The organism is Mucilaginibacter sp. P5_A6, from assembly GCF_056400585.1.
The window spans coordinates 1-57,671 of the sequence record NZ_JBFUKZ010000029.1; the positions used below are offsets into that span (position 1 = coordinate 1).

The 57,671-nt window shown below is 42.1% G+C and carries 42 protein-coding genes, 1 tRNA gene and 1 pseudogene (1 of these 44 running past the window's edge); 22 read left to right on the forward strand and 22 right to left on the reverse strand.

Annotated elements, in window-relative coordinates:
* Positions 1-804: 804 nt before the first annotated feature.
* The 11 genes from AC1DO4_RS24420 to AC1DO4_RS24470 all read right to left on the reverse strand — a co-directional run bounded on the left by AC1DO4_RS24420 (position 805) and on the right by AC1DO4_RS24470 (position 22,181).
* Positions 805-1,098 (reverse strand): glycoside hydrolase family 32 C-terminal domain-containing protein, encoded by a 294-nt coding sequence (locus tag AC1DO4_RS24420; protein ID WP_477420264.1) that lies wholly within the window; start codon positions 1,096-1,098, stop codon positions 805-807.
* 64 nt (positions 1,099-1,162) lie between these two features.
* Positions 1,163-3,340, reverse strand: coding sequence for a glycoside hydrolase family 3 C-terminal domain-containing protein (locus tag AC1DO4_RS24425; RefSeq protein ID WP_477420179.1), 2,178 nt, complete (start codon positions 3,338-3,340; stop codon positions 1,163-1,165).
* Between the two features lie 194 nt (positions 3,341-3,534).
* Positions 3,535-4,752, reverse strand: a complete 1,218-nt coding sequence (locus AC1DO4_RS24430; RefSeq protein ID WP_477420180.1) for a glycan-binding surface protein — start codon at positions 4,750-4,752, stop codon at positions 3,535-3,537.
* A gap of 31 nt (positions 4,753-4,783) precedes the next feature.
* Positions 4,784-6,358, reverse strand: a complete 1,575-nt coding sequence (locus AC1DO4_RS24435; protein ID WP_477420182.1) for a RagB/SusD family nutrient uptake outer membrane protein — start codon at positions 6,356-6,358, stop codon at positions 4,784-4,786.
* Between the two features lie 11 nt (positions 6,359-6,369).
* Positions 6,370-9,531, reverse strand: coding sequence for a SusC/RagA family TonB-linked outer membrane protein (locus AC1DO4_RS24440; protein ID WP_477420185.1), 3,162 nt, complete (start codon positions 9,529-9,531; stop codon positions 6,370-6,372).
* A gap of 650 nt (positions 9,532-10,181) precedes the next feature.
* Complete coding sequence (locus AC1DO4_RS24445) at positions 10,182-14,309, reverse strand: hybrid sensor histidine kinase/response regulator (protein WP_477420186.1); 4,128 nt, start codon at positions 14,307-14,309, stop codon at positions 10,182-10,184.
* Positions 14,310-15,119: 810 nt separating this feature from the next.
* On the reverse strand, positions 15,120-15,761 hold the full coding sequence (locus AC1DO4_RS24450) for a TetR/AcrR family transcriptional regulator (RefSeq protein ID WP_477420188.1): 642 nt from the start codon (positions 15,759-15,761) through the stop codon (positions 15,120-15,122).
* A 41-nt stretch (positions 15,762-15,802) separates the two neighbouring features.
* Positions 15,803-16,264 carry a hypothetical protein gene (locus AC1DO4_RS24455; protein WP_477420190.1) on the reverse strand — a complete coding sequence of 154 codons (462 nt, stop codon included), beginning with the start codon at positions 16,262-16,264 and terminating at the stop codon, positions 15,803-15,805.
* 59 nt (positions 16,265-16,323) lie between these two features.
* The gene (locus AC1DO4_RS24460) at positions 16,324-17,721 is read right to left on the reverse strand and encodes an efflux transporter outer membrane subunit (RefSeq protein ID WP_477420192.1); all 1,398 of its coding nucleotides are present in this window, start codon (positions 17,719-17,721) and stop codon (positions 16,324-16,326) included.
* A gap of 33 nt (positions 17,722-17,754) precedes the next feature.
* Positions 17,755-20,916 (reverse strand): efflux RND transporter permease subunit, encoded by a 3,162-nt coding sequence (locus tag AC1DO4_RS24465; RefSeq protein ID WP_477420194.1) that lies wholly within the window; start codon positions 20,914-20,916, stop codon positions 17,755-17,757.
* A 41-nt stretch (positions 20,917-20,957) separates the two neighbouring features.
* Positions 20,958-22,181, reverse strand: coding sequence for an efflux RND transporter periplasmic adaptor subunit (locus AC1DO4_RS24470; protein WP_477420196.1), 1,224 nt, complete (start codon positions 22,179-22,181; stop codon positions 20,958-20,960).
* Between the two features lie 294 nt (positions 22,182-22,475).
* Here AC1DO4_RS24470 and AC1DO4_RS24475 point away from each other — a divergent pair, with 294 nt between their 5' ends.
* From AC1DO4_RS24475 to AC1DO4_RS24490, 4 genes and pseudogenes are all read left to right on the forward strand, one after another.
* Entirely contained in the window at positions 22,476-23,180 is a 705-nt protein-coding gene (locus AC1DO4_RS24475) for an SDR family NAD(P)-dependent oxidoreductase (protein WP_477420198.1), read from the forward strand.
* A 3-nt stretch (positions 23,181-23,183) separates the two neighbouring features.
* A pseudogene (locus tag AC1DO4_RS24480) lies at positions 23,184-24,152 on the forward strand (NAD(P)/FAD-dependent oxidoreductase); the annotation flags it as partial.
* Between the two features lie 90 nt (positions 24,153-24,242).
* Positions 24,243-24,458, forward strand: coding sequence for a hypothetical protein (locus tag AC1DO4_RS24485; RefSeq protein ID WP_477420266.1), 216 nt, complete (start codon positions 24,243-24,245; stop codon positions 24,456-24,458).
* Between the two features lie 141 nt (positions 24,459-24,599).
* Positions 24,600-25,505: a helix-turn-helix domain-containing protein gene (locus AC1DO4_RS24490; protein ID WP_477420200.1), complete on the forward strand. Its 906-nt coding sequence runs from the start codon at positions 24,600-24,602 to the stop codon at positions 25,503-25,505.
* A 128-nt stretch (positions 25,506-25,633) separates the two neighbouring features.
* Here AC1DO4_RS24490 and AC1DO4_RS24495 read toward each other — a convergent pair whose 3' ends face one another.
* From AC1DO4_RS24495 to AC1DO4_RS24515, 5 genes are all read right to left on the reverse strand, one after another.
* Positions 25,634-29,002: a glycosyl hydrolase gene (locus AC1DO4_RS24495; RefSeq protein ID WP_477420202.1), complete on the reverse strand. Its 3,369-nt coding sequence runs from the start codon at positions 29,000-29,002 to the stop codon at positions 25,634-25,636.
* Between the two features lie 44 nt (positions 29,003-29,046).
* Entirely contained in the window at positions 29,047-30,387 is a 1,341-nt protein-coding gene (locus tag AC1DO4_RS24500; RefSeq protein WP_477420204.1) for a TolB family protein, read from the reverse strand.
* Between the two features lie 451 nt (positions 30,388-30,838).
* A complete protein-coding gene (locus AC1DO4_RS24505) occupies positions 30,839-31,657 on the reverse strand; it encodes an SDR family NAD(P)-dependent oxidoreductase (protein ID WP_477420205.1) in 819 nt (272 codons plus the stop codon).
* A gap of 23 nt (positions 31,658-31,680) precedes the next feature.
* Complete coding sequence (locus AC1DO4_RS24510) at positions 31,681-34,563, reverse strand: TonB-dependent receptor (RefSeq protein WP_477420207.1); 2,883 nt, start codon at positions 34,561-34,563, stop codon at positions 31,681-31,683.
* A 135-nt stretch (positions 34,564-34,698) separates the two neighbouring features.
* Positions 34,699-35,322 carry a TetR/AcrR family transcriptional regulator gene (locus tag AC1DO4_RS24515; RefSeq protein ID WP_477420209.1) on the reverse strand — a complete coding sequence of 208 codons (624 nt, stop codon included), beginning with the start codon at positions 35,320-35,322 and terminating at the stop codon, positions 34,699-34,701.
* A 452-nt stretch (positions 35,323-35,774) separates the two neighbouring features.
* Between AC1DO4_RS24515 and AC1DO4_RS24520 the strand changes: the two genes are divergently transcribed.
* From AC1DO4_RS24520 to AC1DO4_RS24540, 5 genes are all read left to right on the forward strand, one after another.
* Positions 35,775-36,533: a hypothetical protein gene (locus AC1DO4_RS24520; RefSeq protein ID WP_477420211.1), complete on the forward strand. Its 759-nt coding sequence runs from the start codon at positions 35,775-35,777 to the stop codon at positions 36,531-36,533.
* A 267-nt stretch (positions 36,534-36,800) separates the two neighbouring features.
* On the forward strand, positions 36,801-37,067 hold the full coding sequence (locus AC1DO4_RS24525) for a helix-turn-helix domain-containing protein (protein WP_477388706.1): 267 nt from the start codon (positions 36,801-36,803) through the stop codon (positions 37,065-37,067).
* Positions 37,064-37,381 (forward strand): P-loop NTPase family protein, encoded by a 318-nt coding sequence (locus AC1DO4_RS24530; RefSeq protein WP_477420213.1) that lies wholly within the window; start codon positions 37,064-37,066, stop codon positions 37,379-37,381. Before AC1DO4_RS24525 ends, AC1DO4_RS24530 begins: the two co-directional genes overlap by 4 nt.
* A 381-nt stretch (positions 37,382-37,762) precedes the next feature.
* Positions 37,763-38,323, forward strand: a complete 561-nt coding sequence (locus tag AC1DO4_RS24535) for a BfmA/BtgA family mobilization protein (protein WP_477420215.1) — start codon at positions 37,763-37,765, stop codon at positions 38,321-38,323.
* 9 nt (positions 38,324-38,332) lie between these two features.
* Entirely contained in the window at positions 38,333-39,193 is an 861-nt protein-coding gene (locus tag AC1DO4_RS24540; RefSeq protein WP_477420217.1) for a DUF5712 family protein, read from the forward strand.
* A gap of 459 nt (positions 39,194-39,652) precedes the next feature.
* On the opposite strand, the gene AC1DO4_RS24545 is transcribed toward AC1DO4_RS24540, so the two are convergent.
* The 4 genes from AC1DO4_RS24545 to AC1DO4_RS24560 all read right to left on the reverse strand — a co-directional run bounded on the left by AC1DO4_RS24545 (position 39,653) and on the right by AC1DO4_RS24560 (position 43,927).
* A complete protein-coding gene (locus tag AC1DO4_RS24545; protein WP_477420219.1) occupies positions 39,653-40,186 on the reverse strand; it encodes an ORF6N domain-containing protein in 534 nt (177 codons plus the stop codon).
* Between the two features lie 10 nt (positions 40,187-40,196).
* On the reverse strand, positions 40,197-41,441 hold the full coding sequence (locus AC1DO4_RS24550; protein ID WP_477420221.1) for a site-specific integrase: 1,245 nt from the start codon (positions 41,439-41,441) through the stop codon (positions 40,197-40,199).
* 248 nt (positions 41,442-41,689) lie between these two features.
* Positions 41,690-41,776 (reverse strand) — tRNA-Ser (locus AC1DO4_RS24555).
* Between the two features lie 81 nt (positions 41,777-41,857).
* Positions 41,858-43,927 carry an HD family phosphohydrolase gene (locus AC1DO4_RS24560; RefSeq protein ID WP_477420223.1) on the reverse strand — a complete coding sequence of 690 codons (2,070 nt, stop codon included), beginning with the start codon at positions 43,925-43,927 and terminating at the stop codon, positions 41,858-41,860.
* A gap of 117 nt (positions 43,928-44,044) precedes the next feature.
* Between AC1DO4_RS24560 and AC1DO4_RS24565 the strand changes: the two genes are divergently transcribed.
* The 13 genes from AC1DO4_RS24565 to AC1DO4_RS24625 all read left to right on the forward strand — a co-directional run bounded on the left by AC1DO4_RS24565 (position 44,045) and on the right by AC1DO4_RS24625 (position 55,049).
* Positions 44,045-44,902, forward strand: a complete 858-nt coding sequence (locus AC1DO4_RS24565) for an SPFH domain-containing protein (protein WP_477420225.1) — start codon at positions 44,045-44,047, stop codon at positions 44,900-44,902.
* Between the two features lie 4 nt (positions 44,903-44,906).
* Complete coding sequence (locus tag AC1DO4_RS24570) at positions 44,907-45,440, forward strand: hypothetical protein (RefSeq protein ID WP_477420227.1); 534 nt, start codon at positions 44,907-44,909, stop codon at positions 45,438-45,440.
* A gap of 1 nt (position 45,441) precedes the next feature.
* Positions 45,442-45,612 carry a type II toxin-antitoxin system antitoxin gene (locus AC1DO4_RS24575; RefSeq protein WP_477404922.1) on the forward strand — a complete coding sequence of 57 codons (171 nt, stop codon included), beginning with the start codon at positions 45,442-45,444 and terminating at the stop codon, positions 45,610-45,612.
* The gene (locus AC1DO4_RS24580; protein ID WP_477420228.1) at positions 45,612-46,127 is read left to right on the forward strand and encodes a hypothetical protein; all 516 of its coding nucleotides are present in this window, start codon (positions 45,612-45,614) and stop codon (positions 46,125-46,127) included. Before AC1DO4_RS24575 ends, AC1DO4_RS24580 begins: the two co-directional genes overlap by 1 nt.
* A 75-nt stretch (positions 46,128-46,202) precedes the next feature.
* Positions 46,203-47,381, forward strand: a complete 1,179-nt coding sequence (locus AC1DO4_RS24585) for an acetyl-CoA C-acyltransferase (RefSeq protein ID WP_477420229.1) — start codon at positions 46,203-46,205, stop codon at positions 47,379-47,381.
* A gap of 101 nt (positions 47,382-47,482) precedes the next feature.
* A complete protein-coding gene (locus tag AC1DO4_RS24590; protein WP_477420230.1) occupies positions 47,483-48,409 on the forward strand; it encodes a hypothetical protein in 927 nt (308 codons plus the stop codon).
* 131 nt (positions 48,410-48,540) lie between these two features.
* Positions 48,541-50,040 (forward strand): POT-type proton-dependent oligopeptide transporter, encoded by a 1,500-nt coding sequence (locus AC1DO4_RS24595; protein WP_477420231.1) that lies wholly within the window; start codon positions 48,541-48,543, stop codon positions 50,038-50,040.
* Between the two features lie 49 nt (positions 50,041-50,089).
* On the forward strand, positions 50,090-50,821 hold the full coding sequence (locus tag AC1DO4_RS24600) for a polyprenol monophosphomannose synthase (RefSeq protein WP_477420232.1): 732 nt from the start codon (positions 50,090-50,092) through the stop codon (positions 50,819-50,821).
* A 211-nt stretch (positions 50,822-51,032) separates the two neighbouring features.
* Positions 51,033-52,055 (forward strand): Holliday junction branch migration DNA helicase RuvB, encoded by a 1,023-nt coding sequence (ruvB, locus tag AC1DO4_RS24605; protein ID WP_477420233.1) that lies wholly within the window; start codon positions 51,033-51,035, stop codon positions 52,053-52,055.
* A gap of 37 nt (positions 52,056-52,092) precedes the next feature.
* Entirely contained in the window at positions 52,093-53,319 is a 1,227-nt protein-coding gene (locus tag AC1DO4_RS24610) for a Gfo/Idh/MocA family protein (protein ID WP_477420234.1), read from the forward strand.
* Between the two features lie 189 nt (positions 53,320-53,508).
* Positions 53,509-54,399 carry a polysaccharide deacetylase family protein gene (locus AC1DO4_RS24615; protein ID WP_477420236.1) on the forward strand — a complete coding sequence of 297 codons (891 nt, stop codon included), beginning with the start codon at positions 53,509-53,511 and terminating at the stop codon, positions 54,397-54,399.
* A gap of 138 nt (positions 54,400-54,537) precedes the next feature.
* Positions 54,538-54,765: a hypothetical protein gene (locus AC1DO4_RS24620; protein ID WP_477420238.1), complete on the forward strand. Its 228-nt coding sequence runs from the start codon at positions 54,538-54,540 to the stop codon at positions 54,763-54,765.
* Between the two features lie 134 nt (positions 54,766-54,899).
* Positions 54,900-55,049 (forward strand): hypothetical protein, encoded by a 150-nt coding sequence (locus tag AC1DO4_RS24625; RefSeq protein WP_477420240.1) that lies wholly within the window; start codon positions 54,900-54,902, stop codon positions 55,047-55,049.
* A gap of 63 nt (positions 55,050-55,112) precedes the next feature.
* Here the strand turns inward: AC1DO4_RS24625 and AC1DO4_RS24630 are convergent, their stop codons facing one another.
* The gene (locus tag AC1DO4_RS24630; RefSeq protein ID WP_477420242.1) at positions 55,113-56,999 is read right to left on the reverse strand and encodes a S9 family peptidase; all 1,887 of its coding nucleotides are present in this window, start codon (positions 56,997-56,999) and stop codon (positions 55,113-55,115) included.
* A gap of 187 nt (positions 57,000-57,186) precedes the next feature.
* Positions 57,187-57,671, reverse strand: partial view of an FKBP-type peptidyl-prolyl cis-trans isomerase gene (locus AC1DO4_RS24635; RefSeq protein ID WP_477402912.1) — the 3' portion only. It continues 13 nt past the right edge of the window; the window shows 485 of its 498 coding nt (coding positions 14-498); its start codon lies off the right edge, out of view — the gene reads right to left on this strand; its stop codon occupies positions 57,187-57,189.

Sequence of the window (57,671 nt, forward strand, 5' to 3'; positions counted from 1 at the left end):
TTTCGGCTTTGTTTTGTTGTGCAAACTCACCCGCATGCAACTGCCTGATCTGCTTCCTGTTCGTCAGGCCAGAGATTTACCGCCGGCTTCCTTCAGATTCGCAGTCACCCACGACACCCTTGCCTTTGGTTAACGCTTCCAACTATCAAGGCGCGTTCGGGACTCTCACCCTACAGCTTGCGCCCGTGCCGGGCGCACACAAAAAACCCTGTAATCACATGATTTACAGGCTTTTTATGTTATTTGACTATTCAATCAGCGGTGAGGGAGGGATTGGAACCTACCCTAATATATCATTGATAATAAACACTTTAACTAACAGAAAACAATCATTCTACACGAATTATACATTCGATTTTTGACTGTTGTAAATCTTCAATACAAATTTAGAGAATATTCAAGTAAATCACAACCGATCAAGAGGTTAATCGTCGAATATTCGCTCAAAGTATTTCAATACCACATGTGAAGAACTATGCCTATTTGTAATTTTTGCGGCCAGTCAGCCAGAAAATCCTTGACCTGGTTATAATAGATCCCGCTGAATACACGCCTATCCTGATACTGCCGTTCTCCAAGCGAGCCATAAGCTTGGTCCGGAAAAATCTCAGTTAATGGCATTGACGTGGATATTCCGTGAGGTTTGAACAAGCTACTCCGTGCGCTTTGGAGCACCGAGTTGTGTAAGCAATTAAGAAAATCKCAATTAATAATCAATAAATTAATATTCTCAAAGTGTTACGGAATTAGCCGTTTGCTAATTCCGTAACGAAGTGGTCAATGGCTCTGGAATGTCCACTTCAACTACCAAATTGAATACAGACTTGAATAACTTAAATCCCTGATCAAAAAGTCATCATCACCATTAACATGAATTTTATTATAAGGTTTGTTGGGGAAAAATATACTGGTCATTACTGTAAGCCCGCCATCAGCAAACAGTTCAACCGACGAAGCATCAACCACCAATTCAAGAGCCAAACCTTTTTTGCCAGATAAGCGGGGGGCAACATCAAGCTTAACAAAACCTTTCTCAAAACTTACATTACCAGACTGAGTCCTGTCGATATAATATTGATTATCGGCTTTGCTTACCATCTTTCTCAAGGACGGAACATTTTAAATGCGCTCAAATTAACCGCCAGCCAAATGTGTAAGGATTTTATAATTCTACATTTTTACTTACGCGAATATCTCTGGATGAACTGCCTACCAGAATATTATATCGACCGGCATCAACAACCCATATATTCTTTTTTTCAGCATAGTAAGAAAACGAATCCTGATTAAGGGTAACGCTAATCTCTTTGCTTTCGCCAGGTTGCAAAAACACTTTCTTAAACGCTTTTAATTCTTTATCAGGGCGATCAACAGATGGTTTGGCTTGTTTTACGTATAACTGTGCTACTTCAGCACCAGCAAGCTTACCGGTATTTCTTATCATAAATTTAACTACAGCTGTTTTACCGGCACCTTTTTGCACTGTAAGCTTGCTATAGTCAAACGTGGTATATGATAGCCCATGACCAAAAGCAAACTGGGGTTCAATTTTATAAGTATCAAAATAACGGTAGCCTACAAATATGCCTTCGTTATAATGTACGGTGCCATTTACGCCTGGGAATTCACCTAATTTGTGCGCGGGCGATTCTTCCAGTTTTTTAGGGAATGTCATTGGCAACTTGCCGGATGGGTTAACTTCACCAAAAAGAATCTTAGCTAAAGCATTCCCACCTTCCATACCAGGGTACCAGCCTTCAATAATGGCTTTACTTTGGCTCACCCATTGGGTAATATCTATCGGGCCGCCGCCCATTAATACCACAACAGTGTTAGGATTGGCTTTCAGTACGGCCTTAATCAGTTCATCCTGGCCAAAAGGCATATTAATGTTGGGTTTATCAACGCCCTCTGCATCAAAAGCGTTGTCATTCCAGGCATAGTAATCGTAGCCATGCGTCCACCCGCAAAATATGATCGCTGCATCGGATTTGGTGGCCGCATCAACAGCTTGTTGTATTAACTGTGGATCGGCAACGGCGTCTTTTGCTATTTTATAACCCTGGGCATACTGTATGTTTACTGAATTACCCAATAGGTTTTTTAACCCTTGTAGCGGAGTAATTTCATATTTAGCCTTGACTTGTGAGCTACCTCCGCCGAGAGCATTTTCCCGGTCAGCATTATTGCCTATAACGGCTATACTTTTTATTGCCGATTTTTTAAGCGGCAGTACCTGGCCTTCATTTTTCAATAATACAATACCTTCTTCGGCTACTTTTAATGCCGTTTGCTGGTGCTCAGCTGTATTGTAAGCTCCGGGTGCACGTGTTGCGCCACCAAGCATATGGGTTTTGTACATTATCCGCAGTATGCGTCGTACTTTATCGTCAATAAGGGCTACCGGTACTTTGCCGCTTTTAACAAGGCTGATCACGGTATCGCCCATAAAAAACTTATGATAATTGGGGTTGGGCAACATATTCAGATCAGTGCCCATTTCTAGGTCGGTACCATTTTGCAGCGCTTCCATCGTATTGTGCACGGCACCCCAATCGCTCATCAAAACGCCTTTAAATCCCCATTCTCCTTTCAGTATCTTGCTTATCAGGTACGCATTCTCCGTAGCATACTGTCCCCTGAATTTATTATAAGACCCCATCGCAGTATTTACACCTCCAATCGTGATGGCTGCTTTAAAACCCGGCAGGTAAATTTCGCGCAAAGCTCGTTCACTCATCTGAACGTCAACGGTTCCCCGGTCAGCCTCTTCGTTATTGGCGGCGAAGTGTTTTATACAGGCCGATATACCCTGATCCTGTACGCCTTTAATATAACCAACTGCCATTTGCGACACCAGGTATGGGTCTTCGCTCAGGTACTCAAAATTACGCCCGTTTAGCGGTGACCGTATAATATTAATACCGGGGCCCAGTATCACGTCCTTGCCCCTGTACTTGGCTTCGCTGCCCAATACCGCGCCGAAAGCGTACCCTAATGCGGGGTTCCAGGTAGCGGCTAACGTATTACCTGTAGGCAAATAGGTGCCTGCATCGTTAACATTCGCGATTGCATCGTAGCCCCGGCCATGCTCTGACCGCACACCATGTGGCCCGTCAGACATTACGAGTTCCGGGATAGCTAAGCGCTTAACGCCGCCGGATGTAAATGATGAACTGGCATGTATCATGTTCACTTTTTCTTCTAAAGTCATTTTTTTGATCAGCCGGGCGATCTTGACTTCGGTTGTTGGGTTTACCAGGCTTTGCGCTTTGGCTGAGCCTACTGTTAGCAGTGCTAATGCACAGCCTAAAAGACAACTTTTCTGGGTATTGGCCATTCGTTATTAAGTATATGTTTATAATTTATGAGTTACACTGATTTATTTATCCCATTGCGTTTTAAAGCATAATTGTAGCATGATTGGATTGATATGATTACTGTTGTTTATGTTAACAAACTGTGCTCATCGTAAAAAAATGCCAGGGCCCTCTCAAAGGCCCATGGCATCATATAACCAACTAAAACAAGCTTTTATTTAATTTTTACGATTCGGATATTATCAATCGCGGCTTCAAACGAGGCGACGGTTGTTGTTCCATTGTTTACAAAGAAAAAGTTTACGCCACCTGCTCCGCCTGAGCCAAGTAAATCAGTCAGGCTTGCGGCTGGTAAGCCCTTGCTGTCTACAAAGCTTGATAACGGCATGGTTACTGTTTGCCAGCCTTTAGTTGTGAACGCGGTTGTTGAGCCATTGCCTTTTTTCCACGGATTGTAGTTGACGGCATAATTCCATGAATAATCCTTTAAAATCCCGATTGTACCGCCTGTCCAGGGCGTAGTTACCGATATTTCAAACTTTAAAGCATAATTACTCACTGCATCCTGCAGGTTAGCGACAGGCACCCACTGAACCGGATTAAGATTGATTGACCGCGCCCAATTCCACCAGGAACCATCTCCGCCACCAACGTTCGATGCATTCATTATACCATAATTGCCGTTGTTGCCGGGATAAGTTGCCGAATTGTTTGAACTTCCGGATCCCCAGCTGAAATTATTGACGTTATCGTAATTATTCAGCACACCGTCAACAAAATCATGCACCTTATAAACGGTAGCAGCCGAGCCGGTCTTTGTAGTAACCGAAACCGTTCCGCCGGTTTGCGTAACCGCGGCAGGCACAACTAATTTAATGGCTGTACCATCATTTGATGAGGTATAACCGGTTACGGGCAAACCTGCATAAGTTAAACTTTGAACGTAGAAAAAGTTCAACCCGTTGATGGTAACAGAATCTCCGGGATTGGCGTCCTCATTTGAAATACCGAAAATAGTGGGTGCGGGAGCTACAATGGGAAAAGAAAAGCTGGTTTCGCCATGTGTAGTAACATAACGTATGGTATTTAGTTGCTTTGCAGCCACTGTTGGGAAAGCGATGACAGCAGGGATCAATGCGATAGCGCTGGTATCAGAGAACCAGGCGTCATTAAAAGAAGCCGCAACACCATCAAAATAAATATTCAAGGCGCCTTTTAAGTTGTGACCGGAAATAACAACCCACTGGCCGGTGCCAACTTTGCTTAAAAGGGAATCGCCGGGATGTGCAACATAATTGCGTATAGATGTAATTGCAGGCATCCCGGTAGATGACGATGCTTCTTTTTTGCAGCCTGACTGAGCAAAAAGCATCACCGCCGCGGATAAAACAAGCAATAAATGATAGTGGCTTATTTGAAGTAGCTTTTTCATGATTTTTTATTTGGTAAAAAATGATTTGATTTTATTTATAATAGGCCACCGGCGCCTGCAATAATAAGGGGTCGGCAGTTTGGTCATTCGCCGGTATTGGCAGGGTGAAATTTGCAACGGTTGCAGGCGTAATCACCATGGCATTTGGTACAGGTGTTTTTATTCCTGTACCCGGATCATATGAAAACTGCTGCCTGATTTGCTTGTTAAGCGACTTAACCGCTTCCTGCGGATTGTAGTAGGAAAGCCGGACCAGATCAAACCAGTACTGGCCTTCAAATGCCAGTTCTATCCTTCTTTCATTCATCAAAGATGTACTGGTAATGCTGGTTACCGCAGGTACACCCGCCCGTGTCCTTACCGCGTTAAAATATTGCAACGCCTGCCCATTGCTGGTCGAGCTATTGTTACCCATCAACGCTTCCGCATAAATTAAATATACATCAGCCAGGCGCAGTACGGTATTGTGTTCAATGGATGACCATAAGTCCATTGTTGGCGAGTTGTTATCGGCAGCGGTGCCTACAACATGTTTTTTAACATTGCAGCCGCCGGATGTATACCCCCCGCCTGCGGCATTTAATTCGGGATAATAATCGCCGGTCAGCATAAAGGTAGCTTTACGACGGATGGAATCCTGCGGGGTATATAAATTGGCTAAATCGATGGTGGGGCCATAAGCTCCGCCCCAGCCTCCGTTACCGGTTACAAGCAACGAACTCGGCGCAAAAAAAGTTTGAATACTATTGCCGTTACCGTAACCAACGCCGGGGGCCCACTGAAAGGCGAACAAGGATTCGGAATTGTCATTATACTGTGTACGGAAAAGGTTGTAATAACTTGGCAAAAGGCTTAAACCACTTGTTTTGCATACATTACCTGCAAAATATGCGGCGCTGTCCAGGTCAGTTTGGTTCCTGGTACCGTTTTGACCTAAGCCTGCCCGCGTTAAATATATCTTTGCCAGCATTCCCTGTGCCGACCAGGTAGTTACACGTCCGGGCTGATCCGAAGTAGGCAGGTTGGTTACAGCAAACCTTAAATCGTTTATGATGAACTTATAAACATCGGCAAGCTTATGGCGTGGCACCAAAGGGTTCGCAATTAATTTGTCATTATCTTCAATAATAGGTACTGCGCCCCATAACTGGGYGATTTGAAAATAAGCGGTACCCCTTATAAACCTTAACTCGCCAAGCGCCCCGTTTTTACCTTTTACCGATACGCTATCGGGTAATTTTGTATTGATGGCTTTTATGTTGATGTTGCAGTGGGCAACAACATTAAAAAAGCCCTGCCATGCGTTTGCGAGGTCACTATTGTCGCTGGTTAGTGAAAATGTGGTATACTGTACCAGTTGCGGATTATAAGGAGTGAGCATGTTACCGCTCATTACATCGCCAATACCAAGATAACCGAAATTGTTCCAGTTAAACCATGGCTGCGCGTAAATAGCGGCTGTAGCCAGTCTTAAGTCGGCCGCGCTTTTATAAAAGTTATCGGTTGTGATGCCGGTTAAAGGTGGCCTGTTAAGGAATTCCTTTTTGCAACCGTTTGCCACCACAATCACAATTAATAAAGAAATAAATATTTTTAGCTGCTTCATAATAGTAATTTTTAATTATTTAGGGATATGTTGGCTCCAATGGTCAAAACGCGGGGTTGCGCATAATAACCGTTGTCGATACCTGCATTTAAGGGGTTCCACGAACCAATTTCAGGATCGTAACCTGTGTACTTTGTGATAGTAAATACGTTCGTTAAATTGCAGTATATGCGCAATGACTTCAGGTGGATCTTCGACAAAAGAGCTGGAGAGAATTTATAACCAAGCGCTATGCTTTTGCACTTCAAGAAAGACCCGTCTTCGACATACCTGTCCGAAAAGATGGTATTTTGATTGCCGCTGCTTTGGCTGATCCTTGTGATGTTGGTGCCCGGATTAGTAATATAAACGTTGTTAATGTCCGATGCGGAACCGGTTTGGTTAATCAGGCCAATCCTGGAATAATTAAGTACTGATGCGAAATAACCAAAATTCTGATTGGGGTCGTTGCCTGCTACTTTTACGCCGTTATAAACTTTATTACCGTATTCGCCGGTCATAAAAACAGTTAAATCAAAGTTTTTATAAGTAAGGGTATTGGTTATGCCATACTGAAATTTGGGCAGCGGCGAACCTAAATTGGTTTGATCGGAGGCGTCTATTTTACCATCGTGGTTGTTATCTTTAAAAACAACATCGCCTACCCAGACACCGCCTGAGCCCGGCGTAATAGGAATCGGGCCGCCTCCATTTTGCCACACTGCTGGATATTTAGTAAAATCAGCAGCATTTTTGTATATCCCTAATGTTTGATATCCATAAAACTCGCCGATGGAACCTCCTACAACTGTTTTGGAATTAGTACCATAAATGGCTGGTGTTCCGGGTGCCAGCGCCAAAACGGTATTTTTGTTTTGCGAATAAACCAGGTTGGTCCTCCAGTTCAGGTTCTTTGATTTAATGTTGGTGGTTGTCAGCGTAAACTCAAACCCTTTGTTGCTGACAGATCCGATATTAACGTAAGGAGCCCGCACTGCACCTGGCGAATACCCGCCCGCGGCGTAGGTGCCCGAATAGTAAGGCTCGGTAAGGCTTAATAATAAATTATTTGTTTTGCGGTAGTAAACATCGCCGGAAAACTCAATCCTGTTGTTAAAAAAGCTGCCATCCAAGCCAAGGTTGTAGGACTTTGTCGTTTCCCATTTTATATTGGGGTTCCCTAATGTGGCTGTTAGCTGTGAATTGCCTGAAAGCCCTGTAGCCACGGTGGATAACGTTGAGCCGTAAGCGTATTCGGCAATGTTCTGGTTATTTACCAAACCATAACTTGACCTGAGTTTCAAATCGTTTATTGATCTTACACTTTTCAAAAACGTTTCGTGGTTAACTCTCCAGGCAATAGCGCCCGAGTACGAGGTATTCCACCTGTTTGCAGAATCGATCTTTGATGTACCATCCCTGCGGACGGTTGCGGTTATTAAGTACTTATCATCATAAGTAAAGTTTGCCCGGCCAAAATAAGCTTCCAACGCTCCGGCCCCCTTAACGCCGCTGTTAGTTGCGGTAGTTGGGTCGCCGCTGCTTATGGTTGTAACGCTGTTGCTCACGAAATTGGTCCTGCTCGCCGAAACTGAACTGGTGTTGACCTTCTGGGCCTCGTGCCCGGCGGTCGCACTTACGTAGTATTTCTTATTGAACGTATGCTGGTAGGTGAGGTAATTGGTAATGGACTTATAAAAGTTTTGCCCGCTGGTGGTTGTACCCGAATTGGATGTCCTGGTGTATGCCCCCATGGTATAAGTTGGATTAAAATAATCCTCGTTGGCAAAATCAAAATTCCCGGATACTTCATTACGCAGGGAAAGGTCGTTTGTAAACTGAATTTCAGCGTAGGCGTTCCCGATCAACTGGTACCTGCTTTTTACATCAGTTAATATGGTTGCTATCGCAAACGGGTTAACGCCATATGCGCCATATATGTTGGGGTCGTTGCCGCCCCAGGTACCATCCGGGTTTTTTACTTCCACATCAGGCGTTTGGCGCAATGCCTGCAAAATTACGCCGGTGTTGCTTGTGGCTACGTTTTCGGATACGCTGGCAAAAGCCAGGCTTGTGCCTATTTTTAACCAGTTGGTTGTTTTATTATCTAAATTTAATTTAAGTGTACCTCTCTTAAAATCCGAGCCCAACGCTATCCCCTGCTGGGAAAAATAAGTGCCCGATAAAAAGTATTTAGTTTTATCATTGCCGCCGCTGATCGCCACATTATGGTTTTGCTCCGGAGCAGTACGGAACAATGCCTTTTGCCAATTGGTACCGGTACCCATATACTGCGGGTTGGCAAACTGCGGGCGAAGGTCATAACCGATGATGGCCGCCTTTTCATTCATGAACGTAGCGTATTGCCGCAAGTCCATGGTGTTATAATATTTTGGCAGTTTTTGCCAGCCAAAGTAGCCGTCATAGCTTATTGCCGCTGCGCCGGAAGTCCCTCTTTTGGTGGTGATTATCACCACACCATTTGAGGCCTGAGAGCCATAGATGGCGGTAGCAGAAGCATCCTTTAAGATATCGATGGAGGCTATCTGGGAAGGATCGAGCGAAGATAACGGATTAGAGCCATTACCTGAAATTGGCGATTGTGTATTAGGCGGTATCTGTACACCGTCTATAACGTACAACGGCGGTGAACTTGTAAAGCCGCCTACGCCACGTATTTGTATGTTAACATCCCCGCCCGGCTGGCCGGATACCTGTTGTACTATAACGCCGGCTGCTTTACCCTGCAATGCCTGATCGATTGTTGTGGGCTGCGTTTGTACAATATCAGAAGATTTAACAGACGATATTGAACCTGTAAGGTCTTTTCTTGTCGCTCTTCCATATCCAATTACAACTACCTCATCCAGGCCGTTAACGGATGGCGCAAGCGCTACGTTAACTGTCCCCCGCGACCCTACATTTATTTGCTGGGTAGCATAACTGATAAAACTGAATACCAGCACATCGCCCGGTTTTGCGTCGATGGCATAAGTACCGTCGGCACCCGATATCGCCCCGGTGTTTCCGTCTTTAATTTTGATGCTGACGCCGGGAAGCGGCTCTGAATTGTCGGCGCTTGTTACCTTTCCCGTGATCTTTTTGCTTTGCGCATAAGCCGAAAAGCCCAGAAAAACAGCTGCTATAAATAGCAAAATACTGTGTCTTAATTTTTTTTGTAAACTTTTTTCCATTTATAAAGGAATTTTAATAGGAATCAAATAATTGGTTTATTGTACTTGGTTTGGTTGTTAAGTTTTCAGTGTCGCTTTTTCTTCATAATTTATAGGGTGATCTTTATTGGTTTTGAAATTTATTGGTTCGTATTATTTAATGTACCGATCAGGTACGCCACCAAAAAGCTAAGGATACGAGTGTTCGCATATATCAAAAAAGCTTTAAAATTGGAGGCATCCTAAAAGCGGGGCGGTCTTGAGTAAAAGGTTCCCGCAGGGCGAAAAGGTTCAAAAAAAGTTAAACGTTTAAATAGTAATTTTTTAGGCATAATCAAATTAGTTGGTTTATAAATCAGGGCTTGATATAATAAATTGGTCGTATTATATTCCGGTAAAGTTATCGGCAAACTTTAATCGCTGTGGGTTATAATGGGGATGTTTGGTATGAAAAATGCGAATCCGCATAAAACACAAATAACTGAAAACCAGTATTTTAATATTTATTGACGTTAAAAATGGGTGTAAAAGCCCCCTTTGCAAAAGGCGACTTTTTTTCATAACCATAAATTATTGAGAGGAAAAACAACGATTACAGATACGTTCTGTTTTTGTACAGGTACGCGAACCGCCCGTTTTTTTTAAATGATTAGTTTTGAGGTAGAGTGATCTTAGATTTTAATTAGATCCGTATTATCCAAATACTGAGAAGGAGTCACCAAAAACTCTGCTTTAAATACTTTGGAAAAATATTTCGCATCATTGAAACCCACTTCGTAAGCGATCTCGGCTATGGTGAATTGATTTGTCTGGAGAAGTTGTATTGCTCTTTTTAACCTTACTGACTTAATAAACTCAACCGGACTTTTGCCGGAAAGATTAAATACTTTATTGTATAATCCCTTACGGCTCATATTCATTTGGCTGCTTAATAACTCAACCGAAAATCCCTGATTTGGAATATTCGTTTCAATAACAGCCAATAACTTTTTCATGAATTTCACATCAGGAGTTTCTACTTCTAAATCGCCGGGTTTGGCTTCAATTTGTCTTTGATATGTTTCCTTTACTAATTGCTGGTTTTTAAGCAGGTTATGCACTTTAAAACGTAATATTTCAAAATTAAAAGGCTTGGTTAGGTAGTCGTTCGCCCCGGTTCCCAAACCGGCCAGCTGCTTTTCGTCGCCTGTAAAAGCGGTAATTAATATAAATGGTATATGCTCGGTGCGTTTATCGCTACGGATCTTTTTGCAAAAATCAATACCATCAATTTCGGCCATGTTAATATCGCTTATTATCAAATCAGGATGTAATGCCAATGCCTTTTGGCAGCCTTCTTTACCATTTACAGCCTCAACAACAGTATACAATTGCCCGAGATCATCTTTTAGATAAGCCCTGAAATCGGGGTTATCCTCCACAATTAAAATGGTAATATTTTTATTGCGTTTTTCCTGACTTGGTCTGTCGGGTTTAGGAGCTTCCAATCTTTCGGGGGTATTTTCAATACCGGTAAAATTATTTTTATGGGATATCTTTAAGGGCAGCCGCACAATAAAACAACTCCCTTTCCCATGTTCACTTTCAACGGAAATGGCGCCACCCATCAAATCAACAAACTCTTTAGTAATTGACAAGCCAATACCACTTCCCTGGTTAATTAACGAAGCGGGCATGTCACTCTGAAAAAAACGTTCAAAAATTTTATCCTTTTTATCTGCGGGAATACCGACACCCGAATCTATTACCTTAATTTCGAGCAAGGTCATTTCCAAGCTATTGGATTCCAACAACTTTGCTTCAACTGCTACATTACCAAAGTCGGGGGTAAACTTAAATGCATTTGAAAGCAGGTTAAAAAGTATTCTTTCAATTTTATCCTGATCAAAAAAAGCAAATCCCGAACCAGTATCACACTTAAATGAAAAACTGATATTTTTTTTATCCGCCAGATCGGTAAATAAATCGCTTGCTTCTTTAATAATTTTAATGATATCAGCTTCACGCAGGTCAAGCTGAAGTTTTTTTACTGCCATTTTACTAAAATCCAATAGCTGGTTAATCATATTAAGCAGCCGCTTAGAATTTTCGTGGATCAATTGAAGCTTTCGCCGGCTATAATTATCATCAGCCTGTTTTAACAATTTTTCAACCGGCGCCATAATCAGGGCGATAGGCGTTCTGAATTCGTGACTAACGTTGGTAAAAAAATCTATTTTCATTATATCCAGCTCGTGCTTATCCTGCGCTTCCTTTCGCACGCGCTCAATCTCAAACCGCGTTTCTATTTTTTTAATGCCTTGTTTGCGGATGTAATACAAGATCCCAAGAATGGAAAATATATAAATAACATAGGCGATTGGCGATTTCCAGAACGGGGGCAACACTTTTATATTTAAGGTCAAATCGTTGGTGTTCTGTATCCCCATAGCGTTTGAGGCCCTCACCCGGAACACATAATTCCCAGCGTCCAGGTTGGTATAGGTAGCTTTTCTGATCCTCGTATCGCTGGTTATCCAGTCCTTATCAAATCCATCCAATTTGTATTCAAGTTTAGATTTACCCGGACTGAAAAAGTTCAGATCAGCGAATTCTATTGAAAAGGCGCTTTCATTGTATTTTAAAGTTATGTTTTTGGTTTCCGTTATAGATTTTGAAAGTGCAACATGCCCGTTTAAGATGTCTCCTGCATTTATACTCTTGTTAAAAAGCTGAAAATCAGTTAAGATTAAATTGGGAGCTCCTTTGTTCAATTTTATCGATGAAGGGTTAAAAATATTAAAGCCGTGTGGCCCTCCAAAAACGAGTTCGCCGCTTTTTGTCTTTAGCGATGCATTTTCATTAAATACACGCCCTTGTAAACCGTCGGTTTCGTTATAGTTCTCAAACCGAAATTTCAATTTTCCATTTTGTTGTTTTACTATAATGTTCGACAATCCATTGGGTGTGCTTACCCACATATTATGGTTATCGTCTTCTAATATATCCAGAATCGCGTTATCGGGTAGTCCGTCTTCTTTCCTGAGATTTGTGAATTGCCTTTTTGATCTATCAAAAATACTTAAGCCATTGCGGGTAGCTATCCAGAAAAGATGCCTGGAATCTTCGGTTAAATTGGTAACGTTATCGTTGATCAGGCTATTGCCTTTTTTCGGGTCGGCTAAATAATAAGTGAATTTATGAGATCTATTCAGCAAGACATTGATCCCGTAAGAAGTGCTGATCCATATATTCTGATCTTCATCTTCTGCCAAACCTGATATATAGTTATTTAGAATAGAACCGGGATTATCTTTTTTATAATGTTTAAAGGCTTGGCTGCCATGTTCTAATAAATTAAGCCCGCCGTTAAGCGTCCCTATCCACAAGCGATGAGAAGAGTCTTCCATGATCTCATAGATGCTATTATCAGATATACTGTTGGGGATAGCATCGTTGTGACGGTAATGCGTGAAAGTCTTGCCGTCATAACAATCCAACCCGCCAAAATAGGTACCAATCCATAGCTTATTTTCATGGTCTACACATAAACTAACAATAACGTTATTGGCTAAACTATTAGCATTGGCTGCATTGTGCAGAAAACTGGTAAAAGTGCCGTCTTTTCTGTTAAAATAAATAAGGCCTTTACCATTAGTGCCTATCCATAAGTTGCCTTTTTTATCTTCAGCAAACTTATTGATGTCATCATAACCTATGCTGGAGGGGTCGGAGGAATAATGTTTATACAAGGGGAACTTGATAATATCCCCATGATAATAACTGATACCCTCTTTAACAGTACCTATCCAAACAATTCCTGTATTATCTTTAAAAAGTGATATTGTAGCGTTTTGGGCTAAGCTTTTATTATTGTCTTCCCTTTTTACCAAATATTGAATGGTGAAGCCATTTTTATTCAGAAGATTGATCCCGCCATTATCCGTGGCAATCCAGATCGTATTTTTGTCATCCTGAATAATATTAGTAACAACATCGGAATTTAAGTGACTGCCAGCAGAAGTTGTATTGATGTGTTTAACGATATTACGTTTTAAATTCAGATAATATATGCCGTGCGGATTATTTACATTGAACACCCATAAATCGTTCTGGCGGTCAATAAAAATCCTAAACGTACTTTGTTCATTGCTGAATATTTTGTTAACGGCGTATATTCTCTGATCGATTTTATTGGAATGATGATTTATCTTTTCAATAATTCCGTTTTGATAGATCAATAAAATATCACCATTTAAATCCTCCGATAGATCTGTCGGGTTGTTAGCATAAAGCGAAGTGGCATCGCTGGTTTTATGCTCAAAATGTATTGTTTTTTTCGTGTTGGGATTATATTTATAAACACCAAGCATGGGATGCAGGAACCAAAAATTGCCGTACCTGTCTTTTTTTATGTTGTTGATTGAATTACCCGGGATGGAGATATTAGATAATGTACGGTTAATATTTCGTTCGAACCGCTCGGTCAGCGGGTCATACACATTAAGCCCATTACGTGTTTGTACCCAAAGCTTATTGAAAGGGCCCTCCATGATGTTTATGATAAAATCATCACTCAACGATGTGGTGTCACGGATGTTATTTTTGAATATTTTGAATTTATAACCATCGTACCTGTTCAGGCCAGCCATGGTCCCAAACCACATAAACCCTTTAGTATCCTTATAAATGCAATTTACCTGATTGTTGGAAAGCCCATTGGTAATATCTAAATGCGAAAATTGGTACTGACTGTTTTGCGCGGTAGCTGTTTTTATGACGCATACTAAAATAGCCGTTACAAATAAGTTTAAACGCATTGTTTGAACTGGATATAAAAGGAAATAACATTATGGGACTGGCTGACTAATATAGCGTAATTAAACTGGATGTGAAGTGGTAAAATGTGAAGCTTTGTTGGGGTTGACGTCTTGATTCCGCGTGCCTTGATCAGTTGTTCCGAAATTGGTTCAATGTTCCAGTGTCCATTACAGAGGGTGCTCGAACCAAAATGTGCCTCTATTTGCTTTAAACTTATATTTAAATTTGGTAGAAAATTAAAAATGGGCTTAGCGGACATACTAAGGCAATCTGCTCCCGACAGTGGGTGTTTTCCGAACCAATTCATTGAAAAATTAAGAAGAATTGGAAATTTAGTGGAGAATTTTTCAACTATTTAAACCACTAAGCTATTTATCTGCGATTTTTTAAAAGAGATTTATCACCTATCAACATAACGAACTGCCGGTTTGTGATTCCCCAATTTTTATAGCTAATGGCCATGCTACCTGCAAGGCGATAGGCCAATGCCATATTCACCAGTTGAGCAACTAACAGCGCGAATCCGGGATAAATGTCAAGGGCAGGTGAGCCAAATAAAAAAAAACAAAAAAACCGCCTGTTTATGTACCCTTTACATTTATCCCAGCGATTAGCTATCTTCGCGTCGCTGGTGTAATTGGGATGCCTTTCTTTTCATCAGCAACGGAAAAGGCAATTCGGTTATTAACGCAGTGAATTTCTGGGTTGCAGTGTGGAGATGAAGCTTGCGGCATAATGCAACCGGGAGGGGAACGCTCTCGGTGTAATGCAGTCACGGTACTTCAAATCATTTTGTGTTTTTATCATTATTAACCATCCCAAAATGGGTGCATTTGGTATTGATCAAGAAACAGCGGCCCTCCTTGCTGATGTTTATACTTATTCAAAAGTGATAATCCTTTTGCGGTAAGCATGCCATTGATCAGGTATCCGAACACTATTTCCGGATGATCGCTTATACGAGGCAGGTTAGGGTTCAGAATAACAGTAAAGCTTTCCAAAAGGAATTCGGTAATGGTCTCAAAGTTGAAATCATCCTGGTACAAATCGCTTTTAACGCCGCAAGCCATATTGGCTTTAATTATCTCAGTCAAATAGCCATACTTGTGTGCATTGAATTTTTTGAAGGCATCCGGATGGTTGTTTTCCAGATCACGTATTAAAGCCGGATAAAGTGTTTTATAAAATTCTTTTGAATAGATCATAATAAAAAACAACTCCAGTATCGCATCACTGTTTTTTGCCTTTAATGATTCGCAACGGGTAATATTGACAGCAATTTCCTTTTCGACAAGTGCCGTAACCAGGTTATCTTTATTGCTAAAAAAGTGATAAATAGTTTTTTTGCTGATGCCCAAACTACTTGCAATTTTGTCCATGCTAATGCTGCGGATACCGTACATGATAAAAAGATCATGTGCTTTATCGGCTATTTTTTGTGCTATATCCATAAAATTAATTTGAGGTATTGTCCATAAATCCAAAAGCAGACTTAATGATCTTTTGCCGAAACCCCCTGCTGGTGATACCTGGCCAGCAGGGACCATTTTACATCGCTCAACTCTGTTGCGAATTCGTTTACCAGAAACCTGGTGAAAATGAATGGAAAATTAGCTTCGCCGGGAACGCCTTTATATTGAATACAAAGCTTACAGTAGTAAAGGAACTTTTCAAGTACCGATCTGCGATCATCATAATACATGCCATACCAGGTTTTTACAGCCCGGCAAATACGCCTGGCAAAGACCTCGTCATTAAAGGGTTTCCCTATTACAACGCTTACTAACACCTCGTCTGTTAGCGTGTGTTTAGCATACCGTATGTTGAGATACCCACCGAATTCGCGGTTTTTGTAAAGTTCATCAAGCTTTACTTCCAGGCACCGCCGCAGGTTCTCAGACATATTGATGTACCGGTACCTTTCTGCAGAAGTTAAATAATGTTCTGGTTTCATAACAGAGTGTTTTAAACAATTAATTTGAGCTCTCCAAGATGCCTTATTCTATAGCAGGCTTATTTCCATCCGCCACCCAAGCTTCTGTACAGCGTTACTAATGATGTGAGTTGCTGCAACCTGTCGTTTACGCTGCTTAACTGCGCGGATAAATAGTTCTGCTCAGAGGTCAATACATCGGTATAGGTTACATAACCGTTTTTAAGCAGTTCGCGGTTGTAATCCACCGACCTGAACCAGGCATCCAATTGCAGCTTACGGGTTAAGGCTTTATCTTCAACTGTCTTGTAGCTGTATAAAGCGTCAGAAACCTCACGACCGGCATCCAGCACGGTTTGCTGAAATGTTGCTACGTTCTCTTCATATTGCGCTTTGGCAAGCTGCAGCCGCTGTTTGTTAAGGCCTTTATTGAATATGGGCTGGGTCAGGTTCCCTACAACATTGCCAAAAATGGTGGCGCTTTTAAACAGATCGCCAACGGTTGATGACTGCCAGCCGCCCTGTGCAGTAATACTAAGTGAAGGATAAAAGTAAGCGCGGGCTACATTGATCTGCTCAAAGTAGTACCTCACATTGTACTCAGCCTGCTGTACATCGGGGCGATTGCTGAGCAATTGTGCCGGCACACCGGTTTGTAATGTGGTATCTACCTGCTGCGCATCAAGCGCGTTTCTTTCCACCGGGCCCGGATGCCTTCCTAACAAAACACATAAGGCATTTTCAGTTTGGCGAATATTATTTTGCAGGTCGGGTATAGTAACCTCGGCCGCGTAACGGTTGGCTTCGCTTTGCGCAACCGACGCCTCATTTACACGGTTAGCTATTTTTAATGCTTTATTTGTTTCTACATCTTCTTTACGGTTTGCTATTGTTTGCTGGGTTATAGCTAACTGTTTATCGTAAGCCAAAAGGTTATAATAATTGGTGGCGATATCGGCAATCAGTTTGGTTTGCACAGCGCGCTGGTAGGCATTGCTCTGTAAAAGCAATGCAAGCGAACCTTTTTTGGCACTGTTTAATTTACCCCACACATCTATTTCCCAGCTTGCGTTGCCTGTTACCGCGTAAACATTTTCTGGCGTAAAGCCCAAATTTCCACCCTGTGTAGCAGCAACTTTTTGTTTGGTGTATTGCGGGCCAACACTTAAGGTTGGCAAAAACGCCGCTTTGGCTTGGCGTAAATTGGCATCAGCTTGTTTGATACGCGCAACGGCTATTTTCAAATCGTAGTTATTGGTAATACCTTCCTGTATCAAAGTCTGCAATTGGGCATCCTTAAACATTTGTTTCCATGATAAATTGGCAATAGTGGTTGTATCCGTAGTAATTTCGGCCCGATATAGGCTATCTGTTTTAGCGTCGGGGCGAGTATAAGCCTGCCTTAGTTTACAGGCAGGCAATAGCAGTACAGCCGCTGCAATTACAGCAGCTGTACGGGTAAAATATTTTAAGTTCATAAATATGTTGTGTGTTTAAATAATTAATGGTCATTAATTCAATGCGGGTGTTGCCGGATGGGGCCTTTCGGTTGCCTCACCAGGCTTCTTTTTTCTGCCGAATTTTTCCTGTAATGTTTGAAAAATGATATACAGAACCGGGATAATAAATACACCAAATATGGTTCCTACCAGCATCCCCCCTACAGCGCCGGTGCCAATCGAGCGGTTACCGGCAGCTCCAACACCTGATGACAGCATTAGTGGAAATAAGCCTACGATAAAGGCAAGTGATGTCATTAGTATCGGGCGCAAACGTGCAGTGGCGGCCTCAATTGCGGCGGCAACGATGGTCATGCCTTTCTCCCGTCTTGCAACGGCATACTCTACGATCAGGATGGCATTTTTAGCAAGCAAACCAATCAGCATCACTACAGATATCTGCATATATATATTATTATCTATACCCATGATTTTGGCAAAGAGATAAGTGCCAAACAAGCCCACAGGCAGCGAGAATAATACAGCAAACGGTATAATGTAACTTTCATAAAGCGCGCTCAGCAAAAAGAACACGAATACGAGGCAAAGGATATAGATGAAAACTGTTTGTCCACCTGAATTCACCTCTTCACGTGATAAACCCGAGTAGTCGAAGCTGTAACCGGCGGGCAGGGTTTTAGCCGCGGTTTCCCGCACAGCGGCAAGGGCATCGCCACTGCTGAATCCAGGTTTTGGACTGCCAATTACAGATATATTGTTGTACAAGTTGAATCTTGATAAACTTTGTGGCCCGTTAACTGAAGTAAGCGTAACAAATTCTGATACAGGCGCCATGTTACCGGCAGCATTTCTGACATAAATGTTATTCAGGCTTTGTGAATTGCTCCGATATTTAGCATCTGCTTGCACCATAACCCGGTATTGTTTGCCAAACTGGTTAAAGTTAGAAGCATATATACCCCCATAATACCCCTGCATGGTTGCCATCAGATCACTGGTTAAAATGCCGGCTTCTTTTGTTTTGGCTACGTTGATATTCATTAAATATTGCGGGTAGTTAGGGTTGAACCCCGTAGCCCCGTATAAAATTTCTGGACGTTGGTTTATTGCGCCCAGGAAGCCGCCGGCTACTTTACTGAAGTTTTCTATACTGCCACCTGTTTTATCCTGCAATTCAATAGTAAAACCGCTTGAATTACCAAAGCCGGGCACGGTAGGCGGTGCAAAGAAAATGATCCTGGCATCTTTTATCCCGGCTGTCATGCCAAATAACTGGCCAATTACATCATCAACTTTTACACCCTTTCTTTCGTCCCATGGCTTTAGTTTAAACACCATCAACCCAAAGTTACTCCCGGTGCCGTTGATAATGCTTTGCCCGGTTATTTTTGCCCGGTTGGCAACAACCGGTATTTTTTTAGCCATGTTGTCTACCATGTTGGCAACCTCCATGGTTTTTTCAAGAGAGGTACCCGGAGGTAAGCTGATATCGGCGAAAATGGTCCCCTGATCTTCATTGGGCACAAAACCGCCTGGCGATGTTTTCATAAAGAAAACAAGTAACACCGTAAATAAAACTACCGCAGATGGAATGATCCATTTTTTGCGGCTTAAGAAGCCTATCGACCTTTGGTATTTACCCTTCAGGGCATCAAAACCGGTATTAAAAGCCATATAAAACCTTTGCAGCAGGCTTTTCCGGGTTCCATCATGTTCTTCATGTGGCTTTAAAAACAAGGCGCACAATGCCGGACTTAGTGTTAAAGCATTGACAGCCGAAATGACAATTGCCGAAGCCAGGGTTAAACCAAACTGTTTAAAAAACACACCCGAGCTGCCACTGATGAAAGAAACCGGTATAAACACAGCGGCCATAACCAACGTAATAGCTACAATGGTTCCACCCAGTTCGCTCATGGCATCAACAGATGCATCGTACGCCGATTTATAACCCTCATCAAGCTTGGCGTGCACTGCTTCAACTACAACGATGGCATCATCTACCACAATACCAATGGCCAGCACCAGGGCAAAAAGCGTGAGCAGGTTAATGGTAAAGCCAAACAGGCTGAGGCAGGCAAACGTACCGATGATAGATACCAATACCGATATACCGGGTATCAGGGTAGAGCGAAAATCCTGTAGAAATATAAAAACGACAATAAAAACCAAAATATAGGCTTCTATTAAAGTATGAACCACTTTTTCTATAGATGCACTTAAAAAATCATTCGCATTCAGCAAGGGCACATAACTTACACCTTTAGGAAAAGACGCTGAAGCTTTGTCCAGGGTGGCTATAGCATCTTTAATAATAGCCTGGGCATTGGAGCCCGCGGTTTGGCTTATAGCAATAACCGTTGCGGGCTGATCATCTGTATTCATGGTTGATGAATAGGTGAGCGAGCCCATTTCCAGCCTTGCAATATCCTTTAAGCGTAATAACTGGCCGTTGGTTTTGGCGCGCATAATGATATTACCAAACTGCGCGGTATCTAACAACCGGCCGGTATATTTAATAGTGTATTGAAAAACCTGGTTGCTGTTTTCGCCGAATTTACCAGGTGCGGCATCGAAGTTTTGTTCTGCAAGGGCGTAATTCACATCGGCAGGAGTTAAACCGTAGGTAGCCATGACATCCGGCTTAAGCCAAACACGCATCGAATAGTCTTTGGTACCAAATGAAACCACACTGCCCACGCCATTTATCCGTTTAATTTCTGGTATCAGATTGATGTTGGCGTAATTGCTTAAAAATGTTTGATCGTACGACGGATTATCACTTTTAAGCGCGAAGATCAGCAGGTTACTGCTTTGTTGTTTATCCACCGTTACACCTGCTTTGGTTACTTCGGCGGGTAATAAATTAGTTGCCCGCTGAACCCTGTTCTGCACATTTACAGCGTTGATATCGGCGTTTGTACCTAATTTAAAGTACACGGTTATGGTAGCGTCGCCATCATTAGTGGCTGTAGATGTCATGTAGGTCATTCCTTCCACACCATTGATCTGCTCTTCCAGTGGTACAATAACGTTTCTTTGAATTACATCCGCGCCCGCACCGGTATAAGTAGCTGATACTTTTACAGTGGGCGGGGCAATTTCGGGGTATTGGGTAACCGGCAGGCCTAAATAGGCCAATACGCCCAGTATTACTATGATTACCGATATAACGGTAGATAAAACCGGTCTTTTGATGAATATTTTAAGCATGATATTTTAAAGTTTTGAGTGAACCATTAAAGTAAATTGGCCTACTTATGGCTGGTAGTTGTAGTTACAGGTTTGCTGGCGGCTGCGTACAGGCTGTCGGTATTGGCAGGCAGCGGTTTAATAGCCATACCTGGCTTTAGGTTGCCTACCCCTTCTACTACCAGTTTATCGCCTTTTTTAAGGCCGCTTTCTACTACATATAAATTCCCTATAGGATTTGCAGATACCCGTATCCCGGTATTTACGGTACTGTCCTTACCGCTTAGGGTATACACAAATTTTTGACCCTGCATATCATAAGTGGCATTTTGAGGGATGAGCAGGGCATTCTCCATGTTAACGGGTATTTTAATGGTAGCACTGCTGCCGCTGCGTATCAACCCAAGTGTATTAGGGAAATTAGCCCGGAAACTTACCGACCCGGTTTCAGTACTGATCAGGCCACTTGCGGTAACAACCCTTCCTTTTGCCGGATACTCCGTGCCATCAGCCAGTATCAGTGATACATCGGCCATGGTAGCAAGTTTTTCTTTGATAGTTGTGCCTTTTACCGTTCTTGAAAATTCAAGCAATTGTTTTTCATTCAAAGAAAAGTATACATAAATATTATTGGTGTTGTAAACCGTGGTCAACGGGTTTGCCGATGTACTGCTTACCAAACTGCCAACTTTATAGGGTATGCTTCCGATAACGCCGTTAGATGGGCTTGTTAAGTAGGTATAACCAACGTTTACTTTGGCGTTAACCAGATCCGCCTGCGCCGATGCCAGGGAAGCTTTTTTAGAATTTAAGGTGTACTGCTTTGATTTTAGTTCATAATCGCTTATGATCTTCCGCTCTACCAGGGGCCTTACCTTTTCTACGTCCATTTCTGCAGTCTGAACGTCGGCCTCTGCTATCTTAACAGCTGCAGCAGCAGTTCTTACAGCAGCTTCGTATTGCGGATTTCGTAATTCAAACAGTGGCTGGCCTTTATGCACGGTTGCACCCTCATCTACAAATATTTTCTGGATAAAGCCATCAACTTTAGGGCGTATTTCAACATTCTGTTCGCCTTCTATAGTGGCAGGGAAGCTGTAAAAAATGGTGGCTGGGCCCGCATATACTTCTGCAGATTTATAAGGCGCAGGCCCGGTTGGTCCTCCGGGGCCGCCTGCGCCGGGGCCACCGGCTGCCGGCCTTCCCCCGCACGAGGTGAGTGCTACTAATCCTATTGAAAATTGAAAAATTAGCAGTATCGTATTGGTTTTTATTGACATTTTCATACTGATGAGCATTAATTGTTGTGATTATTTAAAGTGTTTTCTTTTAATTAATGGCACAAAGTTGAGGGTTAAACCATCGTTAAAAAATGTCTGTATGGAGGGAAAGTATGTGTATATGTCGCATTAACAGTAAATATGGTCAAGAAATAAGTTTTTTACATTTCTCTGTCAATCAACTACTTGCCTATATTAAAATGAGCCATTTAGACATATTCTTACCACATACAGACATGGGTACGCGCCCTCTTAATACCAATATTTGCATTGGTTTTACAAGCAGATAATCTTTATAACATGTCATTAAAAAATAAAGTCGCGGTTTTAACGGGAAGTACGGGCGCGATAGCCATAAGCATTGCGCAAATGCTGCTGAAGGAAAATGCAATTGTTATCGTACCGGCAAAAAGCGCAAAGGATCTGTTATGGATCAAACAAATTGAGGAGGTTACCGGCAGCGGCTCTATCATTACCCTGCTGACGGATTATCCCGATTTCTATAGGGCGAAAGAAATTACCGATGACATCATCGAACGTTTTGGCAAAATAGATCTGAGTATTGCCTGTTTTGAAGGTTCTGCCCTCAGTCAGCCGCTTACCCAGGTAGAAATTACTGATTGGGAGCACACTATGGAACAAAATATGACCGCTTTTTTTGTTGCCGCGAGGTTATCCTTTAGCAGTATGAAAAAATCCAGGCATGGTATGTTCATCAGCATCGATTTCACCGGCCATACTATAAAGACTACAGGGGCGAAACTTGCCCGCTTATCGCTATGCATGCAAAAAGAAATGGCCAAAATGTTTTATGAAGAGATAAAGGGTACCAATATGAAATACTATCATTTGTATGTGGACCCTGATAAAAAAAACTACAAGACGCAAAATAATTATATCCATCCGGATGAGCTGGGAGCATTGATACTGGATCTGTATGACGGCAATACAAAAGGCAACGAAGTCCTATTTCAATGGATGCATAACAAACACATTAATCAATAAACTATGGAGCAGCAACAAAAGAAGGTAGTGATAATAGGCGGTGGCTTTGCGGGGTTAAACCTGGCTAAAAATCTATTAAAAAACCAAGGTTATCATATTACACTGATTGACAGAAATAATTATAATTTTTTTCCGCCGTTGCTATACCAGGTGGCTACCGGCTTTTTAGAGGTTTCCAATATAAGCTATCCTTACCGAAAATTGCTGCAAGGTAAAAAGAACATTAACTTCTATTTGGGTCGGCTGGTTGAAATTTTGCCGGCGGAGAATAAAGTGTTACTTGATGTAGGTGAGATGGATTTTGATTACCTGGTTTTAGCTACTGGAACTAAAAGCAATTATTTTAATCAAAAAAACATCGAAGCAAATGCGTTACCCATGAAGACATTAGATGATGCGATCAATATGCGTAATTATTTGCTTCTGCAAATTGAAAAGGCTACCAGGGTAACTGATATTGTAGAAAAGAAAAAGTTAACTACTACTGTTATTGTTGGTGGCGGGCCAACCGGGGTAGAAATAGCAGGTATGTTTGCCGAAATGGCAAAAAGCATTTTTCCAAAAGATTATCCTGAACTTATTGATCATGCCGGCGGTATTTATTTAGTAGATAGTCATCGCACTTTGCTATCTGCCATGAGCGAGCCTTCGCAAACCTATACTTATAGCAAATTACAGGATATGGGTGTAAATATCAAGTAGGGCACGCGCGTAAGAGATTATGTAAATGATACGTTAATGCTGTCTACGGGTGAAGTTATATCCACTGGAAATTTAATATGGGCAGCAGGTGTTACCGGCGAGGTATTTCCGGGTATTCCCCAAAGCTCCTATGGAAATGGGAACCGTTTAAGTGTTAATGCACACAATGCTGTAAACGGGTTTTTTAACATTTTTGCTATCGGTGATATTGCCTTGCAAACCAGCGATCTAAACTATCCCAATGGCCACCCGCAGGTAGCACAGGTAGCTATGCAGCAAGGTAAAAACCTCGCCCATAATTTTATGGCTATTTACAATAACGATCCCCTTAAACCATTTACTTATTTTGATAAGGGATCGATGGCTATAATTGGCAGTAACAGAGCGGTTGCAGATATGCCAAAGCTAAAAATGCATTTTAAAGGATTTTTTGCCTGGGCAATGTGGCTGTTTATACATTTAACTTATTTAGCAAATCATCGTAACCGTATTAAAACCTTCTATAACTGGATGCTGGCCTATATTACTAAGGACCAGGTGTTGCGCATGATCATCAGGCCATCTTCAAAAACTTAACTTGTCGTTATCGCCTTATTTGTGATTAGCTTATTAAAATACTTAGGTATCTATCAAAATTCTATAAATAAGGATGAAGAAAACCCTGAATTAATTTAATTAATTTGGGGTTTTTATTTGGGTTAATCGCCAGTTAGGTTTATGAAAACAGACACCCCTTCAATTCATACTTATACCATTAGTGATGTTAGCATTGATGCAGGCCGAAAGGATTTTGCTAAAGATTTTCTGATTTTCAGGAATGATCAATTGAAATCCGGAGAAGAAAATTTTGGGAAGCCTTTACGTTCCGATCACTTTTCAATCGGGCTGGTAATTACAGGAGAAGGGCATTTTCAAGTTAACCTCGTTAATTACCATATAAAAAAGAACAGCCTTCTGATTATTCCTTTCAATGTTATCCATCAGCTTCAGAAAGTTAACGATGAATTCACTGTAATAGTGGTTAACTTTTCACATGATTTTTTAACACAGGCCCGTTTTAGCGAAAAACATATACCGTCTTTTGATTTTTTCTCCTCGCAAAACAATCCCTATTTAAAGCTGCAGGAGGAAGAAGCAGATGCATTACATAGCCTAATGAAAATGTTGCATAAATTGGATGAACCGGAATATGAGCATCCATTTAAAACGGAGATAATTCATCATGGCTTTAATATTTTTATGTTTGAAGTGGCTGCTTTATTTAAAAAATACCGGCCAAATAAACAGGTACAACTAACCAGAAAAGAAGAGATATTATCATCGTTTGTAAAATTGCTTTTTCAGCATTTCAAGGAAGAACGCGGGGTACAATTCTATGCGGATGCGCTGTATTTAACACCTAAGCACCTTACTAAAATGGTGAAAGAACTAACGAATAAAACCTGCGGTGAAATGATTGATGAAATTGTGATAATAGAGGCAAAAATAATGCTGGATGATCTGGGCCTGTCAGTTTCAACTGTTGCCCAACAACTACAGTTCAGCGATCAGTTCTTCTTTAGCAAATTTTTCAAAAAACATACAGGCATTAATCCAAGTAAGTATAAGGGCGCAATAAAATAAGATTTGTCAACGCCAATGTGCCAGGAATACCCACAACGCTCCGCTTTTCATGTATTTCCTTATAGGATCATACCTTGAGTTTATTGAATGCTGATGTATGAATCAATTTTCTTTTCTTGCTAATCCCATTATTTCACCCATACCAACTTTACAGGCCCCAACAAACCGGAAGGCAGCAATTTTGAACTTGCATTGTAAAATGGTATTGTGGTGTAGGTTATTTTTTGCTTCGCATCAGCCTGTTGGTCTCCAATTAACCTATTTACCCAAAGATTAGTGACCTTTATTTCCAACGTATTCTCTCCTGGCTTCAAGGTGCCGGTTACATCCACGATGAAAGGTCTTTTCCAAACTGTACCCAATGATTTTCCATTCACCATTACTTCCGCCAAATTCTTTACATCACCCAAATCTAAACGGATCGGCACACCTTTAACAAGTGTGCTTGCAGGAATATTAATGGCCTTCGTATAAGTGGCCACCCCAGAGAAGTATTTGATGCCTGGGTCGGTATGCGTTGTATAAGAAATCAAGTTCTCAAAGGTAACCGCTGATGGTGCGCCTCGACCAGGCTGAAAAGCAACGCTCCAGGGGCCCTCTACTGTTGTTATAATCTGTTCTGTCTTTACATGGAGGGTAACAATACCTTTTTTCGCAGGCGACAGAAACACTACAAAGAATGCATCATTTGGTGTAAAATTCAGGGAAACGGTTGTAAAGCCATTTGCTATTTTATAAGAAGCAGGTTCCGTTTTTCCCGTCTCCGGATGCCAGATATGCGGCTCCTTACCAATAACACGGAATGTTGCATCAATCGTTTCATTGCGGTCGCTGCGGTTATTTACCCAATAAATGTCGCCGTTTGTTACTTTACGATGTATGTAAAGTAATTGTGCCTTGTCCTGCGATTGGCTGTATCCAAAATCAGGAGGGATATTCAAAGAAGAAAGCACTTCAGCAATCGTATTTCCAGTGTGCACATTGTTTCGGCCGGAGCCCCATACTTCATTTACAAGGCGCTGAAATTCCAGCGGATCATCTTTTAAACCCGCTATTATTTCAGGCTTTATACCACTGATGACAGCCCCCTGTTTCGCCAGCTGCGCTATTTTACGAAGCACCGGCAACGACATTCGTCTCGCATTACTGTCAAGCATCAATACGCGATAACGCATGCCGCTGGGTGTAATAAGATTTCCATCTTTTACCGACAGCAGGTTAACAAGCGCATGCGGGTTGATAAAATCATAGCTGTATCCTGTTGGGAGATCGGGTAGTTTGTTTCCGAACAGTCCGGTAATGTTGTGGTCTTCACCGTAATAATATACCACATCAGCTACAAATTTCCCCTGCTGCAACATATAGGAACTACGCGCCAGGTAGTCAGTCCATACCTTTGCCTGATTTGCCCAGGTATCATAACGGTTAAACCATTGACCAAATACACTTAGTCCAAGACCAGGGATCTTATCATCAACCGGCTGATGAACAGAGGTGTGGATCACAAAGCGGTTCACGCCGCTGGCCAGCTCCAGGTCTGCTGTGGGTTTTAATTTTTCCGGGGAATAAGACCAAGCACCGTTAATACCAAAACCAATGGCGGTAAACGATTCAGCAGCGACCAGGTTTTGCCCGTATATGTGTGCCACCGAAGCAGATTCAAGAATATCAGCCCGGGCCATGTTTGGCGGAGAACCGCCGAGCCCCGGTGTCCACATAGCCGACATCGGGATAGCTGCTGTACGCTTTACATCCATGCCATCGACGATATACAACCGGCCGTTCTCATGTGATTCAGAATAACGCTTCATGGCATAGGCCGCAAGAATATCGGTAAGCTGGTCATAATGGTTTTCGGCTATCAATTCTGAAATAGTTTTACGCCAGTCCCAGAGAAATTGCTCACTCGCTTCTGCACTCCTGATAACCCGGCCGGTCAGTACCGGCATCCATGGCAACAAACTATAACCACGACGCTTTTGGAATTCTTCCATCATCCTGGGCGTCCAGGTTTCCTGTCCCGCTTCGTAGCTATCGGTTATCATGTATTGCAGTCCTTTGCTGCCGATTAAGCCGCCTGTTGCATCCTTGTATTGGTTCAGGTAAGTCGTAAAATAATCTTTCACCGCCCGTGCATCCATTTTGTCTACTTCCAATCCTGTTGCTTCCACTGACGCGGGATGATTCTGTTTCCCGGTTAGGGAATAGCCAAATCGTACTATTTTCCATTCTCCGTCGGTTGACGGGGGCGTCCAGTGCAGGGTGCCGTTTGTATCCATCTTCCCCGTTAAATCAACTACGTCGGCTTGTGCAATCACATCCGGGGTATTTGGCGTCGGGTATTTCATTAAATCAGCAGCAGCTACAAAACCAGCCTTTTCTTCAAAGTGATTGATACGTGTGGCAGGATATAAAACCAGTTCTGCAATTTCATTTCCGGCAGGCGCTTTAGGAGCCATTCCACCGCCGGTCAGCACTGCAATAAGGTTGGGGTGAGCTTTAGGGTTTTCAAATCTTAACCTGAAATACTTGGCAGTGGTTGGCGGAATGGTAATGGTTTGTTGTAGAATAACACTAAGTGGAATAAAAGCCACCCTGTGAAAATTAATCCCATCATCACTTGCTTCCAAGCTGCGCTCTTCAGACGGCCCGGGTAGTCCGAAAGGTGACCTGCTTCCACCGCCTGCCACAGAAACTGCTTTGATGGTTTGAGGCTTTGCAAATTCATATTGAATCCAGGAATATCCATTTGCCGGATCGGAGGGTAACAGATTGGTCGTTCCCAAATCTCCGTCCGTTAGTTGGTTCAAGCTAAAACTGCCCGCATTGGAAGTGATTTTGGGGGCCAAATCACTTAATGCAATATCCGCGGCGGGTAAACGGTAAGCTATCACTGCCACATCCTCGTAATACTCCGGCGGTGCAGCTGTTTTTAAACGGATGACAGAGGTTTCCTTTGGAATAGGTAGATTTTGAAAATCCCCTGTTGTAGCAGGTGGCCTGGGCAACCGGCCGGTAAAAGACTGCCCCCCTTTTAACCGTACCTCAGTCCAAACCAACTTTTTCATCCCGTCTTTAGCAGATACCCACGGCCCTCCGCTTTCGCTCCAGCCCGGAGAGCCGGCAATGGCCATTTCCAGTTTCAAAGAGTCGGCCAGTTTGGTAGCCAACCTGAAAGCATCTTTCCATTCTGGCGTCATATATAATAAGCGCTTCGCAACAATTTGCGGAGTGACAACGCCTGCATCAAAATTTTGGAAGCCACCGATTCCGCTACGCTTCATCCATAGCAGATCTTTGCGAATACCATCCTCGGTAATGTTCCCATTTATCCAATGCCACCAAACCCGTGGTCTGGCGGCATTATCCGGATGTACAAAACCTTTGTAAAAGCTGTCATTAGGTACTTTTCTGCTTTGTGCGGCTGCAGAAGCCGGCATTAAAAACGCTACGCTTATACAAACCTTAACAGCAAAATCCCTAATGTTAAATGTCATTTACTAATTTATTTAATAGTTCGTTTTATGTTTGGCAAAAGCGCTTACCGCAGCACTCCAGGTACCCCTGTAGGTAATCCCTTGGCCAGATCTACCGAAACTTTACGTTTTCCCAGTTCTGCGTGTATGGTACCTGAGGACCTACTGGTGGCACGGAATATGACATGCTGTGCCTTCAGAAAGCCTTTCCTTTTTCCCGATACCTGGATATCTGCATTCCAGGACACATCACGTCCATACGGTCCGGTAGTAGAGGATTCACTCCCATTCAGAATATATACGCCGTCATCTGAAAAGTTAACGTATTTAACAACGCGACGCGGCTCCCCAGGTGTTCCCGCTGCTGGTTTTACAGTGCTTATTTCTGCATAGCCTGAAACGTAGCCCTTAAGCCTTCCTTGTTCTGGGATGGTCTTGTCAGGCCACTTAATATCTTTCAGATCGGTAGCCCACTTCATTTCCGGACTAAACGGTTTCAGGGGGATCGTAGGTTTCCTGGAAGTAAACCAGATCATCCTCAGGCGGCCCCTTTGCTCTCCCGGTTTTTCCTGCTTTGGATCCTTTTGCTCCCAGAATACGCCATGTGTACTGGTAGGATCCCAGGTTAAGTTTCCAAAATGATTATACAGCGTAAAGTTATCTTTAGCAATGGTCAGATCCTGGCCCGTGTAACCATCCTCGGGCAGTCTTACCCGGTCGCCATATCGATCGACCATACTAAGGCCATAAAACCGCTTAGGAGGCTCAAAACCTTCAAATGGCGCATTCCGCGACTCCGCCACTCCGGGCACCTGAGGCGCGCCGGCGATAAGCGGACGCGGGATTAATTCAAATGCGTCCATTCTTGTTGTTTGCCTGTGTGTCTGAAATATGACCCATTTGCCATCCGGTGAAGGATAGGTGCCCTCATCATAGCTGAAATGTTTGGTAAGCCTGGTCACTTCACCTGTTGCAAGATCAATTTTGGCCAGATCAAAGTTATTGCCTTCAAATAAAGAGCTGCATATAAGAGAGCGTCCCATATCTGCAAAACTTTTTACTTCACCACCACCGTGCAAGAAAGGCCTGAATGGATCAGGATCCGTTTTATCTCCCACTATTACCTTGGGTTTGGCAAGTTCGTAACGTTCACCTTTTTCGTCAGCAACCCTGGTTAACTCACTTACCAGAACAAGCATGCCTTTTGTGGTTACCAGCGTACCCGCAACATGGATCCCATCCGGCGACATATTAGAAGCTATCCGCATGAGAATACGTGAACCCGGTATTTCCGGATATACCAGTGGAAGTATCTTAGCTTCTTTGCAATCCACTATCGATGGCGTGCATTCCAGAATTCCTGTAGGGGTGTAAACCCGTTTTCCATCCGGAAGAGGTACCGGCATTTCGCCGCCGATCTCTTCTTTTAACTCACAGGTCAGACACTTGAAACCGCTCCCGTCATCCGACATGACTCCAAGGTCCGACTTTTTTTTCCCGGCCATATGAATCTCCATGATCAAATGCTTTGCATCGGGAAGATAATTAACCAGCACAGCATCACTTACATCTGCCGGAAGTGGTATAGTGGTGACCTCAAATGGTTCCGGTTTCGGAGCCGGGGGAAGTTTGGGTATAATGGAGTAGTTTCTTTGTTCGTTTTTTTCTTGTGCATAGCCCTTAAAGCCTATAAGGAATGCTAAAATTACTACCCCGGGTAGTAGCCCGTTTAACCTTTTCATAATTGTTATTTTAATAGTTTTTTAATGTTTATAAATGATAGCTGTTATGGTTATTTTACCCCTCTTCAAGTAAAGTGTATCTACACTGTAAGTAGCCTTACGATGAAATACTTTGTTACTGACTGGTAATTCCATACTTTTTCATTTGCTTATTGATAAAAGAGGCGGCCGTTTTCGGGCTAATCCTGTTGAAAATCCCCAGAAACCTGGAATCAGAACCCACATATACCTGGTATTCATTATGTTCTATCCCCCTGACTATTATCTCTGCCGCTTTCTCCGGTGTCAGTATCTTCGATTCCGCGGACGCCTGATTACTTTTTTGTACCATATTCATCGTAACACCTGAATTTGCCGTGATATTGGTAGCTACGGCGCCGGGGAAAACAACGGTGACATGTACATTGGTATGTTGTAGTTCTGAGTGAAGGCCTTCGGTAAGCAACTTAACAGCTGCCTTGGTTGCACCATAGACAGTTTGGCCTGGAACCGGCAGAAATCCACCCATGCTGGAAATGTTGACAATATGACCTTCTGGCCGGCTCAGTAAGTGTGGTAAAAATGCCTTGGTGACAAACAGTGTCCCATATAAGTTGACGTCGATCACCCTTTTAATTATCTTATAGTCAAGATCTTTAAAATCAACAAAAGGTTGAATTATCCCGGCGTTATTGATAATAGCGTCTACACGGCCATTTTTTGCAATAGCGTGCCCAACCAATTCATCAACCGCGGTACTGTCGGTAATATCTACCGCGAAAAGGCTTAAGTTGGGATCAGACGCTCCGCTAAGCTTTAAAGTTTCCTGCAAAGCAGCCCAATTGATATCGACAGCAATGACTTTTGCTCCTTTTGATAGCAGATTCAACACTATTTCCCGGCCAATGCCACTGCCACCACCGGTAATCAATACCACCTTTCCATTTACTTTCATATGCTCGTTGCTGATATTTATGTTTAGTTAAAATTATAGGAAAGGCTCAGGAAGTATGACCTGGGTTGCGTTGGCCTTGCCCCATAAGTTGCATTCGGATTGGCGGCAACCTGGGCTTTCGTTAAAGCCTCGGGCGATAAGTTACCTGGAAATCCTCCGGGAGCATACCAACCTGTAACACCAATAGAATTAAACACATTATTAATATTTAAATTCACATATAGTCTGGATGAAAGCTGATACCCTGCCTGGTAGTTGAAGGTACTGTATCCGGGTATGTCAAACGCATCTGCAGCATTCGCAGCCGAGGAGCCGACATACCTCCACCCGAGAGAAGTCATGAACCTGTTTAACCTATAGGAAGGGGTTATGCTTGTAAGTACCGCAGGTGTCAGACCTACTTTTCCGCCGCGGGTTTCTGCTACCTGATCATCAGCAGGCCCTGGTTTGCCCACATTCCAGTGTCTTTCTACCACCGAAGTTGCATGTTGCAGTGTAACAGCGCCGCGGACATTGATATGACTACTTATGTTAAAAACACTTTCCATTTCCACGCCAATCGTGCGTTGTTCACTAAACACGGCCTTTGTGTAGTAGTAGGTATTAACTTGTACATCCTGTGTATAGTCGAAGGTCGGTTTATTAGAGATGTCACTGTAAAATGGTGTAAAATATCCGGTGAATCCCCCTTTCTGAACCTTATATCCCAGTTCGGCCTGCACTACGTGGATCGGGATAAATGATACCGCATCTGCCTGTGCCTGGGAGCTTACTGCTGTCACCGATTGGAGATCGGGCGCTTTGCGGCCCTCGGAGTAACGTATATAGATTGCTTGCTCTTCGGAAAACTTATAATTTAATGCTGCCGAATAAGACAAGCTTTTTACTGTTTTGTTAATATGAAACGGCGTATTGCTTACGTAAACGTTATTATCATAATAGGTGAGTAAGTTTTTATCATAACCGCCTGCTGCAGTGGCGTTGGCATCAATTACCGCATTATTGGAGGATCCGGTAAATTGATTATAGTTATACCGGAAACCATAATCAAGCGTAAGGCGGTCTGTTAGCGGCGATGATTGGCCAAAGAAAGCGTCAAATCTATTATTCGTAATAATACTATTGCCATATCCCGTGCCGTAAGCGGTAAAGCCGTTTGCATCAGTTACCTGTGTAACCGCTCCCGAAAAGTTGGTGTAGGTTAAACCCAAAGGATGCGGCTTATCCTCAAGGGTAGTAAAGGACTGCCCCGCATAACCTTTTACAAAGCTGATATTGGAATGGCCGACATAAACACCTGCGTTGAAAGTTGTTTTACCAACTACTTTGCGCACACTGAACTGTTCCATCACCTCCTTAACTTTATTATGAAGCGCATTGCCTAATTCAAACAAAACCGGTGCCGATTGCACCTGGCCGTTAGGAAGCTGGTTATAAGTTTTGGTGAAATTAATGCCTAAAAACTGGCCTGTCGGCGAGAGGTTTGGAGACTGTACCACCGTAAGCATTTTTTGTCCGGTAGTCAGGTCTATAAAATTATATGTTCCGAATTTTCCGGCTAAGCCCTGCAATCCATAAAACAGCACGCCATCAGCAGAAAGAACACCAAGAGGCGCAGCGGCGTTCCATGTAGCTTCCTTATTGCTGTACTTAAAATTATTCGTGATCGACCAGTTATTTCCAAGGTTTTGTTGGAATTCAAGCCCAATTGCCCTATCCAGGTTATGAATGAGGTTAGATGGCCTAAACTGGTTAACATTGCCATCACTGGTATACTTAAAATCCAGCGTTTGACTTGACGGGCCGGCCAAAGTAACGTTGTTGGAAAAATCTGCAGCCGGTCGTGGGTTGGTATAGCTTGTAAAAGGAAGAAAGTCAAAATAGCCATTCTTATCATCCAGAAACTTACCATAAAGTTTGATACGTCCGGTACCGTACTTTTTAACCACGTTGAATTTTAACTGTCCACCTTTATTCAGGGGGTAGCCTGCATATCTTGCCCCGTCGCTGTAGCGGTAAAAACCACCCACGTCATAAGTCAGATCGCCCTTTTTATTTAATGGCCCCCCGATATTGAGATCGGCACGGTAATAGGGATTAGAATTTCCTTCCAGGCCATATTTAATTATTGCTTCGCCCGCGAATTTATTGCCGCCTGTTTTAGACGTGTAGTTAAAAAGTCCGCCAGGAGCATCAGAACCAGTAATTGAAGCTGATCCGCCACGAACAGCTTCCACCCTTGCAGTTGTGGCGTCCGCACGCAGAAAATAATCCGGGCCATAATTAGCCCCGGTAAAATTGGTAACGGGTAAGCCGTCTTCCTGCATGGAAACATAGAAATAACCGATTGAAACATCGTTTGAGGTGGGTGTACCCCTGACGGCAACCTGGTTACGGATTTCACCGGCAGATGAATTGACATAAACGCCGGGAACATTTTTTAATAATTCGGCCGCACTTTGGGGCGTCTGTATCTTTATTTGCTGAGCGCTGATTGTTGAGATCGCGATAGACGCATCGAGCCGTTTCCTTGAATCAAATACACCGGTTACAATAACCTGCTGCAGCTCACTTACGTTATCTATAAGCGTTATAGTCATCGAGCTACCGATTTTAACGGTTTGTTCAGCGCTCTTAAATCCGACCATAGAAAATACTAATACAGAAGAAGAGGAAGGCACTGAAATGGTGAACGCTCCTTTGGAGTCCGTAGTCGTACTGCTTTTTCCATCTTTTACATGGATGGTCACCCCGGGCAGTGGATTGCCTTTCTCATCAGCAACTGTACCTTTTACCTGTTGCTGGGCGAATACCGGAATACAGCAGAACATTAAGAATACCGCCTGCACCAGTATTTTTTTCGCGAGTTCACACCAAACACGTTTGTGAGTAAGCGTTTTTTTCATAATTTTAGGGAATTTTAATTAATAAAATAATCGGTTATTTGGTTGATTAAAAATATCACCGGTAATGTTTGCCGCATTACCGGTATTTTTTTGAGTGTTTATTTATCCATATTATCGGTTTAAGTGAATACTCTTTTATGATTCTTTATTTGTAGCCTGTATACTTCTTATACTGATCTGCTCATCAAGCGCAATAATTCCTTGAGGGGTACAAATACCTCTGACAGCCAAGGTGATGGTGTTTAACAGCAAATCATAAGGCGTCAGGTCAAATCTCTTAAAATGCTCTTCACGGACAACAGCGGTATACAATACAAAAATGCTTTCAAGGACAACATCGGGTACAATATCCTTTCTGAAAAGCCCCTCCTGAATACCCCGGTTAATAACATTTAAGAACTCCGGCGTAAACCTTCCGCTGTTGGTCGCATTGCTCTTAGCGGCTAAGTCCGGATAATAGTAATACAGGTCATGGAAGAAAATCTTGTTAACCCGGTACGAAACGTCAATAGATGTTAACCAGATATCAAAAAAGCGCGCAGCGGCATTTTGAGCTACGTTTAATTTCTTGAAATCCTGATACTGCTGGTTAAAGAACAGCTCCAGAGCATCAGCTAAAAGTTCCTCTTTGTTTTTAAAGTATTTATAAAACGTTTTGGTTGAAATGCCGAGGCCATCCACAATCTTTTGAATGGAGGTGTCCCGGATTCCGTATTGCAGGAATTGCCGAAGTGAAACTTCAAGAATTTCGGTTTTCATGATTATAATTGGTTGGAAAATATTTTTCGTGAAATATTTTCCAACAAAGTAAATGGAAAATATTTATAAAAACAAATTTTCCGTGGTTTTTCTTTAAACTTATTTGGCTTTTAATCTGAAGAGAATTTTAAGTTGCACCTTTATTTAAAAATGCTGTTCAATCAAGGTGAATCATCATTTGGCATATCGTGCGGCAGACAAAGACTGGTTGAAAACGTATTGACCACTGACTGATCAACCCATCCGAAATTTAAGAACCTAAATCTGTTTAGATGGATCTGATTCATCCCAGTAGATTTATAAGTAAAAAAGTTGAGCAGTTTAGAGTACTACTCAACTTTTTTTGCTCCCCAGATTGGGCGCGAACCGCTTATTTATGAAGGCAACGTACGATTTTTTTCAGACACATAAACTAAAACTATGGTAAGTCGTTTATCAAGAAATATTATTTTATGCCTTCAGAAACCTATTTTAAATTCCGTGACCGCTTTGAGCTATTTCCTCATCGTTACGATATCGGCTGGCCGATATTTACAGACAGGATTTTCGGTTTAAATTTCTTTGTGGATAAGATCTATAAAATTAGGAAAGATGAATATGCCCCGTTTTACAATCACCAATTGAATTACTTCCTGGGAGGGAACGCCGGCCAGGAAGAAGCTTTTTTTTATCATGTTTATGATATAATAACAAACAGGATAAAATTCTATAAAGGCTTAAAGCCGTCTGGTAGCGCCTTTGCCAAAGGATTGATTTTTACAGCTAAGCTCGAAGTATTCCTGACATTCCTTAAAAGTATTGATCGCTGGCATAAAACACAGCCTTTGGAATCGGTTATCAGCGATAAAAATAGATTGATCGACCAGTTAGAGGTAAGAATCAAAGAACTGGAAAGCCTGGTTAAAGAAGCCGCCAAATATGAAGCCGGTGAAAAGATCGTTATCAGCAAAGATGGCCTGCCGGTGTTTATCGACCTGATTGACCAGATAAGGGAATTGAAGTTGCCGAACGGAAATAAACTGGTGAACAGTCAAACGGCAAGCCCCTGGTATAAACTAATCGCCAAGAACTTTTTAAGCGGTGATAAACCTATAGCTATCGGCACAGCTCAGAACTATTTTCCTGCTGACAAGAATAACCCGCCGCCAAAATACACCATCATCGCCGAAAAAGATAAACTCTTCAAAATTATTCAAAAGCCTAAGAAATAGGCTTTTGTCTTTTCATTCGTGACCAAATGCCTCCAATGGTCATTCATTTTGCTGTTTTAGCCCTCACTTTTGAACCATTGTATTTCAGTGGCTGGTATTTTATTGTTCCGCTGAACGGGTTTAATAAAGAAAGGAGGTTATCGCCGTACGAAATTAAACAAGATGTAATAAACAAACATTTGGGGTCACCCTATTAAAGTCCCCAATCAATAAAATAGGGCTTTCCCAAATTTGGGCAAGAATTATTCACGAAAAAAAATATCAACTATGACAGCAATTGAATTGATCACTAAGGAGGATTTAAGGGAGTTTAAAGGTGAGTTATTGAAGGAGATCAAACAGCTGATGCAGCCCGGACAGGGGCAATCTAAGAAATGGCTGAAGAGCGTCGAAGTGCGGAAGCTATTGGGCATCTCGCCGGGCACGCTTCAAAACCTACGAATTAATGGAACACTTCGATTTACCAAAGTAGGCAGTATCATGTACTACAAGCTGGAAGACATCAACAAGATACTGGAGGGTGAGGGCAAATGAAGTTACAGAAGGAAATTGTTAAGGAACTAGCCGGCTATGCCAGCCTGCTTAAGCGCATGGAAAAGGACAACCGCTTACTGCCAACGCATCTCAGTTTGTTCACGGGCCTGTTTGTTTGTTGGCAGCGGAATGGTTTTGTAAGCCCGTTCAGTGTGACCCGGAAAACGCTCATGGCGTTTTCCAAGGTCGCATCCATCGCAACGTATCATAAGTGTATCAAAGAACTCGATGAATATGGTTACATCCGTTACCAACCGTCTTATCATCCCAAGCTCGGCAGCCAGGTTTACTGGCCTGCCGGTTGGGGAGTATAGCCCGATACTTTATATCGGTATAGCTGTATACCGGGCTATACGGATAACTGCATATCGGAATACCTGGTTATTCCAATATATGGATAGACAGATATCCAGCTATATAAATCCGGTGCAGCCAAGGGCTGCACCGGTAATGATTTGTTTCGCAAATCAGGAAGTAGAGCGGCGGTCGCTTCGCGAAAGCGAAGGGAGCGAGCGGGAGTCAGGTTACACCTGACTCTTCCGCTCGCCCTGCGGGGCCAGCACGGTTTTTAGTATACCGGAGGTATACTTTACCCTTTAGAAATAGTTTTAAAAGCCGTTTTTAGTATACCATACGGTATACCGTGGTTTAAGTGATTATTTAATAGCTAATGAAGAAAGAAAGGTTGGAGTTTCATGTACAAACAGACAGACCAAAATATCAAAACGATACGGTTCCCGGTAACAGCCGATAACAAGCTGCAAAAGATGGCCGAAAAATGTGGCCTGACTAAGATTGAGTTTTTTATTGCGATGGTAGATTATTTCTATAAGAGCAAGAAAGACCCTCGGGACCTAAACGATGAACTGTTAAAAAAAGAACTGGTTAAACGCAGCGATAATGTCATTGGGTTTATCAGGACACTGGAAGATCAGTTATTAAAGCCCTTGGTTAAATCATTTGAGGGGATGACCAATTCACAGATCAGCATCGTTAACTTTTTTAATCAACATATCATTACCCATAACAATGATCAAAAGGCCGCCTATGCGGACCAGCAATCCACGCTGAACAGCATTCAGACTTCGGTTAAGAACATTGAAAAGGCGCAGTATACCAAAGATGTCACCAAACGCAAATGTCTTGAAATCTTGGAGTATTATATCCAGCACAGGGAAGCGATGGGGATGATGACCAAACAGGCCGATAAGGACAGCCTGATCCAGAATGTCCGGCAACAAATGAAGAATTTATAGATTAATGTCATGCACATCAATATCAGCAAGAGCGAAACGGGGAATAATAAAGGCAGCAGCAGCCGGCTCGTCAGTTACCTGGAAAAAGAGAACCGGCTGCTTTATGAGCAAAACCCGCAACGGGAACCGGAATACTGGTTTAACCAGGAAAGTCAACGAATACAGCCTTACCAGGTACGTTATGATATTGACCACAATACCGACCGGCTTTCCAAAGATGAGGCTAAATTTTTCCTGGTCAATATCAGCCCAAGCGAAAACGAGCTGCTATTTCTCAAAGAGGAATTTGGCGAGGAAGGTGCCAAACAGCAATTAAAGCAATATGCCAACCTGGTCATGAGTGAATATGCCCGGAACTTTAAAAAAGATAAAGTGCAGGGCAATAAGGATATATTATACTTTGGCAAGCTGGAAGATCACCGTTATTATACCCATAAGGATGAAGAAGTGAAACAGAGACTTGTTAAACGAGGCGAGCAAAAACCGGGTGAGCAAATGCACATACAGATTATTGTCAGCAGGAAAGATATTACCGACAGCATCCGTTTAAGCCCGATGAATAATTCACGGGGTAAGAATGCGGCACACAGCTTGAAGGTGGGGCAGTTTGACCGGGTGGCTTTCAAACAAGCAGCCGAACGAACATTTGACCGGGTATTTGATTATGACCGGGAACTCAAAGAGACTTTTATCTATGCCAATACTTTAAAGCATGGCGACTACGAACAGAAATTAGAATTAAAGGAGTTGGAAAAACAGGAGCAGGAACAAAAGCGGCGGGAAAAACTGGAATTGGAAAGAGCGTTAAAGTTACAACAGGAACAACAAAACAGAGGGCAGAGCAATGGTTTAAAGATGGGTGGCTGGTGAATCTATCAGGAACAAATGCCTGGTTAAGGGTGCTGAGTAATTGTTATTAAAGACAGAGAGATTTGGCCTTGCAGCTGCGGCAGATGGCTGCATTTTACCACGGGCTGCGCTCCGGGTTTCATTCCGCCGCCAGCCTCGCTGTAGCACGTGCAGGAGTGTATTCGTTCCTCACACACACCTGCCTTTCCCCGGCGCGCAGTTGTCGGTTAGTCACGGCACCGCAGTCACAAAATTAGCTCACGCAGGAAAACGGTAAAGGGTATATAAACGGGGCAGAGTTGTTTGTTTTTTTATTGGTTTGCCCCGCCCTTGACCGTTTTCCTGCTTTAAGCTCCGGTTGTTTAAGCGATGCAATGACTGGTTGTGTATGGGTATCAAAATAAATCTGGCTGATTAATTCTGCAAATCTCGAAATTTGTAAATATTCGAAAATCAGGCATATTCATGTGGTAAACGAAACTAATAGCCTTCATCAGGCTTATAGCCTATCCGTTTCCTCGGTTCCGGTTCTTTTCTTTGATCGATTAACTCGTCAAGATAACGAAAGACAATCTCCATGTTTTTATCATGACTGTCAAGTTTGGTTTTAATTTTCTCTATTTCCAATCTCAAATCGGTGTTATCTAAAAACATTTGCCGAATCCGGGTGAAAATTCTGATTATTTGTATGTTGACCTTTATCGCTTGACCGCTGCTTAAAACGCTGGACAACATAGCTACCCCCTGCTCAGTAAAGGCCATCGGCAAATATTTACTATGTTCGCCCTGTTTTAAGGAGCCAATTTGGCTCCTTAAAAATTCATATTCACTTTGAGTTAACTCGAACATAAAATCGACGGGAAACCGCTCGTGATTTCGCCTTACCTGTCTTTTAAGCTGCTTTGTCTCCACTTCATATAATTTCGCCAGATCAAAGTCAAGCATTACCTTTTGATTTCTGATGTAGTAAATGTGATTCATGATCAATTCATCAGGCAATATCGATGCTTCCATTCTTTTCTCTTTAAATTTGATTATCTATGATGAACTTCGTTTTAGTCAACCGTTTATTTAATAAAACCATATCCTCACTTACTTTTACCGCCAAGACTTTTGCATAATGTTGCGTTTGTCTTAAACTTTTGTGCCCCATCATTTTGCTTATTGATTCCATGGGCACATTATTAGCGAGGGTAACAGTTGTGGCAAATGTATTACGGGCCATCTTTGAACTTAACGCCTTGTCTATATTACACGAATCTGCCAGTTCCTTTAAATAGGAGTTATACTTTTGATTGCTTAGCACAGGCAACAGCATATCTTTTAAAATACAATCTTCATCTTTTTCATATTTAACCAAGATTTTTTTTACGATTGGCAAAAGCGGGATAACGGCTGGAGTTCCCGTTTTTTGCCGGTTCTTATAAATACGCAATTCGCCATTAACGGAAAAACCTACCTCCGAACGCTTCAATTGTTTAACATCGATAAATGACAAGCCAGTAAAACAGCAAAAAACAAACAGATCGCGTACGCGCATTAGACGATCATTGGAAATTTCCTTCGCTGCAATAGCCTGTAATTCTCCCTTACTCAAGTAAATAGTATCAACTTCATCCCTGGTCATTTCAAACTTCGCAAAAGGGTCATTGAGCAGCCAGCCGTTATCAACGCAATCCAATACGATCTTTTTCATGTTAGCAATATTCTTCAGCGCTGAATTATGATTCAAACTTTTAGCCGTCCTAAACCAATTATATAATTTCTTTATGAATTCAAGGTCGAGGGCAAGAATGCTGATATCGTCTATTCTATATACCGATTTAAGAAAGGTGGCAATATGGCTGTATGAAGTATTAAAATTGGTTACTGTTCCCTTGGCTACTCCTTTCCCAATCATCGCTTTCAGTTCATCGTTGTGATTTTTGAATAGTGTGAGTAACATCCATTTTCGCTGACCATCCCCTGATAAAATATCCAATATTGCAATCGAAGAGACCACCTTACCCCTTTCAATTAACTGCATCCTCGCCTCGTAGGCTTTATTTTGCAATATATCCAGGTATTCATTAAGCGACCTCGATTCTGCCTTTGTGCCGGTAGCTCTGTTGGCTTTGGCATTCCATTTTCCGGGATCCCAAGACCTTTTTGTGGAAATTTCTTTAGGAATACCATCTACTGTAATTCGCAGGTAAATGGGCAATAATCCATCAGTGTAACTTTTCGGCTTTCTTATATAAAATAATAAGCCTAAACTTTTTTCTAACATAACGACTCTTTTTAAGTGAATAAATATCGAAATGCAGCAGTCAAAAGTCAAGATGTTTAAGCATTGAACATGCTATAAAACAGATAGTTATGCAGTTTTCGTTGAGTAAATTTAATTGAGGGTTCTACTCAACGAATTATACATTTTTTATATGCGATTTATTGCATATTTTGGGTGTTTTCTGAAAACACAAAAGCCTGTAATCATATGATTTACAGGCTTTTGTTAGTTTTTGATATTATTATCAGCGGTGAGGGAGGGATTCGAACCCTCGGTACAGTTTCCCGTACGTCAGTTTAGCAAACTGATCCTTTCGGCCTCTCAGGCACCTCACCGTGTTTTTTTAAATAGATTCCCTTTTTTCGGGATTGCAAATATAGCAATTCAATATTCCCGTCAAAAAAAAAGTTCGATTTCTAATAATCTATTCGCACATGGTAGATACTCATCAGCATCCGCTTAAAAATAGTTTTAATAGTTTCAATATCTTTCAAAGTTATATTACTGTCTTTCAACTGGTTCTGATCCAATTTGTATTTTACTATCCTATCAACCAAAACACTTATCGATTCTTCATCCGGCTCTTTTAATGAGCGCGAGGCTGCTTCAACCGAGTCGGCAAGCATCAAAACACCTGCTTCTTTTGAAAAAGGGATCGGTCCGGGGTACCTGAAAATGTTTTCATTGATGAATTTCTCGGGAAAATTCTTCAACGACGACTGGTAAAAATAGTCAACCCGGGTATTACCATGGTGGGTACGGATAAAATCAATAATAACTTCGGGCAGGTTGGCTTTGCGTGCCATTTCAATCCCCTTGCTAACATGCCTGATGATCACCTGTGCGCTCTCTTCATACGRCAGCTTATCATGCGGGTTAAAGCCCGAACTTTGGTTTTCAATAAAAAACAGTGGATTTTCCATTTTACCAATATCATGGTACAATGCTCCGGCCCTAACCAGTAAAGCATTCCCACCAATGGTGTAAATGGCATTCTCGGCCAAATTTGCCACCTGTAACGAGTGCTGGAACGTGCCGGGAGCCGTAAAGGCCAGTTCGCGCAATAACGGCGCGTTGGTATTGGTAAGCTCAATGAGCGTAATATCTGATGTAAGGGCAAAGATCTTCTCAAATATGTAGATCATTGGGTAGGCCAGCAGGGTAAGCAGCACACTCACCACAAAAGGCAGAAAATCCATCCAATCGATATCCCAAAATGTTCCCTCCCTGATAAAAGTAATACCCAGAAAAGCCGCAAAATAGGTAAAGATGATAATGGCAGCCGAAATGAGGAACTGCTCACGACGAATAAGGTTTTTAATACTGTAAATAGATACCATCCCGGCCGTGATCTCGTAATAAGCAAACTCAAAGCTGTTGGGAACAAAAAAGCCGGCTATTAGTACCACCAGCAGGTGAATATTAAGTGCCAAACGTGTATCAAACAAAATACGGATGATAATTGGCACAATACAATAAGGGATATAATACAGGTTTGCCGGAAACTGCAGCTTTATGGCTGCCGATAAAGTTGCCAGCATAGCCGTAATAACCAGCAATATTAAACCCACCAGCCGGTTATCGGCATAAATATCCTTACGGAAAAGGTATAGGAATATCATCAGCAGCGATATGGCTATAGATACCAGGAAAAATTGCCCCAGTAGTACCAGTGTATGGTTACCGTTTACCCTTGCATTGTTCTCAAAAGCCTTTTTATACGATTCTAATTTCTGGTAAACATCATCATTAATAACCGATCCTTTATAAACTATTACATCTCCCTTTTGTACCATGCCACGGGTTATGGAAAGCCCATCGTAAACCTCTTTTTCAAGCCGCAGGGTAAGGTTGTCATCATAGTTTAAATTGCTCTGGATCCTGTTCTGCAGCAAATCAAGCATAAAAGCCTTGTCTATATCGGTACGTTTGCTTAGTATCTTATCACAATACGTTAAAGCTTTTTCTTTAGTGAACAACGCGTTGGTATTTTTATCGGTGGCTACATTTTTGTTTAAAATAGTAACCGGGTAATTATTGGCGTGCTGCAGGTACTTATCGTTCAGTTTTAAAATACCGGTATCATACACTTCTTTTAATAAAGCGACACCAACCTCTGTATATTTTGTTTTAAAGCGGTCATTGATACCGGCATTATGCCACTTTATTTCAAGGTCGCTTTTAAAGCCCTCTATCTGCTGACCCTCCGTAGCTGCATCAAGCTGGTATATAGGGGTGATACTTTCGTAAGCAGTTTTCTTTTCGTTATCAATTTCCTGCGCGGTTTTTAATATAGCAAAATTATAGGGCGATACCAGGTCCTTCTGGTTCCAGATGCGTCCTTTTTCGTACTCATAGCTAAATTTTGCCTGCTTGGGCAAAAAGAAAACGATAAGGCTGATGCTGACCAGCATCATCAAAAACTTAACATTACGGGCGTATTTACGCATTAAGGCCTTTTGCCGCGAGGTGGATAGCTTTGCCATTTGTTTAATTAACCGCTCAAAATTAATATAAGTTTCTGTTATATGGACTTTTTCTTGCTTTTATCAAATCAATTATGATATCTTTGTGATATCATTTTAAAATCAATTTAAATCATCATGGATTCCGAAAAAATCATCAACCCGCCCTCTGGCTTTACGGCTTTTGCCTTGCTGCTTGTTATACTGGCAGTAGCCGCTGTTTGCTTATTTATTGGCGAAGAACCAATAGGGGCCATATTAGGCATACTGAGCTTTGTTTTTATACTACCCGGTTTGGTTATTGTAAACCCAAATGAATCAAAAGTGCTTACGCTTTTTGGTAAATATGTAGGTACGGTAAAAAAAGACGGATTTTTTTGGGTGAATCCTTTTACTGTAAAAAGAAAAGTTTCATTAAGGGCATTTAACCTTAACGGCCAACAACTAAAGGTGAACGACAGCATTGGTAACCCAATTGAAATTGCAGCTGTAATTGTATGGCAGATAAAAGATACCGCCAGCGCGGTTTTCGCGGTTGAAAATTATATACAGTACGTGAACATACAAAGTGAGGCGGCTGTTAGACACCTGGCCAACTCATTCCCTTATGATAACCTGGAGGATGAAACAGCCACAATCACCCTGCGCGGGGGTGCTGAGCATGTGAGTCTTTTATTGGAGAAGGAACTGAACGAAAGGCTCGACCGTGCCGGTATAGAGGTTTTGGAGGCAAGAATCTCGCACCTGGCTTACGCGCCAGAGATTGCCCACTCCATGCTGCAGGTACAACAGGCATCGGCCATTATTGCTGCCCGCAGGCTGATAGTTGAAGGCGCTGTAGGTATGGTTGAAATGGCATTGAACAAACTATCCGAAAAAAATATAGTAGAGCTTGATGAAGAACGTAAAGCTGCCATGGTGAGCAACCTATTGGTGGTATTATGCGGCGACAGAAGTGTTAGTCCGGTTGTAAATACAGGCACCTTATATCATTAATAGGATGAACCAGTTTAGAAGCTTTGATCAGCTGCGTACCAGCGAACTCTCCATAACAAGGAATGGATTTTTTCGACCCAGCTTTGAGCTGACCGATGGTCAGTTTAGCTATGGCAAACTAAGCTATGCCAATTTATGGAAAACCACTACGATACTGGAGACGGCCCAAAAAAAATGGATCATTAAACGCAAGGGAATTTTTAACCGGTCGTTATTGATCCATGACCATGATGGTATGGAAATAGGCATTGTTACTCCCGAAATATTATCGCGCAAGGTAAAACTGAGCATGAATAACGGCTTTGAAGCAATGTACTTAAACAAAAAAATATTTACACGCACTTTTAGTTTAACCAGCGACCAATACGGCGATATACTGGATGTAAAAACCCTAATGTGGGGTTTTAAAAAACCATTTGAGATATCGGTTAACCTGGACAAGTTGAAAAGCATACCCGACCTGCCCTTACTTGCCTTGCTGGGGCTAAATTTAATTTTAATAAAACAGGCACAGGCCGCAGCCGCGGCGGGGAGTTGATATGGCTGAGAAAAAAGCATTTGTATTACGCATTAATCCTGATGTATTAAAGGAACTGGAAGCCTGGGCCGCCGAAGAATTCAGGAGCACCAACGGGCAAATAGAATACCTGATGCAGCAGGCTTTGCTTACACGTAAAAAAAGTGCGAAGAAGAAAAAAGGAACAGAGTGATGGAATATCAAGAGATAAAAGATATCAAAACTTTGTATCTGATTAGGCAGGACTGGTTTAACGGCGAATATTTTTTAACAAACAATATTAGTAATTACGGCAAATTGATTTACGAAGGTTTTGCCAGGCGAACCGGAGTAGTCTTTATTGCAGGTAACGGCTGGACTTTTGAATCAGAAGAGCCTTTATTTTACGGCAAAACAGAAGTATCTATAAAAGACAACAACAATAATCTGGTAGGAAAGGCTGTTACAGAACATTTAGACACCTACCCTTACCTTATTATGAAAAATGGTTTTAAAGCCAAATTTGTAAGTATAAGTATGTTCAGCAATCAATATGAATGGTTTTCAGAAAAATGGGGAACCATCATACGCATCAAAAGTCCATTTTTTTCATTAACAGACACCATAACTCTTTTTGAAAATAATATCCCGGATGACCTTATCCCCATGTTATGTTTTCTTAGCGAGCACATATTAATTTCAATGAGGCGACGCAGAAGTACGTTTTAATGATTATTATGCACGCATAGCTTTTTACTCTCTTCAAAATAACTAAATTTGCCTCACCAATTTAATGAGGGACACATGAAAGAAGTAGTAATAGTAGCCGCTACCCGCACGCCAATAGGCAGTTTTGGGGGCAGCTTAGCGGCAATAAGCGCCGCACAGCTTGGTGCGCAGGTTATCAAATCGGCCGTTGAAAAGGCGGGCTTAAAGCCCGGTCACATCCAGGAAGTTTATATGGGCAATGTAATGTCGGCCAATTTAGGGCAGGCGCCGGCTACACAGGCGGCCATATTTGCCGGTTTACCTTACTTACCTGCAACAACCGTCAATAAGGTTTGCGCATCGGGCATGAAAGCTATTATGCTGGCTGCCCAAAGTATCGCCCTTGGCCAAAACGATATCGTGGTTGCCGGCGGGATGGAAAGCATGAGCAATGTTCCCTACTACCTTGACAAAGCCCGCAATGGTTACAGATTAGGGAACGGACAGATCATCGACGGATTAGTGAAAGATGGCTTATGGGATGTTTATAACGACTACCACATGGGCTCTGCCGCCGAGCTTTGTGCTGTGGATTGCAACATCAGCCGGGAAGAGCAGGATGCCTTCGCGATAGAATCATATAACCGGGCACAAAGAGCCCAGGCCAACGGCAAGTTCAGGAATGAAATTACCCCTGTTGAACTTAAAGACAAAAAAGGCGATATCAACTTATTTGCTGATGATGAGGAGCCTAATGCTGTTAAATTTGATAAGATCCCTACTTTAAAACCCGTATTTAAAAAAGATGGTACAGTAACCGCAGCCAATGCATCAACCTTAAATGATGGAGCAGCGGCTTTGGTATTAATGAGCCGTGAAAAAGCTGATGAGTTGGGCATTACTCCCCTGGCCCGCATTGTTTCATATGCCGATGCACAACAGGCGCCGGAATGGTTTACCACAGCGCCATCAAAAGCAATTCCGCTGGCCCTGCACAGGGCTGGTTTACCAGCAGACCAAATTGATTTTTTTGAGATCAACGAGGCTTTCTCGGTAGTGGCAATCGCCAATAACCAGCTTTTAAAGCTCGATCCGGCAAAAGTGAATATTAATGGCGGCGCTGTAGCATTGGGGCATCCATTAGGTGCTTCGGGGGCACGTATAATTGTAACCTTAGTACATGTGTTACAGCAAAACCAGGGCAAATTTGGCGCAGCCGGAATTTGTAACGGCGGAGGCGGCGCCAGCGCAATGGTTATCGAAAATTTACGTTAGTGGTAAACTTACACTGTACGTTATTGCGAGAAGCAATGACGTACAGCGTATACGTATTAACAATAAATTATTACTTTTATAACTAAAACCACTACCAACAAGTGATAAAAAAGCTTTTTGTATCCCTCCTGTCCCTCCTGCTTTGTTTACATACCTATGCCCAGCACTCAGACGAGACCGCACGCATTAAGCAGTTAAAGCTTTATGAGGATACACTTAAAACCCTGGGTAAAACCTTCGTTAACGATGAAAACGACCTGGAACGTAAAAACGCCAATTACAAATTTATTAAAACAATGGTAAGTGCTTTAAAAGTACCCAATTCCTTCCTTTACCATTTTGATTCGTTAAAAGCTATCAGCATCATTAACTCGCCCGACAATCGTTTCCGGATCTTAAGCTGGTCTATCATGAACCGGGATGGCAGTTACCGTTTTTATGGTACCGTGCAAATGAATACCGGTGGTTTTTTAAAAATGTATCCCCTTGAGGATTATTCACCATTGCTAAAAAACCCCGAAGATTCTGTTACCGACAGCCATAAATGGTACGGAGCACAGTATTATAAAATAATACCGGTTTATGCTCAAAAAACGTATTATGTTTTAATAGGCTGGAAAGGCAATACCGTAAAATCAAACAAAAGGGTTATTGATGTACTATCATTTAATGATGCCGGGCCCATATTTGGCATGCCGGTTTTTGAGGGTAATGGCAAAAGCCGTAAAAGAGTGATATTTGAATACGCCCGACAAGCCTCCATGCTGTTAAGGTATGTGCCGGAGCAAAATCTTATCATATTTGATCACCTGGCCCCACCTGATGCCAAGCAAAAAGACAAGCCTGAAACTTTTGGCCCCGACCTTACTTATGATGGTTATAAATTAAAGAACGGCCGCTGGGTTTATGTTGAGCAGCTGGATATGCGCAATATTCCTGATAATGCCAGCAATACCGCCGAGAAGGAATACATCGACCCTAAAAAACAAGCTTTGAAAGACAAAAAACTTGTTCCAACATCACATTAATTTTAGAATTAAACCTACATTAACGTTTAATAATCAAAACAATTCATACATAGTTTGTAACACTTTCGGTATTAAATTCTGATTTAAAAGATTTATACTAATTTAGGCCCAAATTTTATATTCATAACTAAATGCAGGAAAAAACAGCAGCACAGTCCAGGTCAATAGGTAAAATTCCAAGAGCAGTACCGTTCATTATAGGCAATGAGTTTGCAGAACGTTTTAGCTTTTACGGAATGCGGAGCATCCTCGCTGTTTTTTTGGTTCACCAGTTTTTCAGTCATGAAAACTCAGTTGAAGCAAATGCACATTCAAATAGCATCAATCACATGTTTTCTACCCTGGTTTATGCTACCCCTCTGCTTGGTGCTATCCTGGCCGACTGGTTTTTTGGTAAATACCGGGTTATCCTGATAGGTTCGCTTATTTACACCATAGGCCATTTCCTGTTGTCAATGTTTGATACCAGCCTGGCCGGCTTCCAAACCGGCTTAATTATTATAGCCTTCTCGGCAGGTGCTATAAAATCATGTGTATCGGCCAACGTTGGCGATCAGTTTGATCATAGTAACCAGCACCTCATGAGCACCATTTACAGCTGGTTTTATTTCAGTATCAATGCGGGCTCCATGGTTAGCTTATTCCTGATCCCTTTAATTTACGATAAATTTGGCGCATCATGGGCGTTTGGCGTACCGGGTATATTAATGGCGCTTGCTACTGTAATCTTCTTCTCGGGCAGCAAAAGCTATGTAAAACTACCAGCAAAAGGCATCAATAAAGCAAATTTTGTATCGGTAAGCTTTTATGCCATGATATGGAGCTTCAGGAAAAAAGAAGCGGGCAAAGCTGCATGGGCTTATGCCGAAGATAAATATGGTATTGAAAAAGTAGATGGCATCAAAGCAGTTTGGCGCATAATGGCGGTATTCGCTTTTATTCCTATATTTTGGTCACTATGGGACATGAACAGTGCCGAGTGGGTGCTGCAATCAACACAGCTTAACCTGAGCCTGGGCGTTTTTGGCTGGCATATTTTACCATCACAAATACAAACCGTTAATGCTGTGTTTTTACTGGTGATGATCCCTCTTTTCAATTTCCTTTTATACCCTTTGGCCGAAAAGCTTGGATTAAAATTAACCCCGCTCCGTAAAATAGGCTTTGGGCTGTTGGTTACAGCATTTAGCTTCGTTATCATCGCTCTGCTACAGGAAAAAGTTGATAAAGGCCTGCACCCTTCTGTTTGGTGGCAGATACTGGCCTATGTAATATTATCAGCAGGCGAAGTATTGGTTTCACTTGTTGGGTTGGAGTATGCTTACACCCAATCACCCGTATCTATGAAAAGCACCATGACAGCTATCTGGTATTTCACCTATTCTGTGGGTTCATTTTTTAATACGGTGGTAAACAACAGCATTGCCAACCATGGTTATTTTGCCCGGTATACAGGTGCATCATTCTTTTGGCTTTTTGTAGGTATTTGCCTTGGATTTTTTGTGATCTTCCTTTTTGTTAGTCCAAGATTAAGAGAAAAGGCCTACCTGGTAGATGATGTATTAGCTAAGGGATTAGATATTCAGGATAATAAAGTAGTTCCAATTCATCCGGATAACCCAATTGTATAATAAAAATCGTTGTTTTGTGTTTTATTTCATTAAACATCAAAATTAATACGTGCCAGACAGTATTGTTATTATACCTACCTATAACGAAAAGGAAAATATAGAACGGATGATCCGTAAAGTATTTTCCCTTCCGCATGATTTTCATTTACTTATTATTGATGACGGGTCGCCGGATGGCACCAATCTCATTGTTAAAAACCTGATGAATGTTTATCCTGAGCAGCTTTTTTTAATAGAGCGCGCCGGCAAACAGGGCCTGGGAACAGCCTACATTCGTGGTTTTGAATGGTCCATCGAACATCATTATGACTATATTTTTGAAATGGATTGCGATTTTTCACACAATCCGGATGACCTGTTAAGATTAAGGCAGGCCTGCATTGACGGTGCCGACGCAACAATAGGCTCGCGCTATAGCAGTGGTGTAAATGTGGTTAACTGGCCTATGAGCCGGGTACTGATGAGCTACTTCGCATCGGTATATGTACGGTTTATTACAGGGATTGACGTGGCCGATTCAACAGCCGGCTTTATGTGCTATAAGCGTAAAGTACTGGAAACCATAAACCTGGATAAGATAAAATTTGTAGGTTATGCCTTCCAGATTGAAATGAAGTACACTACTATTAAACATGGATTTAAATTAACAGAGGTCCCTATTATATTTACCGACCGCACCGCCGGCACCTCAAAAATGTCAACAGGGATTTTCAAGGAAGCATTTTTTGGGGTGATCCAGATGAAGATCAATAGTATTTTCAGAAAGTACCCGGAAGGATGATTGTTAGGTGAAAGGTGAAAGGTGAAAGGTGAAAGGTGAAAGGTGAAAGGTGAAAGGTGAATTAACCAGGCAAAAACTTTACATCCTTTATCTTTCGATTTAACCTGAAAGAACCTTTTACCTTTCGCCCTTTACCATTCACCTTAAAAGAAACAAACCTTTTACCTTTAACCTTTCGCCTTTCACCTAAAAAAAACTAATTTCGTTGGTAATGAATGAGCATCTTGATCCGGCGCCGGAACGTCTCAGTAATGCCGAACGTGATATTGAAAAAGTTTTACGTCCGCAGCAGTTTGAAGATTTTACCGGTCAGCATAAAATATTGGCCAACTTAAAAATATTTGTACAGGCTGCCCGCCAGCGTGGCGAAGCGCTTGACCATGTGCTGTTGCACGGCCCTCCCGGCCTGGGTAAAACCACCCTGTCTTACATTATAGCCAACGAAATGAGTGTGGGCATCAAGATAACATCGGGCCCCGTATTGGATAAACCCGGCGACCTTGCCGGCCTGCTTACCAACCTGGAAACGGGCGATATCCTTTTTATTGACGAGATTCACCGTTTAAGTCCACTAGTGGAGGAATACCTGTATTCGGCCATGGAAGACTTTAAGATAGATATTATGCTGGAGAGTGGCCCAAACGCCCGTTCGGTACAAATCTCGCTTAACCCATTCACATTGGTTGGCGCTACCACCCGCTCGGGCCTGCTTACAGCCCCGCTGAGAGCCCGATTTGGTATTAATGCCCGTTTGGAGTATTATGATGCCAAACTGCTTACTACCATTGTGCTGCGCTCGTCATCTATACTTAAAACCCCAATAACAGATGAGGGTGCTTATGAAATTGCCCGTCGTAGCCGTGGTACCCCACGTATTGCCAATGCCTTGTTACGCCGTACCCGGGATTTTGCCCAGATAAAAGGCGATGGCAATATTGATACCGCCATTGCCAAATATGCACTTAATGCACTTAATGTTGATGAGCACGGACTTGATGAAATGGACAATAAGATATTGACCACCATTATCGACAAATTCAAAGGTGGTCCGGTAGGCTTAAAAACCATTGCTACTGCCGTGGGCGAAGATGAGGGAACAATTGAAGAGGTATACGAACCTTTTTTAATACAAGAGGGCTTTTTAATGCGTACCGCCCGTGGCCGGGAGGCAACTGAGAGTGCTTATAAACATTTGGGGAAAATAAAACTGGGGGGCAATCCTTCCTTATTTTAATAAAACCAATATTACATCAGCTATCTACTATACTACCATGAAAACAAAACTAAAACAAGGTCTTAAATTATTCTTCGTGCTGGCTTTTATAAGTTTCGCGGCAATAACCAGGGCTCAAACAACAATACCTACCCCCACTTCGCCAATGGCGCCAACCAAACCAGAGGCATTACCGGCAGATACCGCAAAAAAACTCAGAAAGGACACCGTTACAATAAAAAAGGATACCGTCCCGGTGAGAAAAATAGCCACCGGGCCAAAAGTGGGCATCGCCGGGTTAAACCACGATCATATCCACCTGATATTAAGCGAATACCGCAGTGGTAATGTAAACATTGTAGGCATTGCCGAACCCGATAAAAAACTGTGGGCAAAGTTTGGCAAAAAATACGGCGTACCCGATTCCTTATTTTTTGAAGACCTGAAAACCATGTGTGTGGCCCGTAAACCGGTTATTGTACTGGGTTACAACGCCGTTGCCAAACACATTGATATTGTGGAAACCTGTGCCCCTATGGGCATTTCGGTAATGGTTGAAAAACCTTTGGCCGCCACGCTTGAACAGGCTAAACGTATGGAGTTTTTGGCACTCAAGTACTATATCAACCTGCTTACCAATTATGAAACTACCTGGTACCCATCGGTTCAAAGCGCTTATAATACTATAAAAACCGACAGTGTGGGCATGATCCGCAAAATGGTGTTTCATGACGGACACCAGGGACCGAGGGAAATTGGCTGCAGCGAAGATTTTTTAAGCTGGCTTACAGATCCTTTGCTTAACGGCGCGGGTGCACTTAACGATTTTGGTTGTTACGGCGCCGATATGATGACCTGGCTAATGCAGGGGCAAAGGCCTATAGCCGTTACCGCGGTAGCCAAACATTACAAGCCATCAGTATATCCTAAAGTAGAAGATGATGCCACCATTATTGTGGAATATCCGAATGCCACAGGACTGATAGAAGCCTCCTGGAACTGGCCTTTCAGCATAAAAGATATGGAAGTATTTGGCGCTAAAGGATATATCCACACCTTTGATAAAGACAGCCTTGAAGTAAGGATCAATAATGACGTTCGCAGCTTTAAGGCTCCGGCATTGCCTTCACCGGCCGATGCGCCGGTACCCTATTTTACAGCGGCCCTTAAAAACCCTATCAAATCCCGTAATGATCGCTCCTCGTTAAGATATAACATGATTGTGATGCAGATACTGGATGCTGCCAAAAGATCTATCAGGGATGGTAAGCGGATAATTTTGTAAAACAGCAAGATATTGGAATCAGGAGACAAAATGAGCAATGAGCCCCTTCGCCCTCTATGTGATGTTTCACTGTTGCCCGTTGATTCCAATATTTTGCTTCTATTAAAAAAAACAAAATAATTATCACCTTCCATATATTATATCCTAATTTCGCTGTTGTTGAATTAATTAAAAAAATATCATTTTACTATGATTAAACAAGCTTTTGTATGGTTAGCAGTATGTGCTTTGGGCACAATGTCTTGCCAGAGTAAACCTACCGATAAAACAGCAGGAACACCTGCCACAGGTACAGCTGCAGCAGCAACAGTAGCTGGCAAACCGGCGGATAAAGCCGCCATTTTGGCCCGCAAACAGGTACCTGTTGTTTGTTACCACCAAATACGCGATTGGAAACCTACTGATTCAAAAAATGCTAAAGACTATATTGTACAGATAGCTGCCTTTAAAGAACATATTAAAATGCTGGCCGATAGTGGGTACCATACTATACTGCCCGATCAGTTGTATGCTTATCTTACAACCGGGGCTCCCCTGCCCAAAAAGCCTATTATGCTTACTTTTGATGATACAGATCTTGACCAGTTCACAATAGCTAACCCTACGTTAAAAAAATACGGTTTTAAAGCTGTTTATTTTGTGATGACGGTATCATTAGGCCGCCCGCATTACATGACACCTGATATGGTTAAAAAACTATCTGATGAGGGCAATGTAATTGCAAGCCATACCTGGGACCATCACAGGGTTGATAAATACTCGCATAATTCTGAACTGAAGATCATCGGAAAAAACGGCAAAATAACCACCAGACCTGTTGACGACTGGGTTACACAAATAGACAAGCCGACCAAAAAACTTGAAGAAATTACCGGTAAAAAAATAGAATATTTTGCCTATCCTTTTGGAATATGGAAAAAACCGGTTTTACCCGAGATCCAGAAGAAAGGCTTCAAAATAGCTTTCCAACTGGCTGATAAGCGCGACCCCGATTACCCTTTAATGACGGTACGCCGTATATTGGATAGCGGATATTGGACAACCAAAACTTTCAGCAATAGCGTAAGAAATAGTTTCTAATACCCAACTCCTTGTAGGGGCTAATCAACATATTAAACGGCTTTTCTTTTGTAGAGAAAGGCCGTTTTTATTTTGATAATGAATCAATAAATATTTCAAATTCCAACATTTTGAAATTTATCTTTAGTAAATTTGTTTATGACCACGCTTACAGTAAATATTCAAAACGAAAAAGATCTGCCTGTTTTGCAAGAGATACTAAACAGGTTTGGTTTAAGCTATCATATTGATTCAGATAATGATCACACCTTTTCTGAAGATGAAATGAAGGATCTGCTGCAAACCAGGCAGGACTTTTTGGACGGAAAAACCACTGCCCGAAACTGGACAGACATAGAAGAAGATCTGAACCGTGCCTACAATTAAACTTCTAAAACGTGCCGAACTTGAGTTGATTGATGCTTGCGAGTGGTACGAAAAATAGCAAAGAGACCTTTCGGCAAATTTTAGAAGAGAAATTAAAATTATCATTCATTCTATTGATCTGAATCCTAAACTCTATGCAAAGGCACCAATCAGATCTACGTTTTGTACCGGTAAGAAAATTCCCATACATCATTGTTTACTGGTATGATGAGCAACTATCCACTATATTTATCACATCAATTTTTCATACCAAAAGAGATCCGGAACGTTTTGAAACCAAATAAATATGCTAAAATAAAAAAGGTCTCAGTATGAAACCTTTTTTATTTTAGCGATATGTTTTTCTCTTACTTCTTCTCCATCAAATACTTATCCAAAAACACAAGTATTTTATTGGCAGTTGTTACCAGGTTTTCTTTTTTCTGGAAACCGTGGCCTTCATTGGGGTAAGTAATATACTCAACCGGCACGCCGTTCTTTTTAACACCATCTACAATTTCCTTACTTTCTATAGGCAATACCCGTACATCATTCATCCCCTGAAAAACAATCAATGGTTTATTGATAGTTTGATAATGGAACAGCGGCGAGATTTTTTTAAGGTGTACACTATCGGCACTGTATGGATCGCCTAACTCATTATATAAAGCCTTACGCTCGGCTTCCCAATAAGGAGGGATACTTTTTAGCGTACGCATCCAGTTGGCCACACCAAACAGGTCGACACCCACTTTAAACTCATTGGGGTGAAAGGCCAGTGCAGCCAATACCATGCACCCGCCATAGCTGCCCCCCATAATGCCTATTTTTGCAGTATCAATATAGGCCTGTTGCTGCAGCCATTTTTTGCCCCAGATGCAATCTTTCAGGTCGCCATTGCTGTGGTCTTTGTTATCAAGTTTATAAAACGTTTTGCCATAGCCGCTACTGCCCCGGTTATTTACCGCCAGCACAGCATACCCATGATTTACCAGGAACTGAACCTGATTGCTAAAGCCGGTATTGCTTTGCCCGCCCGGACCACCATGAATTAAAAGTATAGCAGGTACGGGGTGATCTTTGGTTGCATCTTTGGGTTTATAGTAAATGGCAGGGATCTCCAGTCCATCAAAAGATTTAAAGTGCACCACTTCGGCCGATACCAGGTCATCTGTACTCACTGCCGGGTTAAGCGTACGTGTAATTGGCTTTAATTCCTTTTTCTCGAAATTATAAACATAAAGATTATTGGGACTAACGCTGCTTCCTACTGTAAGCATCATATTTTTTTCGCTGGGTGAAAACGTCGCCGATTTTACTTCTCCATCCTTCACTTCCGGAAAATCCAGTTGTTTGCCGGTATTATTATCAAACAACAACACTTTAGTTTTGCCGTCTGTATTTACGTACACGGTATAATATTTTCCCAGGTCGCTAAGGTCCATCCCAACAACGTCCCAGTTGGTTGAATAAACTTTTAAGCTTGTTCCTGAATTCAGGTTGTATTTTACCAGGTAGCTAAACTCGCTGCCGTCGTTGGTAATGTAATACAGGCTCGAATCGCCTTTGGTAAACGCGGCCGGATACCAGGTAGCTTCATTATCGTTGCTTATTTTTTTGACTGTTTTTGTTGTCCTGTCGTAAATATAAAGCTCATTTTTATCGGTAGTGATAGACTTGGTAAGGGCGATGTACCGCTCCGACTTTGAAACCGGGCCAGGCGAATACCCGCCATCATTTTGATAAAGGAGTTCGTCCTTCCAGGTATTTACATCCAGCTTGTAAATATCATTGAATTTAGGATTGCGTTTATTGCTAACAATGTACAGGAACTTTTTATCGGCACTCCATCCATTGGTACCATTCGCAGTATTAGGCCAGGGTGTAAGATCTTTCACCGCTGATCCATCGGCTTTTTGCAGGTAGATGTGGCTATTTTCGTTACCTCCCTGATCTGCACTGTATAAAAAGTTATTGGTACCAGGCACATACCCTATTGAAAAGTATGAATCTTTCACAGAGTGCGTAAGTGGTTTTGAGGCGGTATCACCAATGTTTATGGCGTATACATTAAATATCCCTGTACTGTTATCATCAACCAGCACCTTCGTTTCGTCGGCATTAAAACCGGCCCCATTTATCGCTTTATTGTTATACAATTGCTCAATGGAGTATAATTTTATTGCAGTGGGCTTACCGGGATTGCTGCACGCGCTAAATAAAATAGCCAGTGCAATTAAGGATAGGTATTTCATTTCAGGTTTAATTTTCAGCAAGTTATGCCAAAATATTTGAAAACCAAAAGGAACTTTACTCAATTCATATTTTAAATAAGCAGCCTCAATATTTCATCTTTGAACAGAACATAAAAAAACCCGCTATTCACATAACGGGCTAAAATATTAAAAAGTCTCCCCCTTCAGGGGAGATTTAGAGGGGCTATTAGTGAGCGTGGTGACCATCCGGGCCATGCGCGTGGCCATGCGATAATTCTTCGGGTGTGGCAGGGCGTACATTAAGGATACTGCCTTTAAAGTGAAGTTCCTGGCCGGCCATAGGGTGGTTAAGGTCAACTATCACTGCATCTTCGGCAACTGATACTACCTGGGCCTGGAAACGGTTGCCATTGTTATCCTGTAAAGGTAAAATGCTACCAATTTCAGGAACTTCAGTGCCCTGGAACATTTCCTTAGGCAGGTTGGCTACTGCTTCTTCATCATATTCGCCATAAGCGTCTTCGGCCGACAAGCGAAATTCATAAGCATCTCCGGTTGATAGGGTGCTTAAATTTTCTTCAAATTTGGGCAGCATCTGGCCGGCACCAAACAAAAAGGTTAAAGGTTGTTCTTCTGTGGCACTTTCCGTTAAGGTTTCGGTACCATCCTGGTCAACATACAAATCGTAAGTTAATGACACTACGTGTTGTG

Bases quoted from the DNA above. Each gene is read 5' to 3' on its own strand.
- AC1DO4_RS24420 (WP_477420264.1), bottom strand. From the start codon at position 1,098: ATGGTAAGCAAAGCCGATAATCAATATTATATCGACAGGACTCAGTCT.
- AC1DO4_RS24425 (WP_477420179.1), bottom strand. From the start codon at position 3,340: ATGGCCAATACCCAGAAAAGTTGTCTTTTAGGCTGTGCATTAGCACTG.
- AC1DO4_RS24430 (WP_477420180.1), bottom strand. From the start codon at position 4,752: ATGAAAAAGCTACTTCAAATAAGCCACTATCATTTATTGCTTGTTTTA.
- AC1DO4_RS24440 (WP_477420185.1), bottom strand. From the start codon at position 9,531: ATGGAAAAAAGTTTACAAAAAAAATTAAGACACAGTATTTTGCTATTT.
- AC1DO4_RS24445 (WP_477420186.1), bottom strand. From the start codon at position 14,309: ATGCGTTTAAACTTATTTGTAACGGCTATTTTAGTATGCGTCATAAAA.
- AC1DO4_RS24450 (WP_477420188.1), bottom strand. From the start codon at position 15,761: ATGGATATAGCACAAAAAATAGCCGATAAAGCACATGATCTTTTTATC.
- AC1DO4_RS24455 (WP_477420190.1), bottom strand. From the start codon at position 16,264: ATGAAACCAGAACATTATTTAACTTCTGCAGAAAGGTACCGGTACATC.
- AC1DO4_RS24460 (WP_477420192.1), bottom strand. From the start codon at position 17,721: ATGAACTTAAAATATTTTACCCGTACAGCTGCTGTAATTGCAGCGGCT.
- AC1DO4_RS24465 (WP_477420194.1), bottom strand. From the start codon at position 20,916: ATGCTTAAAATATTCATCAAAAGACCGGTTTTATCTACCGTTATATCG.
- AC1DO4_RS24470 (WP_477420196.1), bottom strand. From the start codon at position 22,181: ATGAAAATGTCAATAAAAACCAATACGATACTGCTAATTTTTCAATTT.
- AC1DO4_RS24475 (WP_477420198.1), top strand. From the start codon at position 22,476: ATGTCATTAAAAAATAAAGTCGCGGTTTTAACGGGAAGTACGGGCGCG.
- AC1DO4_RS24485 (WP_477420266.1), top strand. From the start codon at position 24,243: ATGGCTATAATTGGCAGTAACAGAGCGGTTGCAGATATGCCAAAGCTA.
- AC1DO4_RS24490 (WP_477420200.1), top strand. From the start codon at position 24,600: ATGAAAACAGACACCCCTTCAATTCATACTTATACCATTAGTGATGTT.
- AC1DO4_RS24495 (WP_477420202.1), bottom strand. From the start codon at position 29,002: ATGACATTTAACATTAGGGATTTTGCTGTTAAGGTTTGTATAAGCGTA.
- AC1DO4_RS24500 (WP_477420204.1), bottom strand. From the start codon at position 30,387: ATGCCGGTACCTCTTCCGGATGGAAAACGGGTTTACACCCCTACAGGA.
- AC1DO4_RS24505 (WP_477420205.1), bottom strand. From the start codon at position 31,657: ATGAAAGTAAATGGAAAGGTGGTATTGATTACCGGTGGTGGCAGTGGC.
- AC1DO4_RS24510 (WP_477420207.1), bottom strand. From the start codon at position 34,563: ATGAAAAAAACGCTTACTCACAAACGTGTTTGGTGTGAACTCGCGAAA.
- AC1DO4_RS24515 (WP_477420209.1), bottom strand. From the start codon at position 35,322: ATGAAAACCGAAATTCTTGAAGTTTCACTTCGGCAATTCCTGCAATAC.
- AC1DO4_RS24520 (WP_477420211.1), top strand. From the start codon at position 35,775: ATGCCTTCAGAAACCTATTTTAAATTCCGTGACCGCTTTGAGCTATTT.
- AC1DO4_RS24525 (WP_477388706.1), top strand. From the start codon at position 36,801: ATGACAGCAATTGAATTGATCACTAAGGAGGATTTAAGGGAGTTTAAA.
- AC1DO4_RS24530 (WP_477420213.1), top strand. From the start codon at position 37,064: ATGAAGTTACAGAAGGAAATTGTTAAGGAACTAGCCGGCTATGCCAGC.
- AC1DO4_RS24535 (WP_477420215.1), top strand. From the start codon at position 37,763: ATGTACAAACAGACAGACCAAAATATCAAAACGATACGGTTCCCGGTA.
- AC1DO4_RS24540 (WP_477420217.1), top strand. From the start codon at position 38,333: ATGCACATCAATATCAGCAAGAGCGAAACGGGGAATAATAAAGGCAGC.
- AC1DO4_RS24545 (WP_477420219.1), bottom strand. From the start codon at position 40,186: ATGGAAGCATCGATATTGCCTGATGAATTGATCATGAATCACATTTAC.
- AC1DO4_RS24550 (WP_477420221.1), bottom strand. From the start codon at position 41,441: ATGTTAGAAAAAAGTTTAGGCTTATTATTTTATATAAGAAAGCCGAAA.
- AC1DO4_RS24565 (WP_477420225.1), top strand. From the start codon at position 44,045: ATGGATTCCGAAAAAATCATCAACCCGCCCTCTGGCTTTACGGCTTTT.
- AC1DO4_RS24570 (WP_477420227.1), top strand. From the start codon at position 44,907: ATGAACCAGTTTAGAAGCTTTGATCAGCTGCGTACCAGCGAACTCTCC.
- AC1DO4_RS24575 (WP_477404922.1), top strand. From the start codon at position 45,442: ATGGCTGAGAAAAAAGCATTTGTATTACGCATTAATCCTGATGTATTA.
- AC1DO4_RS24580 (WP_477420228.1), top strand. From the start codon at position 45,612: ATGGAATATCAAGAGATAAAAGATATCAAAACTTTGTATCTGATTAGG.
- AC1DO4_RS24585 (WP_477420229.1), top strand. From the start codon at position 46,203: ATGAAAGAAGTAGTAATAGTAGCCGCTACCCGCACGCCAATAGGCAGT.
- AC1DO4_RS24595 (WP_477420231.1), top strand. From the start codon at position 48,541: ATGCAGGAAAAAACAGCAGCACAGTCCAGGTCAATAGGTAAAATTCCA.
- ruvB (WP_477420233.1), top strand. From the start codon at position 51,033: ATGAATGAGCATCTTGATCCGGCGCCGGAACGTCTCAGTAATGCCGAA.
- AC1DO4_RS24610 (WP_477420234.1), top strand. From the start codon at position 52,093: ATGAAAACAAAACTAAAACAAGGTCTTAAATTATTCTTCGTGCTGGCT.
- AC1DO4_RS24615 (WP_477420236.1), top strand. From the start codon at position 53,509: ATGATTAAACAAGCTTTTGTATGGTTAGCAGTATGTGCTTTGGGCACA.
- AC1DO4_RS24620 (WP_477420238.1), top strand. From the start codon at position 54,538: ATGACCACGCTTACAGTAAATATTCAAAACGAAAAAGATCTGCCTGTT.
- AC1DO4_RS24625 (WP_477420240.1), top strand. From the start codon at position 54,900: ATGCAAAGGCACCAATCAGATCTACGTTTTGTACCGGTAAGAAAATTC.
- AC1DO4_RS24630 (WP_477420242.1), bottom strand. From the start codon at position 56,999: ATGAAATACCTATCCTTAATTGCACTGGCTATTTTATTTAGCGCGTGC.